The 56397-nt window shown below is 71.6% G+C and carries 57 protein-coding genes (2 of these 57 running past the window's edge); 39 read left to right on the top strand and 18 right to left on the bottom strand.

The window, feature by feature from the left end:
* Positions 1–715 carry the 5' end (the start) of a CARDB domain-containing protein gene (locus tag ACIRR8_RS13190; protein ID WP_404062998.1) on the bottom strand. The gene continues 2237 nt to the left of window position 1, outside the view, so the window shows 715 of its 2952 coding nt (coding positions 1–715); it begins with the start codon at positions 713–715; its stop codon lies off the left edge, out of view.
* A 168-nt stretch (positions 716–883) separates the two neighbouring features.
* Positions 884–1753, bottom strand: coding sequence for a UbiA family prenyltransferase (locus ACIRR8_RS13185; protein WP_404062997.1), 870 nt, complete (start codon positions 1751–1753; stop codon positions 884–886).
* Positions 1754–1871: 118 nt separating this feature from the next.
* On the opposite strand from ACIRR8_RS13185, the gene ACIRR8_RS13180 reads away from it, so the two are divergent.
* The 8 genes from ACIRR8_RS13180 (at position 1872) to ACIRR8_RS13145 (ending at position 8119) form a co-directional block, all read left to right on the top strand.
* Positions 1872–2924 (top strand): type III polyketide synthase, encoded by a 1053-nt coding sequence (locus tag ACIRR8_RS13180; RefSeq protein ID WP_404062995.1) that lies wholly within the window; start codon positions 1872–1874, stop codon positions 2922–2924.
* A 13-nt stretch (positions 2925–2937) separates the two neighbouring features.
* Entirely contained in the window at positions 2938–3465 is a 528-nt protein-coding gene (locus ACIRR8_RS13175) for an isoprenylcysteine carboxyl methyltransferase family protein (RefSeq protein ID WP_404062992.1), read from the top strand.
* Positions 3462–4472 carry an NAD(P)/FAD-dependent oxidoreductase gene (locus ACIRR8_RS13170; RefSeq protein WP_404062988.1) on the top strand — a complete coding sequence of 337 codons (1011 nt, stop codon included), beginning with the start codon at positions 3462–3464 and terminating at the stop codon, positions 4470–4472. Before ACIRR8_RS13175 ends, ACIRR8_RS13170 begins: the two co-directional genes overlap by 4 nt.
* 128 nt (positions 4473–4600) lie before the next feature.
* A complete protein-coding gene (locus ACIRR8_RS13165; RefSeq protein ID WP_404062986.1) occupies positions 4601–6223 on the top strand; it encodes an MFS transporter in 1623 nt (540 codons plus the stop codon).
* Complete coding sequence (locus ACIRR8_RS13160) at positions 6207–6662, top strand: VOC family protein (protein ID WP_404062983.1); 456 nt, start codon at positions 6207–6209, stop codon at positions 6660–6662. The genes ACIRR8_RS13165 and ACIRR8_RS13160 overlap by 17 nt, the downstream gene beginning before the upstream one ends.
* A gap of 139 nt (positions 6663–6801) precedes the next feature.
* Positions 6802–7200, top strand: coding sequence for a DUF6221 family protein (locus tag ACIRR8_RS13155; RefSeq protein WP_073876661.1), 399 nt, complete (start codon positions 6802–6804; stop codon positions 7198–7200).
* 104 nt (positions 7201–7304) lie between these two features.
* Positions 7305–7682, top strand: a complete 378-nt coding sequence (locus tag ACIRR8_RS13150) for a hypothetical protein (protein ID WP_404062980.1) — start codon at positions 7305–7307, stop codon at positions 7680–7682.
* A 233-nt stretch (positions 7683–7915) separates the two neighbouring features.
* A complete protein-coding gene (locus ACIRR8_RS13145) occupies positions 7916–8119 on the top strand; it encodes a cold-shock protein (RefSeq protein WP_003964323.1) in 204 nt (67 codons plus the stop codon).
* A gap of 104 nt (positions 8120–8223) precedes the next feature.
* Here ACIRR8_RS13145 and ACIRR8_RS13140 read toward each other — a convergent pair whose 3' ends face one another.
* On the bottom strand, positions 8224–8475 hold the full coding sequence (locus tag ACIRR8_RS13140) for a hypothetical protein (RefSeq protein WP_404062977.1): 252 nt from the start codon (positions 8473–8475) through the stop codon (positions 8224–8226).
* Between the two features lie 222 nt (positions 8476–8697).
* On the opposite strand from ACIRR8_RS13140, the gene ACIRR8_RS13135 reads away from it, so the two are divergent.
* The 12 genes from ACIRR8_RS13135 to ACIRR8_RS13080 all read left to right on the top strand — a co-directional run bounded on the left by ACIRR8_RS13135 (position 8698) and on the right by ACIRR8_RS13080 (position 18724).
* Complete coding sequence (locus tag ACIRR8_RS13135; protein ID WP_404062974.1) at positions 8698–8925, top strand: DUF5133 domain-containing protein; 228 nt, start codon at positions 8698–8700, stop codon at positions 8923–8925.
* 8 nt (positions 8926–8933) lie between these two features.
* Positions 8934–10049 carry a glutamate--cysteine ligase gene (locus ACIRR8_RS13130; protein WP_404062971.1) on the top strand — a complete coding sequence of 372 codons (1116 nt, stop codon included), beginning with the start codon at positions 8934–8936 and terminating at the stop codon, positions 10047–10049.
* A gap of 59 nt (positions 10050–10108) precedes the next feature.
* The gene (locus ACIRR8_RS13125; protein ID WP_404062968.1) at positions 10109–10672 is read left to right on the top strand and encodes a type 1 glutamine amidotransferase domain-containing protein; all 564 of its coding nucleotides are present in this window, start codon (positions 10109–10111) and stop codon (positions 10670–10672) included.
* 241 nt (positions 10673–10913) lie between these two features.
* On the top strand, positions 10914–11795 hold the full coding sequence (locus ACIRR8_RS13120; protein WP_404062965.1) for a siderophore-interacting protein: 882 nt from the start codon (positions 10914–10916) through the stop codon (positions 11793–11795).
* A 109-nt stretch (positions 11796–11904) separates the two neighbouring features.
* The gene (locus ACIRR8_RS13115; protein WP_404062963.1) at positions 11905–12123 is read left to right on the top strand and encodes an MbtH family protein; all 219 of its coding nucleotides are present in this window, start codon (positions 11905–11907) and stop codon (positions 12121–12123) included.
* A gap of 111 nt (positions 12124–12234) precedes the next feature.
* On the top strand, positions 12235–13119 hold the full coding sequence (locus tag ACIRR8_RS13110; protein ID WP_404062960.1) for an alpha/beta fold hydrolase: 885 nt from the start codon (positions 12235–12237) through the stop codon (positions 13117–13119).
* A 46-nt stretch (positions 13120–13165) separates the two neighbouring features.
* Positions 13166–13720, top strand: coding sequence for an FABP family protein (locus ACIRR8_RS13105; protein ID WP_404062957.1), 555 nt, complete (start codon positions 13166–13168; stop codon positions 13718–13720).
* Positions 13721–13806: 86 nt separating this feature from the next.
* A complete protein-coding gene (locus ACIRR8_RS13100; protein ID WP_404062954.1) occupies positions 13807–14232 on the top strand; it encodes a DUF4190 domain-containing protein in 426 nt (141 codons plus the stop codon).
* 141 nt (positions 14233–14373) lie between these two features.
* On the top strand, positions 14374–14451 hold the full coding sequence (locus ACIRR8_RS13095; RefSeq protein ID WP_370454205.1) for a 50S ribosomal protein bL37: 78 nt from the start codon (positions 14374–14376) through the stop codon (positions 14449–14451).
* A gap of 138 nt (positions 14452–14589) precedes the next feature.
* Positions 14590–15744, top strand: coding sequence for an AI-2E family transporter (locus ACIRR8_RS13090; RefSeq protein ID WP_404062951.1), 1155 nt, complete (start codon positions 14590–14592; stop codon positions 15742–15744).
* Between the two features lie 356 nt (positions 15745–16100).
* On the top strand, positions 16101–17015 hold the full coding sequence (locus tag ACIRR8_RS13085; protein ID WP_404062949.1) for a diiron oxygenase: 915 nt from the start codon (positions 16101–16103) through the stop codon (positions 17013–17015).
* 56 nt (positions 17016–17071) lie between these two features.
* On the top strand, positions 17072–18724 hold the full coding sequence (locus tag ACIRR8_RS13080) for an FAD-dependent oxidoreductase (RefSeq protein WP_404062946.1): 1653 nt from the start codon (positions 17072–17074) through the stop codon (positions 18722–18724).
* A gap of 200 nt (positions 18725–18924) precedes the next feature.
* Here the strand turns inward: ACIRR8_RS13080 and ACIRR8_RS13075 are convergent, their stop codons facing one another.
* Positions 18925–19368: an SRPBCC family protein gene (locus ACIRR8_RS13075; protein WP_404062944.1), complete on the bottom strand. Its 444-nt coding sequence runs from the start codon at positions 19366–19368 to the stop codon at positions 18925–18927.
* Between the two features lie 138 nt (positions 19369–19506).
* Here ACIRR8_RS13075 and ACIRR8_RS13070 point away from each other — a divergent pair, with 138 nt between their 5' ends.
* The 13 genes from ACIRR8_RS13070 to ACIRR8_RS13010 all read left to right on the top strand — a co-directional run bounded on the left by ACIRR8_RS13070 (position 19507) and on the right by ACIRR8_RS13010 (position 35066).
* Positions 19507–19662, top strand: coding sequence for a DUF6131 family protein (locus tag ACIRR8_RS13070; RefSeq protein ID WP_404062941.1), 156 nt, complete (start codon positions 19507–19509; stop codon positions 19660–19662).
* Positions 19663–19811: 149 nt separating this feature from the next.
* Entirely contained in the window at positions 19812–21269 is a 1458-nt protein-coding gene (locus tag ACIRR8_RS13065) for a WGR domain-containing protein (RefSeq protein ID WP_404062939.1), read from the top strand.
* 277 nt (positions 21270–21546) lie between these two features.
* Entirely contained in the window at positions 21547–23667 is a 2121-nt protein-coding gene (locus ACIRR8_RS13060; protein WP_404062937.1) for a glycoside hydrolase family 6 protein, read from the top strand.
* Positions 23668–23742: 75 nt separating this feature from the next.
* Entirely contained in the window at positions 23743–23910 is a 168-nt protein-coding gene (locus ACIRR8_RS13055) for a hypothetical protein (RefSeq protein WP_404062934.1), read from the top strand.
* Between the two features lie 7 nt (positions 23911–23917).
* Positions 23918–24808, top strand: coding sequence for an LLM class F420-dependent oxidoreductase (locus ACIRR8_RS13050; RefSeq protein ID WP_404062931.1), 891 nt, complete (start codon positions 23918–23920; stop codon positions 24806–24808).
* A gap of 148 nt (positions 24809–24956) precedes the next feature.
* Positions 24957–26030 (top strand): LacI family DNA-binding transcriptional regulator, encoded by a 1074-nt coding sequence (locus ACIRR8_RS13045; RefSeq protein WP_404062928.1) that lies wholly within the window; start codon positions 24957–24959, stop codon positions 26028–26030.
* 94 nt (positions 26031–26124) lie between these two features.
* Complete coding sequence (locus tag ACIRR8_RS13040) at positions 26125–27753, top strand: FAD-dependent oxidoreductase (protein ID WP_404062926.1); 1629 nt, start codon at positions 26125–26127, stop codon at positions 27751–27753.
* 51 nt (positions 27754–27804) lie between these two features.
* Entirely contained in the window at positions 27805–29955 is a 2151-nt protein-coding gene (locus ACIRR8_RS13035) for a hydantoinase/oxoprolinase family protein (protein ID WP_404062923.1), read from the top strand.
* 71 nt (positions 29956–30026) lie between these two features.
* Entirely contained in the window at positions 30027–30659 is a 633-nt protein-coding gene (locus ACIRR8_RS13030; RefSeq protein ID WP_404062920.1) for a hypothetical protein, read from the top strand.
* 8 nt (positions 30660–30667) lie between these two features.
* Positions 30668–31981 (top strand): TRAP transporter large permease subunit, encoded by a 1314-nt coding sequence (locus tag ACIRR8_RS13025; RefSeq protein WP_404062918.1) that lies wholly within the window; start codon positions 30668–30670, stop codon positions 31979–31981.
* Between the two features lie 112 nt (positions 31982–32093).
* Positions 32094–33083 carry a hypothetical protein gene (locus tag ACIRR8_RS13020; protein ID WP_404062915.1) on the top strand — a complete coding sequence of 330 codons (990 nt, stop codon included), beginning with the start codon at positions 32094–32096 and terminating at the stop codon, positions 33081–33083.
* Positions 33084–33252: 169 nt separating this feature from the next.
* Positions 33253–33927, top strand: coding sequence for a DUF5701 family protein (locus tag ACIRR8_RS13015; RefSeq protein ID WP_404062913.1), 675 nt, complete (start codon positions 33253–33255; stop codon positions 33925–33927).
* A 308-nt stretch (positions 33928–34235) separates the two neighbouring features.
* Positions 34236–35066, top strand: coding sequence for an MHYT domain-containing protein (locus ACIRR8_RS13010; protein ID WP_404062910.1), 831 nt, complete (start codon positions 34236–34238; stop codon positions 35064–35066).
* 93 nt (positions 35067–35159) lie between these two features.
* Here ACIRR8_RS13010 and ACIRR8_RS13005 read toward each other — a convergent pair whose 3' ends face one another.
* Positions 35160–36977 (bottom strand): flavin-containing monooxygenase, encoded by a 1818-nt coding sequence (locus ACIRR8_RS13005; RefSeq protein WP_404062907.1) that lies wholly within the window; start codon positions 36975–36977, stop codon positions 35160–35162.
* Between the two features lie 183 nt (positions 36978–37160).
* On the opposite strand from ACIRR8_RS13005, the gene ACIRR8_RS13000 reads away from it, so the two are divergent.
* The gene (locus tag ACIRR8_RS13000; protein ID WP_404062905.1) at positions 37161–38210 is read left to right on the top strand and encodes an SMP-30/gluconolactonase/LRE family protein; all 1050 of its coding nucleotides are present in this window, start codon (positions 37161–37163) and stop codon (positions 38208–38210) included.
* 18 nt (positions 38211–38228) lie between these two features.
* Here ACIRR8_RS13000 and ACIRR8_RS12995 read toward each other — a convergent pair whose 3' ends face one another.
* From ACIRR8_RS12995 to ACIRR8_RS12965, 7 genes are all read right to left on the bottom strand, one after another.
* Positions 38229–38828 (bottom strand): TetR family transcriptional regulator, encoded by a 600-nt coding sequence (locus tag ACIRR8_RS12995; protein WP_404062902.1) that lies wholly within the window; start codon positions 38826–38828, stop codon positions 38229–38231.
* A gap of 63 nt (positions 38829–38891) precedes the next feature.
* Positions 38892–39626: a VOC family protein gene (locus tag ACIRR8_RS12990; RefSeq protein ID WP_404062900.1), complete on the bottom strand. Its 735-nt coding sequence runs from the start codon at positions 39624–39626 to the stop codon at positions 38892–38894.
* Between the two features lie 607 nt (positions 39627–40233).
* Entirely contained in the window at positions 40234–41619 is a 1386-nt protein-coding gene (locus ACIRR8_RS12985) for a helix-turn-helix domain-containing protein (RefSeq protein WP_404062897.1), read from the bottom strand.
* Positions 41616–42167 carry an RNA polymerase sigma factor gene (locus tag ACIRR8_RS12980; RefSeq protein ID WP_404062894.1) on the bottom strand — a complete coding sequence of 184 codons (552 nt, stop codon included), beginning with the start codon at positions 42165–42167 and terminating at the stop codon, positions 41616–41618. The genes ACIRR8_RS12985 and ACIRR8_RS12980 overlap by 4 nt, the downstream gene beginning before the upstream one ends.
* Positions 42168–42202: 35 nt before the next feature.
* Entirely contained in the window at positions 42203–42487 is a 285-nt protein-coding gene (locus tag ACIRR8_RS12975; RefSeq protein ID WP_404062891.1) for a hypothetical protein, read from the bottom strand.
* A gap of 254 nt (positions 42488–42741) precedes the next feature.
* Positions 42742–43251 (bottom strand): SRPBCC family protein, encoded by a 510-nt coding sequence (locus ACIRR8_RS12970; RefSeq protein WP_404062888.1) that lies wholly within the window; start codon positions 43249–43251, stop codon positions 42742–42744.
* Positions 43248–43625 (bottom strand): ArsR/SmtB family transcription factor, encoded by a 378-nt coding sequence (locus ACIRR8_RS12965; RefSeq protein WP_404062886.1) that lies wholly within the window; start codon positions 43623–43625, stop codon positions 43248–43250. Before ACIRR8_RS12965 ends, ACIRR8_RS12970 begins: the two co-directional genes overlap by 4 nt.
* Before the next feature lie 375 nt (positions 43626–44000).
* Between ACIRR8_RS12965 and ACIRR8_RS12960 the strand changes: the two genes are divergently transcribed.
* Positions 44001–44984, top strand: coding sequence for a trypsin-like serine protease (locus tag ACIRR8_RS12960; protein ID WP_404062883.1), 984 nt, complete (start codon positions 44001–44003; stop codon positions 44982–44984).
* A 564-nt stretch (positions 44985–45548) separates the two neighbouring features.
* On the top strand, positions 45549–46571 hold the full coding sequence (locus ACIRR8_RS12955) for a chitinase (protein ID WP_404062881.1): 1023 nt from the start codon (positions 45549–45551) through the stop codon (positions 46569–46571).
* A gap of 113 nt (positions 46572–46684) precedes the next feature.
* Here ACIRR8_RS12955 and ACIRR8_RS12950 read toward each other — a convergent pair whose 3' ends face one another.
* The 3 genes from ACIRR8_RS12950 to ACIRR8_RS12940 form a co-directional block, all read right to left on the bottom strand.
* On the bottom strand, positions 46685–47266 hold the full coding sequence (locus ACIRR8_RS12950) for an N-acetylmuramoyl-L-alanine amidase (RefSeq protein WP_404062879.1): 582 nt from the start codon (positions 47264–47266) through the stop codon (positions 46685–46687).
* A gap of 122 nt (positions 47267–47388) precedes the next feature.
* Positions 47389–48702 (bottom strand): SWF or SNF family helicase, encoded by a 1314-nt coding sequence (locus ACIRR8_RS12945; RefSeq protein ID WP_404062876.1) that lies wholly within the window; start codon positions 48700–48702, stop codon positions 47389–47391.
* Positions 48699–51638: a DEAD/DEAH box helicase gene (locus ACIRR8_RS12940; protein WP_404062874.1), complete on the bottom strand. Its 2940-nt coding sequence runs from the start codon at positions 51636–51638 to the stop codon at positions 48699–48701. The genes ACIRR8_RS12945 and ACIRR8_RS12940 overlap by 4 nt, the downstream gene beginning before the upstream one ends.
* Positions 51639–51894: 256 nt before the next feature.
* Between ACIRR8_RS12940 and ACIRR8_RS12935 the strand changes: the two genes are divergently transcribed.
* Positions 51895–52956 (top strand): acyl-CoA desaturase, encoded by a 1062-nt coding sequence (locus tag ACIRR8_RS12935; protein ID WP_404062872.1) that lies wholly within the window; start codon positions 51895–51897, stop codon positions 52954–52956.
* Between the two features lie 113 nt (positions 52957–53069).
* The gene (locus tag ACIRR8_RS12930) at positions 53070–53252 is read left to right on the top strand and encodes a hypothetical protein (RefSeq protein ID WP_093688018.1); all 183 of its coding nucleotides are present in this window, start codon (positions 53070–53072) and stop codon (positions 53250–53252) included.
* Positions 53253–53390: 138 nt separating this feature from the next.
* Here the strand turns inward: ACIRR8_RS12930 and ACIRR8_RS12925 are convergent, their stop codons facing one another.
* Positions 53391–54308: a hypothetical protein gene (locus ACIRR8_RS12925; protein WP_404062870.1), complete on the bottom strand. Its 918-nt coding sequence runs from the start codon at positions 54306–54308 to the stop codon at positions 53391–53393.
* Between the two features lie 247 nt (positions 54309–54555).
* Here ACIRR8_RS12925 and ACIRR8_RS12920 point away from each other — a divergent pair, with 247 nt between their 5' ends.
* On the top strand, positions 54556–55464 hold the full coding sequence (locus ACIRR8_RS12920) for an oxygenase MpaB family protein (protein ID WP_404062867.1): 909 nt from the start codon (positions 54556–54558) through the stop codon (positions 55462–55464).
* Positions 55465–55568: 104 nt separating this feature from the next.
* Here ACIRR8_RS12920 and ACIRR8_RS12915 read toward each other — a convergent pair whose 3' ends face one another.
* Both ACIRR8_RS12915 and ACIRR8_RS12910 read right to left on the bottom strand, forming a co-directional pair.
* Entirely contained in the window at positions 55569–56168 is a 600-nt protein-coding gene (locus tag ACIRR8_RS12915; protein ID WP_404062865.1) for a class I SAM-dependent methyltransferase, read from the bottom strand.
* A 141-nt stretch (positions 56169–56309) separates the two neighbouring features.
* Positions 56310–56397, bottom strand: the final stretch of a protein-coding gene (locus tag ACIRR8_RS12910) for a TerD family protein (protein ID WP_161281521.1). It continues 488 nt past the right edge of the window; 88 of the gene's 576 nt are visible here — the last part of the coding sequence; its start codon lies off the right edge, out of view; its stop codon occupies positions 56310–56312.

Genomic DNA, 56397 nt, shown 5'->3' with positions numbered 1-56397 from the left:
GGGCCGAGGCACCCGCGGCGAGCGGACCCACCGGGGCGCTGCCCACGACCACGCCGCCCAGGCTCACATTGACGGTGGTCGCCGCCGACGGAGCCGTACCGATGTTGCGTACGGTGCCCTGGATGGTGATGTTGTCCGTCTCCGAAGGCGCCGAAGGGCTCCAGGACAGGGCGCTCACGGTCAGGTCCGGGTTGGGCGCCGGCGTCCCGAACACCTGGATCTCGGCGATCTGGGCCCCGGGCGCCCCGGTGTTCGAGAAGAACTGGAGCTGGAGGTCGGCGGCCCGGCCGCTGACCGGGACCGTCACCGTGTTCCGGTTGGTGGCCGGGTTGAACACGTAGCCGGCGCGGGCCTTGAGCGAGGTGAAGCCGGTCCCGCTCTGCGTCCGGCCGAGCACCTGGAACTCCTGGGTCCTGGTGGACCAGATCGGGTCCGGGTTCAGCTTGATCACCACGGACTGCAGATCCGCGTCGGCGCCCAGCTTCACGGTGAGGTTCGAGGGGTGGCCGCCTGCCTCCCAGTAGGTGTTCACCTGGCCGTCGTTGGCGTTCACGGCGGGGTAGCCGCCGTGCGATCCGCTGGCGGTGACGCTCTTGCCCCGGGCCAGATCGGTCGCCTCAGCCGCTGCCGCCTGGACGGGAAGCAGGCCGACGGTGACGAGCCCCGCTATGAGCAGGCCGGTGATCGATCTCTCGCTGAGCCGTTTCCATCTCATGCTGTCCTCTGCTTCCACAGGTATTTGAGTCACGCAGTCAATGTTTTGCAAACAGCAGTGGATAGATTTCTGGTCTGTTTCTGATTTGTCAACGGTTCTCGCATGCTCACGTCATGAGGCTGCGCCGGATGACGGGTCGTCAGGCCCCCTGATCCGGTGTGCGGTTCTTCAGGACAGCGCCGTGCCGCGCGCCAGCAGCAGCGCCACATCCGCCGCCGCCACGGCCACCGCACCCGCCAGCGCCGCCTTGTGCCACCAGCGGCCGAGCACCGGCCCCACCAGCGCCGCCGCACCGGCGAGGACCAGGACGGCCACCGACCCGGCGCCCACCGGACCCGGCGGGCCGAGCACCAGGACGGCCGTCGCCGCGAGCAGCGGAACCGGCAGCAGCAGCCGGGTCCCCGCGGCGCCCAGCCGGTGCGGCAGCCCCTGGATGCCGGCGGCCCGGTCCGCCGCGATGTCCGGAAGCGTGTCGCCCAGATGGGCCGCACACCCGAGCAGCGCCCCCGCGGCGACCGTCCACCACCGGGGCCACGGCGCGCCGGGCAGGGAGAGCGTCACCAGCGAGGGGAGCGCGGCGAATCCGACGGCGTACGGGAGCCAGGAGAGCGCCGTCGCCTTGAGCCGCAGGTTGTAGAGCCAGGCGGCGGCGACCGCGGCCAGGTGCACCGTACCGGCGAGAGAGCCGCAGGCCAGCGAGAGCGGGACGCACAGGGTGCCCGCCACCGCCGCCGCGCCCCACACCGCGCGGACGGAGACCGCCCCGCCGGCGACCGGCTTCCCCCGCCGCCCGGCCCGCGCGTCGCGCCCCGCGTCGTACGCGTCGTTGCACCAGCCCACCGAGAGCTGGCCGGTCAGCACCGCCGCGCCGACCAGAACGAGCCGCGCGGGGGAGAGGCCCGCCCCGACGGCCAGGGCGCAGGCCAGCGCCGTCACCGCGACCACCGGGCCCGGATGGCAGGCCAGCGCCAGCCCCGCCGCGCGGCCCGGCCACCGGACCGCCGCCGTGGCCGTGCCTGCCCCGTCCGTGGCGTCCATCCGGTGATCGTAGAGAGCTGCGGCCCCGTCAACACGGCAGCCGCGCGCCTCTTTTGCCGGGTTTTCCTCGTATGCGTAGGCAGGATGGGGTGATGACGCCCCCGACGCAGGAGCCGCAATGACCCGGATCGCCGCGGTCCACGGGGCCCTGCCGCCCCACCGCCACACCCAGCGCGAGGTCACCGACATGGTGGCCGCGACCTGTCTGCCGCCCGGCGCCGACCGTCGCGTCCTGGACCGCCTCCACGGCAACGCCCGCGTCCGCACCCGGCACACCGCCCTGCCGCTGGAGAGCTACCGCGACCTGGACGGCTTCGGCGCCGCCAACGACGTGTTCATCCGCTCGGCCACCGACCTCGGCGGCCAGGCCGTACGCGGCGCCCTGCGTGCGGCCGGGCTGCGGCCCACCGATGTGGACCTGCTGATGTTCACCTCCGTCACCGGCATCGCCGCCCCCTCCGTCGACGCCCGGCTGGTCGCCCGCCTCGGCCTGCGCTCCGACGTGAAACGGCTGCCCGTCTTCGGCCTCGGCTGTGTCGCGGGAGCCGCCGGAGTGGCCCGGATCCACGACTACCTGCTCGGCCGGCCCGACGACGTCGCCGTGCTCCTCTCGGTCGAGCTGTGCTCGCTCACCTTCCAGCGCCAGGACGTGACGCCCGCCAACCTGGTGGCCACCGCCCTGTTCGGCGACGGAGCGGCCGCGGTGGTCGCCCTCGGCGGACGCCGGGCCACCGCCGGACCCGAGATCGTGGCCACCCGCAGCCGGATGTACCCGGAGACCGAGCACGTGATGGGCTGGTCCGTCGGCTCCACCGGCTTCAGCGTAGTCCTCGATCCCGCCGTGCCCGACGTCGTACGCCGGTACCTCGCCGACGACGTACGGGAGTTCCTCGCCGAACACGGCCTCAAACCGAAGGACATCGCCCACTGGGTCTGCCACCCGGGCGGGCCCAAGGTCCTGGAGACCGTCACCGAGGTCCTCGCCCTGCCCGACGGGGCGCTCGACGTCACCTGGCGCTCGCTGGCCGACGTCGGCAACCTCTCCTCCGCCTCGGTCCTGCACGTCCTGCGGGACACCATCGAACACCGCCGCCCCGAACCGGGCACCCCCGGACTCCTGCTCGCCATGGGCCCGGGCTTCTGCTGCGAACTGGTGCTGCTGCGCTGGTAGGAAGGTACGGCCCATGATCTGGTACACCGCCCTGGTGCTCGCCGTCGCCGTCGAGCGCCTCGCCGAACTCGTCGTCGCCCGCCGCAACACCCGCTGGAGCCTGGCCCGCGGCTCCACCGAGGCGGGCAGCGGCCACTACCCGGCGATGGTGGTCCTGCACACCGCCCTGCTCGCCGGGTGCCTGGCCGAGGTCCACCTCGCCGACCGCCCCTTCCTGCCGCTCCTCGGCTGGACCATGGTGGCGGCCGTCGTCGCGGCGCAGGCACTGCGCTGGTGGTGCATCACCGCGCTCGGCCCCCGGTGGAACACCCGTGTCATCGTCGTCCCCGGCCTGCCCCTGGTGACCGGCGGCCCCTACCGGTGGCTGCGCCACCCCAACTACGTCGCCGTCGCCGCCGAAGGCATCGCGCTGCCCCTGGTCCACGGGGCCTGGATGACCGCGCTGCTCTTCACCGCGCTCAACGCCGTCCTCATGGCGGTCCGGATCCGGTGCGAGGACGAAGCGCTGGCCCGCCTCCCGGTGGCGGAAGCGCGGGCGTGATCGACATCCTGATCGCGGGAGGCGGCCCGGCGGGGCTGGCCGCCGCCATCCGGGCCGCCGGGGAGGGCCTGGAGGCGGTGGTGGTCGAACCCCGTTCCGCCCCGGTCGACAAGGCCTGTGGCGAGGGCATCATGCCCGGCGGCCTCACCGCTCTGCACGGACTCGGCGTACGACCGGCCGGGCACCCGCTGCGGGGCATCCGGTACACCGACGGGCGGCACAGCGCGGAGGCGGAGTTCCGGGGCGCGTACGGGCTCGGCGTCCGGCGCACCGCCCTGCACGCGGCCCTCCACGAGCGGGCCGAGGCCCTCGGCGTACGCATCGTGGCAGGCAAGGTCCGCCAGGTCCGGCAGGACGCGGACACCGTCACCGCCGCCGGACTGACCGCGCGCTGGCTCATCGCCGCCGACGGGCTCCACTCACCCGTGCGGCGCGCCCTCGGCCTCGACCACCCCGTCCCCGGACCCGGCCGCTACGGCCTGCGCCGCCACTACCGCACCGCACCCTGGACGGACCTGGTCGAGGTCCACTGGTCGCCGTACGGGGAGGCGTACGTGACGCCGGTCGGCGAGCACCTGGTGGGCGTGGCCGTCCTCAGCCGCGACCGCCGCCCGTACGACGAGCACCTGGCGGCCTTCCCGGCCCTCGCCGCCCGGCTCGGCCCCCACGCCACTGCCGTACGCGGGGCAGGTCCGCTCCGGCAGCGGGCGTCCGGGCCACGGGCCGGGCGCGTGCTGCTCGTCGGTGACGCGGCGGGCTACACCGACGCGCTGACCGGCGAGGGCATCGCGCTCGCCGTGGCCACCGCGACGGCGGCGGTCGGCTGCCTGGCCGCCGGGCGGCCCGAGGACTATCCGGCCCGGTGGGCGCGGGCGACACGCCGCTACCGGCTGCTGACCCAGGCCCTGCTGGGCGCGGCGGCCCACCCCGCACCGCGCCGGATGATCGTCCCGGCGGCCCACCGCGCACCCGCTCTCTTCCGTACGGCGGTCCGCGCGCTCCAGTGATCGAATGGCGAGGCCCGGGGTTCCGTCATACCGTCGGTTCGGTGAACGCCCGCGTTCATCCGGCCGACGGAGAGACCGACCGCTCCTGACGGGGCGCAGCGCCCCCGGAACGAGAGACGAACCCACTCATGACGGGCTCCCACGCTTCACCCGGCAAGACCGCCCGGTCCGAACAGCGGGGCCAAGGCGGCAGACTGGCACTCCTCGTCATCGCCTCGTGCCAGCTGATGGTGGTGCTCGACATCACCATCGTCAACATCGCCCTCCCGCACATGCAGACGTCCCTGGGCTTCTCCACCGAGAACCTGTCCTGGGTGGTCAACGCCTACACGCTGACCTTCGGCGGACTGCTGCTGCTCGGCGGACGGCTCGGTGACATCCTCGGCCGCCGCCGCGTCTTCATCTTCGGCGTCCTGCTCTTCGTGCTCGCCTCGCTGCTCGGCGGACTCTCCCAGGAGTCCTGGCAGTTGCTGGCCGCCCGCTCGCTCCAGGGTGTCGGTGGCGCCATCGCCTCGCCGACCGCGCTCTCGCTGATCACCACGACCTTCCGCGAGGGCCCCGAACGCAACCGTGCGTTCGGCGTGTTCGCCGCGGTCTCGGCGGGCGGCAGCGCTATCGGGCTGCTGGCGGGCGGGATGCTCGTCGAATGGCTCGACTGGCGGTGGGTGCTCTTCGTGAACGTGCCCATCGGCCTGCTCATCGCCTTCGCCACACCCCGCTACATCCGCGAGTCCGAACGCCACCCGGGCCACTTCGACGTGGTCGGCGCCCTCACCTCCACGGTCGGCATGGTGCTGCTGGTCTACGGCTTCATCCGCGCCTCCGAGGACGGCTGGAGCGACCCGCTCACCCTCGGCTCCTTCGCCGCCGCGGTCGTGCTCCTGGCGCTCTTCATCTCCATCGAGAGCCGCTCCCGGCAGCCGATCACCCCGCTGTGGATGTTCCGCGACCGCAACCGCGCCGGGACCTACGCGATGATGCTGAGCCTCGCCGCGGCGATGTTCGGGATGTTCTTCTTCCTCACGCTCTTCGTGCAGAACGTGCTCGGCTTCAGCCCGCTGCGGGCCGGACTCGCCTTCCTGCCGATCAGCGTCATCATCGCGGTCGGCGCCGGCCTGGCCTCCCAACTGCTGCCCAGGTACGGGCCGAAGCCCTTCATGGTGACGGGCGCGCTGCTGGCCGCCATCGGGCTCGGCTGGCTCACGCTGACCGACGTCCACAGCTCGTACCTCGGCTCCATCCTCGGCCCGATGCTCGTCTTCGGCTTCGGCATGGGCATGCAGTTCGTATCCCTGACCCTGATGGCGGTCTCCGGGGTCGCGCCGAAGGAGGCGGGCGCCGCGTCCGGCATCCTCAACGCGACCCAGCAGGTCGGCGGTTCCCTCGGGCTGTCGATCCTGGTGACCATGTTCGGCACGGCCAGCCGCCACGAGTTCACCGACCAGCTCCCGCGCTTCATGGAACAGGCCACCCCGGCCCAGCAGCAGCAGTTCCAGAGGACGCAGGAGCTGCCACCGCCCTGGGGCTACGAGGTCCTCGCCGCGGGCGTCTCCAGCGCCTTCGTCATCGCGGCCTGCTTCGCCGTCCTCGCCGCGCTGGTCGCCCTCTTCGTCATCCAGGTCCGCCCCTCCGACCTGGCCCGCCTCCGGGGCGGCGGGACGGACCCCGAGAAGGCCGACGACGCCTCCGAGACCTCCGGATCAGCCACCGACCCAGCGAAAGGGCCGCACCGCCATGGACTGGACCCTTGAAGTGATCGTGCTCCCCGTGACCGACCTGGACCGGGCCCGTGACTTCTACCGGGACAAGCTCGGCTTCCACGTCGACATCGACGGCGAGGTCATGCCGGGCGCGCGCGTCGTCCAGCTCACCCCGCCCGGCTCGGGCTGCTCGATCGCCCTGACCGACGGCGTGCCGAACCCGACGGGCGACCCGCAGCCGGGCACGTACCACGGCCTCCAGCTCTGCGTCACCGACATCGAGGCCGCGCACGCGGAGCTCGTCGCGCGAGGGGTCGAGGTATCCGAACCGCGGCGGTACGCCCCCGAGGACGGCGCCACGTTCATGTACTTCACCGACCCGGACGGCAACGGCTGGGCCGTCCAGGAGTACCGCCGCCGGCTGACCGAACCCCTCCACCAGGTCCTCGCCGACCTCGCCGCGGGAGGGTCCGGCGGGACGGCGGCCTGACCCGCTGGTCCCCGCTGCCGATCGCACACCCGCCCACCACCGCCCGCACCGCCTGCCGCGGTGGATCGCGCCGCTCCGGTCCACCACAATGCTCCCCGTATCACCGCAGTGATCCATGAACACGAGGGAGCAGCAGCCAATGGCCGGCAACGCAGACATGGTGGCCTTCGTCCGGGCGCGTCTCGCCGATGAGGAGCAGGTCGCCCTGGCTGCCGGCGGGGACCGGTGGCGGTGTCCGGCGGATGTGCCCGGCGAGGTCCACGACCGCCGGGGCGGCGTCGCGTTCACGGTGCGCGACAGCGGCTTCGACCACCACATCGCCCTCCAGGACCCGGCCCGCACGCTGGAGCGCATCGAGACGCACCGGGTGCTGCTGGGGGAGTACGTCGAGGTCGCCGAGCTGGACACCGACCGCCCCGCGCAGGACTTCCGCTCCGGCCGGGCGGTGGGTCTGGGGTTCGCCGTACGGCAGCTGGCCGCCGAGTACGCCGGGCACCCGGACTACCAGGCGCGGTGGCTGCCGCGGTTCATCCAGTAGTCACGGTTCATCCAGCAGCCACGGGGACGGCAGGCGCCGGGAACCGGTAACTTACTCGCAAGTAAGTCCCGTTCCCGGACCACTCGCCGACGTAAGGAGCCCTCATGGCCTCCCGGACCCGTTCGCCCCTGCTGCTCGCCGGACTCATGGCGGGGGCCGGGGTGCTCCACTTCGCCGTCCCGAAGGCCTTCGACGCCACCGTCCCCCGGATCCTGCCCGGAACACCGCGGACCTGGACGTACGCGAGCGGAGTGGTCGAACTCGCCCTCGCCGCGGGGATCGCGCATCCCCGGACGCGGGGCGCCGCCGCCCGGGCGACCGCGGGCTTCTTCGTCGGAGTGTTTCCGGCCAATGTGCAGATGGCCGTGGACTGGCGCGACCGGCCCCGGCCGCAGCGGGCCGCCGCCCTGGCCAGGCTGCCCGTCCAGCTGCCGCTGGTCCTGTGGGCGCGGAGCGTGGCCCGGGGTGCCGACACGCCCTGAACGGGGAGCGGTCGGTGCGGTTCGAGCCACCTGCCCGGAGGAAGATCCACACCAAAATGGCGTTGCTCTCTGGTGAGGAGTGATCCCGCCGTGTAGCGTCGCCGGAAGATGTCGTGGTTCGCAGTACCTGCCCGCGCCTGGCGCGGGCGTTTTGCTGTGCAGTGCCTGAGAACCAGGGCGATCACCTCCGGGTCCGCGCGGTGCGGATCCGTTTACTGCTGAGAGGTACAGGCATGGCCAGCGGAACCGTCAAGTGGTTCAACTCGGAAAAGGGCTTCGGCTTCATCGCGCAGGACGGCGGTGGCCCCGACGTCTTCGCGCACTACTCCAACATCAACTCCACCGGCTTCCGTGAGCTCCAGGAAGGCCAGGCGGTGACCTTCGACATCACCCAGGGCCAGAAGGGCCCGCAGGCGGAGAACATCACCACCGCCTGATCCGGGTTGAACGACTCCGAGGCCCCCGGGACGCACAGCGTCCCGGGGGCCTCGGACGTCCGGGACCGCCTCTCGGGCAGGTCGTGGACGGATGCGGCGGCCCGCTAACCGGTGGACTCGTCCGGTGTCGGATGCTCCTCGGGATGCGCACCGGCGTTGCGCGGCTTCTCCCGGCCCGAACCCGCCTCGTCCGGGTCCGGCTCGTCCCCGCTCTCGCGGGCGACCCGCTCGGGCACCGGTATGTCGAGGGGGTCCTCCCCCTTCTGTTTCTGCTGGTCCGGCATGTCCGCCGGTACCGGCGGCGGGCTGCCGGAAGCCCCGGTGTAGGCGGTGCCTTCGGGCCTGCGGTCGGTCATGGGAGCTTCCTTCCGTACGGTGCTCCCGGAGTGTCCGGGAGCCAAGCATCCGCCCTGGTGGGTACCCGCCCCGGCGCGAACGATTCACCGGAGAGCGGGACGCGCGGGACTCGCCGTCCGGGGGTGTGGCCCGTGGACCCGGGGGTACTCGGGGCTGTGCCCGAGCGCACGAACCCGGGCACATGACATTCACACGAGGAATCCCGTGGAAGGACCCCCCGCATGCTGATGGCCCACCCCACCGTGCTGCGCAATCTCGTCGAGCAGTACGAGGCCCTGTGTCTGCTGCACGCGGAGAACGGTTCCACCGAGGCGCGGCAGCGCATGGACGACATCGCCTACACCCTGTGCGTCTCCACGGGCACGGCCGATGTCGACAGCGCGCTGGTCGCCGCCCGGCACCGGCTGCCCGGAGCCCGCCCCGAGGACGACTCCGTCCTCTCGGCCTGATTCGCCGGATGAACATCGAAGGGGTGGGTGCTGTGGTTCGGACCGTGGGTGTCGAAGAGGAATTGCTGCTGGTCGACCCGGAGAGCGGGGAGGCGCGTGCGCTGTCGACGGCCGTGCTGGCCCTCGCCGAGAGGGACGCGGAAGGGGAGTCGGCCTTCGAGCCGGAGCTGCACCGCCAGCAGCTGGAGTTCGCCACGCATCCCTGCCGTGAGATGGACGAGATCGCCGAGGCGGTGCAGCGGTGGCGGGCCGAGGCGATCCGCCACGCCGCCGACGTGGGCGCCTCGGTCGCGGCCCTGGCGACCTCGCCGCTTCCGGTCAGCCCGATGATCGGGACGGGTGAGCGGTACAACTGGATGGCGGAGCGCTACGGGCTGACCGCGCAGGAGCAGCTGACCTGCGGATGCCACGTACACGTCGCGGTCGAGTCGGACGAGGAGGGCGTCGCGGTACTCGACCGGATGCGGATCTGGCTGCCGGCCCTGCTCGCGCTGAGCGGGAACTCGCCGTTCTGGCAGGGGCAGGACAGCCGGTACGCCAGCTACCGCAGCCGGGTGTGGGGCAGGTGGCCCTCGGCCGGGCCCGTGGGGCTCCACGGATCGGCCGAGCGCTACCACAAGCAGGTGAGGGACCTGGTCGGCACCGGCGTGCTCAAGGACGAGGGGATGGTCTACTTCGACGCGCGCCTCTCGGCCAACTACCCCACAGTGGAGGTCAGGATCGCGGACGTCTGCCTGGACCCGGCGGACACCGTACTGCTGGCCACGCTGGTGCGGGCGCTGGTGGAGACGGCCGCACGGGAGTGGCGGGCCGGAGAGCCTCCGCTGGACACCGATGTGGCGCTGCTGCGGGTGGCGTCCTGGCAGGCGGCCCGGTCCGGCATGGAGGACCGGCTGATCCACCCCCGTACCCTGCGGCCCGAGCCCGCGACCGACGTGCTGCAGGCGCTCGTGACCCATGTGCGCGAGGCCCTGGAGGACAGCGGCGACCTCAAGGCCGCCCAGAAGGCGCTGACCACCCTGGAGCGGCGCGGCAACGGCGCCAGGGTCCAGCGCGAGATCCTGGAGCGGACCGGAAGCCTCCGCGACACCGTCGCGGAGTGCGTCCGCATCACCGGCGGGTGAGCGGGCGGCGGTACCGACGGACGACATGACCGCATGACGTGTGAGGAAAGGAGCAGCACATGGCCACCACCGATCTCGGCAACCGCCGGATCCTGGCGATCGTCACCAACTACGGGGTCGAGCAGGACGAACTCGTCGTCCCCGTGAACCACCTGCGTGACCAAGGGGCCGAGGTCAGCGTCGCGGCGGTCGACGACGACGAGATCCGTACCCTCGTCGGCGACCGCGACCCCGGCGACACCGTGCGCCCCGACCTCACGCTGGCCGACGTCGACCCCGCCGCGTACGACCTGCTGCTCGTCCCGGGCGGCACGCTCAACGCCGACACCCTGCGCCTCCAGGACGCCACCACCCGGATCGTCAGCTCCTTCGCGGCGTCCGGCAGGCCCGTCGCGGCCATCTGCCACGGCCCGTGGGCGCTCATCGAGGGCGGCTACGTCCAGGGCAAGACCCTGACCTCGTACGCCTCCCTCAAGACCGACATCACCAACGCCGGCGGGTCCTGGGTGGACAGGTCGGTGGTCCGTGACGACGAGGGCGGCTGGCCGCTGATCACCTCGCGTGACCCCGGTGACCTGGAGGACTTCCTCCGCGAGATCGACGCGGTGCTCACCGGGTCCTGATCCTGACGCACGCCCGACGGCCCCCGCTCGCGCACCGCGGCGGGGGCCGTCGGCGTGTTCGCGTACGGCCGCGGAGGGACCCGGGCGGTGGACATGCCGCTCGGCGGGCAACTGCCGCGCATCTGCTGAAATCGGCGCCTTCGGGCCTGACTGTGCACCCGAGGTGGTGTCGAACAACCCTCCGCAGAAGGTTAGGCTGGCCTAAGTCGATCCGGAAACGTCGCACGAAGGGGCCATGTCCATGACGATCCACCGAGCCGTCGTCGCCCGAGTCCAGCCGCTCACCGCGACGATGACCCGCGTCACGCTCCATGGCGAAGGCCTCGCCGCCTTCGAGTCGACCGGCGTCGGCGACGAGTACATACGCCTCTTCTTCCCGCACGGCCCCGACCGCTCGGACGTCTCCCTGCCCATCACGACGGAGAAGGGCTGGGAGACCCCCGAGGGCCGGCCCGTCGCCCCGATGCGGACGTACACCGTGCGGGCCGTGCGCCCGGAGAGCCGGGAGATCGACGTCGACTTCGTGCTGCACGACCACGGCGTCGCCTCGACCTGGGTGGCCGGCGCGCAGCCCGGGGACGTGCTCGGGGTGAACGACCCGACCGGCCTCTACAGCCCGCCGGGCGACCTCGCCTGGCAGGTGCTGATCGCCGACCAGACCGGCCTGCCCGCCGTGGCGCGCCTTCTGGAGAACACCCCGGCCGAGGTCGCCACCCGGGTGATCGTCGAACTGCCCGGCCCGGAGGCCGTCCAGCCGCTGCCCGGCACCAAGGTCACCTGGACCTACGGCGGCAACGGCCACGAGGCCAGCCGGCTGGCCGAGCTGGTGAGCGCCGCGATCCCGCCCGGCACGGACATGGCCGGCGGCTACGTCTGGGTCGCGGGCGAGACCAACGCGCTGCGTACCGTACGCCGTTACCTCCGCAAGGAGCTGGGGCTGCCCGCCACCCGGTTCAAGGTCGTCGGCTACTGGATCCCGAACGCCGACACCTGGAACGAGCGGTACGAGGCCCTGCCCGAGGCCGTCCGCGCCGAGCTGGTGGCCCTCTGGGACGACCCGGTCGTCGAGGAGGAGGATCTCACTATCCGGTACGAGGCGCGCCTCAGCGACCTGGGCCTGTGACGCCAGGAGTCAACGCGGCGCAAGGTGGGTAGGGTCGCCACCGTCGTGGTAAAGACAGCCTTGCCTAAGGTCAAGTCCTGGGGGCAGGGCCTGAGTTCACGGAGGATCGGTGACCAACCCGTTCGAGGATGAGAACGGCACCTACCTGGTGCTCGTCAACGACGAGGGGCAGCACTCCCTGTGGCCCTCCTTCGTCGAGGTGCCCGCCGGCTGGACCGTGGTCCACCCGGAGGACACCCGCCAGGCCTGCCTCGACTACGTGGAGCGGGCCTGGACCGACCTGCGGCCCCAAAGCCTCGTGGAGAGCACGGCGGCCGACGCGTCCTGATGATCTCCTGGGCGGACTGTCCCGCTACAGCCTCGTGAGCCCTGATCTGTCGTCTCCGGGTGAACTCCCGGGGCACCGAACACCCTGAGAGCAGCGAGGTCCGATCCGGCCATGCCTTCCGTACCCCTCAACGGCGTCAACCTGGTGTACGACGACACGGGCGGCGGCGGAGAGCCCGTCGTGCTCGTCAACGGCACCGCGGCCAGCCGCACCACCTGGCGCGCCCACCAGACCTCCGCCCTCGTCGGCGCGGGCTACCGGGTGATCGCGCCGGACAACCGGGGCCTCCCGCCGAACGTGTCACCGCCCGGCGGCATCACGCTGGAGGCCATGGCCGCCGATGTGGCCGCCCTGATCGACCACCTCTCGCTGGCTCCCTGCCGGATCGTCGGCTTCTCCATGGGCGCCGCCGTGGTCGGCGAACTCCTCCTGGCCCGGCCTGAACTCGCCTCCAGGGCCGTACTGATGGCCGGACGGGCGCGTCCCGACACCTTCGGCTCCGCGCTCAACGAGGCCCGTCGCGACCTGTACGACAGCGGGACCGGCGTTCCCGCCTCGCACCGCGCCGTCTTCTCGGCCCTGTGCTACCTCTCGCCGCACACGCTGCGTGATCCGCGGGCGGCGCGCGACTGGCTCGACATCTTCACGTACGCGCCGGCGGCGAGCGGACCGGGTGTCCGCGCCCAGTACGACGTCATGGGCGACACCGACCGGCTGCCCCGGTTCGCCGGGATCGACGTCCCGCTCCTGTGCATCGGCTTCGCCGACGACGTCATGATCCCGCCGGCGGCCTCCCGGGAGATCGCCGAGGCCGTTCCGGGTGCCCGCTACACCGAGATCGCACGCGCCGGCCACTTCGGCCATCTGGAGCGCCCGGCGGAGGTCAACGCCGCGCTGCTCGACTTCTTCGCGGAGCCGCCGGGCCGGTCCGCCGAGCGCGCTCACCGCACCGGACGCCGCGGCCCATCCGGCCCTGATCGGCAAGACACCGCCTAGGCTGCTGCCCGGCACCAGAACCGGAAGCGACGTCAGGAGCACGCCCATGTCCGACCCCGCCCCGCTCCACCCGTACCCCGACGCCTTCCGGCCGGACGAGACACCGGCGCCGCACGCCCTCCTCGCGCCGGTGCTCGGGCTCCTGGGTACCTGGGCGGGGCGCGGGCAGGGCGGATATCCGACGCTCGACGGCGAGTTCGCCTATGCGCAGGAGGTCACCTTCAGCCATGACGGGCGCCCCTTCCTCCACTACGTGTCGCGCGCCTGGCTGCTCGACGCGGACGGGCGTCCGCTGCGGCCCTCGGCCCGCGAGAGCGGCTGGTGGCGGCTCCAGCCGGAAGGACGGGTCGAGGCGCTGATCACCCAGCCCACCGGTGTCGCGGAGATCGCCGTCGGGCGGGCCGCCGACGGCACCGTCGACCTCGCCACCCATGAAGTGGCCCTCGCCCCGACCGCCAAGCAGGTCGATGCCACCCGCCGCCGCTACACCCTCACCGGCGCGGACACGCTCACCTTCGTCCACGACCTCGCGGCGGTCGGACAGCCGTTGCAGCACCACCTGGCGGCCGAGTTCCGAAGGCGTGGCCAAGGGGAGCGCTGAGCCTTCCGGACAAAGATCTGATTTGCATATCGAAGGTCTTCTAGGGCATATGGACAGGACAACTTTTGGTAAGGAGTTCGTATCCGATGTCCATGCCCAGTTACCCTCAGCAGCCGAACGCGGACGAAGGGCAGTACGGAGCCCAGTACGGTGCTCCCGAGCCTGCGCGGAGCAACGGTTTCGCGGTCACCGCTCTCGTCCTCGGTCTGCTCGCCTGCCTGTTCTTCTGGACGATCGCCGGCGGACTCCTTCTCGGCCTGCTCGCCCTGGTGTTCGGCATCCTCGGGGCGCTCCGGGCCCGGCAGGGCCGGGCCCCGCGCAAGGGCATGGCGATCGCCGGTATCGTCCTCGGCGCGCTCGGGCTGATCGGCTCCGTCATCGTCCTCATCTTCGCGGTGAACGTCGCCAACTCCGATTCCTTCAAGAACCTTGAGGACTGCCTGCAGAACGCCAGCAGCCAGGCCGAAGAGGACCGCTGCGCAGAGGACTTCGGCGAAGGCCTGTTCAAGTAGGCCCCGAACGGCGGGACGGCGGTTTGCGACCGCGCCCCGAGTTTGTGACGGTAGGGGCGGGGAGCGGTCTTCCCCACCACCGGACCCGTCGGTCCGGCGGATCATGTGTGCCCAACCGAGCAGAGGGAAGAGGAGGGTTCGATGTCCTCGAAGCGACGTCGTAAGAAGAAGGCCCGCCGCAAGAACGGCGCCAACCACGGCAAGCGCCCGCAGAGCTGAGCCGGTCCGGGGGGCCGAGGGGCAGCACCGCACGGTGCTGCCCCTCGGCCCTGTTCCGGGCGGCTGCTACGGGGACCTGCCCGGTCCGGCGTCCCCGCGCATGCGGGAGAGCGGCCGATCCACTCGTAAGGTGACCCCATGTCTGCCACGTTGAGCTCCGAAAAGACCGCGGCCGCGCTCCGCAGATCGGCACGCGTCTCGGTCGAACTGCTGCTGGTCCTGTTGATGGCCGCCGTCGCCCTGTGGCTTGTGGGCCGGACGTGGTCGGTGGTGTGGCCCCTCATAGTGGGTCTGCTCCTCACCACCCTGACCTGGCCGTTCGCCCGCTTCCTGCGCAACCGCGGCTGGCGGCCCGCACCGGCCGCGGCGCTGGTGACCGTGCTGTTCCTGCTCGTCGGCAGCGGCATCATCGCGCTCATCGCGGTGCCGGTGGCCTCGCAGTCCGGCGAGCTCGCCGACGGCGTCGTCGAAGGCATCGGCAAGCTCCGCGAGTGGGCCTCCGGGCCGCCGCTGAACATCAGCGACGCCCAGATCACGGGAGCCTTCGACGCGGCCGTCGACCGCATCGAGAACAGCGCGGGCAGTGTCGTCAACACCGCGGTCACCGGCGTCAGCACCGTCTTCAGCGGCCTGATCACCGCCGTTCTCGCGCTCTTCCTGATGTTCTTCTTCCTCAAGGACGGCCCGCGCTTCCTGCCGTGGCTCTCCCGCCAGCTGCCCGGCCGCCTCGCCACCGACGTCCCGGCCGTCGCCGGGCGCTGCTGGGACACGCTCGGCTCGTTCGTGCGGTCCCAGGCCTTCGTGGGTCTGCTCGACGCCGTCTTCATCGGCATCGGCCTGTGGATCCTGGACGTGCCGCTGGTGCTCCCGCTGGCCGTGCTGACGTTCGTCTCCGCGTTCGTGCCGATCGTCGGCGCGGTCTTCGCCGGCTTCGTCGCGGTGCTGATCGCGCTGGTCTCCAACGGTCTGACCGACGCGCTGATCGTGCTGGCGATCATCATCGCCGTGCAGCAGCTGGAGGGCAACGTCTTCCAGCCCATGATCCAGAGCCGTGGGCTCGGCCTGCACGCCGCGGTGGTCCTGCTGGCGGTGACGCTCGGCGGCAGCCTGGCCGGCGTCGTGGGCAGCCTGCTGGCGGTCCCGGCGGCCGCACTGATCGCCGTGGTCTGGAACTACGTGCGCGAGCAGCTCAGCGACCCGGGAGAGGGGCCGGAGCAACAGGACCGGGCACCGGATCCCGAGCCGGCCCCCGGCCCGGAGAAGCCCGACGCCGACGCCCCTGTCCCGGTGTGACGGCGTGACGGCGTGACGCCTGGAGTGACCGTGTAACGGCCCTCCCCGCCCCGGCCCTTGGCCTCTTCCTGCCGTCCGGACCCTGCCGGCCCGCCTCAGCTCCACCGAGGCGGGCCGGTTCCGTGTCGGTCGTTCACGTCCTGCCGTACGCCGCGTCGTGGAGAGCTCGTACAGATTCGCCGCACGGGTCTAGGCTCGCGCTCCCCTCTTGCTATACCTTGCGTCTAATAAGCTTGCTAGACGCCACGTCTAACAAGCGGGCGGCGCTCGGCGGCCATCGATCTCATCGGGCGGAAACGCGATGGGAGGCGGGGCGGGCGGCGCCGGGCCGAATCTTCGAGTCAAGGAGCCGCACCATGTCCAGCAGCACCGTCCGGCCGGAGGACCAGGGCCGGCTCGCCGAGCAGGACGTCGCCCGACGCCTGCTCGACTCGTCCGCCAAACTCAGTTACGACCCGGCCACCCAGGTCGACTGGGAGACCCCGCTCGACCCGGACCACCACGGCGCGAGCCCCGAGTGGTCCACGCTCTACGGCACCGCGTACTGGGCGGAGTTGACCGACGCCCAGCGCAAGGCGCTCACCCGCCAGGAAGCGGCCTCCGTCGCCAGTACCGGCATCTGGTTCGAGATGATCCTCCAGCAGATGGTGCTCCGCGACATGTACGCCAAGGATCCGACGGACCCCCGCTTCCAGTGGGCCCTCACCGAGGTCGCCGACGAGTGCCGCCACTCGATCATGTTCGCCCGGGGCGCGGCGAAGCTCGGTGCACCGGCCTACCGGCCGCGCCGGCCCGTGGTGGAGCTGGGACGCGCCTTCAAGACCCTGGCGTTCGGCGAGGCGGCCTACGCGGCGATACTCGTGGCCGAGGAAGTCCTCGACGTGATGCAGCGCGACTGGATGCGGGACGAGCGGGTCGCGCCCTTCGTCCGCACCATCAACAACATCCACGTCGTCGAGGAATCGCGGCACATGAAGTTCGCCCGCGACGAGACCCGCAAACGGCTGCGGAACGCGGGCGCGGTACGGCGTCAGCTCAACGCGATCGTGGTGGCGATCGCCTCGTACTACATCGTCACCAGCATGGTGAACCGGGACGTCTACGCCAACGCCGGGCTCGACTCGGCGCGGGCCCGCGCCGAGGCCAAGGTGAACGAGCACCACAAGTCGTTGATGCGGTCCAGCTGTTCGGGGCTGATGGAGTTCCTCGCCTCGGCCCGGCTGCTGACGAAGCCGGCGCTCTTCTTCTACAAGCGCGCCTCGCTGATCTGACCCGCAGCGCAGGGCCTCGGCCGATCCGCTCCCTCACCACGACCCGAGACGACGAGATGACCTACGCCATCACCCAGACCTGCTGCTCCGACGCCACCTGTGTCGCCGTCTGCCCCGTCAACTGCATCCATCCGACCCCCGAGGAGCGGGCGTTCGGGTCCACGGAGATGCTGTACGTCGACCCGGAGACGTGCATCGACTGCGGAGCCTGCGCGGACGCCTGCCCGGTCGACGCGATCTTCCCGGTGGACAGCCTGTTCGGGGCGCAGAAGGAGTACGCCGCCATCAACGCGGCCTACTTCACGGACAAGCAGCCCGAACCCGCCCCCGACGGGCCGAACTTCCACGCCTGGGGCGAGCCGACCTTCGAGCGCAGCCTGCCCGCCGACTTCGCCCCGATCCGGGTGGCGGTCGTCGGCACCGGGCCGGCCGGCATGTACGCCGCAGAGGACCTGCTCCTGCACACCAACGCCGAGGTGACCCTGGTCGACCGGCTGCCGGTGGCCGGCGGCCTCGTCCGCTACGGCGTGGCGCCCGACCACCCGGCGACGAAGAAGGTCGGCGAGACCTTCGCCCGGTTCCACTCGCACCCTCGCGTACGGATGCACCTCGGCGTCGAGGTCGGCAAGGACGTCACGGCCCAGGAGCTGGCCGCGCACCATGACGCGGTGATCTACGCGGTCGGCGCCTCCACCGACCGCCGGCTCTCCATCCCGGGGGAGGACCTGCCCGGCTCCGCCTCGGCCACCTCGTTCGTCTCCTGGTACAACGCCCACCCCGAGGTGGGACCGGAGTCCGTACGCCTGAGCGCGGACCGCGTGGTCGTCGTCGGCAACGGCAACGTGGCCCTCGACGTGGCGCGCATCCTCGTCGCTGACCCGGAGGCGCTGGCCGCCACCGACATCGCCGACCACGCGCTCGCGGCGCTGCGGGGGTCCGAGGTGCGGGAGGTGGTCCTGCTGGGGCGGCGCGGACCCGAGGACGCCGCGTGCACCGCATCCGAGCTGCTGGCCCTCAACCATCTGCCCGGCGTCGACCTGGTCGTCGACGACCACGACCCGAGGATCGGCGGAGCGATCGACGGAGCGGCGCCGGGCGGGAAGGCGGCGCTGCTGCGGGAGGTGGAGCGCCGGGCGGTGGACTGGTCACGGCCGCCCGCGCCGGGCCGGCGCATCGTCTTCCGCTTCCACTCCGCCCCGGTGGCGGCGCTCGGCGAGGAGGCCGTCACGGCGGTGCGCGTGACGGCGGGCCGGGGCGAGCAGGACATCCCGGCCGGCCTCCTGCTGCGGGCGGTCGGCTACCGCGGCGTGGCCGTACCGGGACTGCCCTTCGACGAGGCGTCCGGGACCGTACCGCACGAAGGCGGCCGGGTGAGCGGTATGGCCGGGACGTACGTCGTCGGCTGGATCAAGCGCGGCCCTTCGGGCGGTATCGGCGCCAACCGCACCTGTGCGGCCGAGACCGTCGGAACGCTGCTCGCGGACGCCGTGGCGGGCTCGCTGCCCGCCCCGGCGCACCCGCCCACAGCCTTCCGCCGCCTCGCCCGCAGCCGCGGCCGGGACGTCGTGGACGCCCGGGGGCTGGCCGCCATCGACCGGGCGGAGACGGCCCGGGGCCGCGAGCTGGGCCGCCCGCGCGTGAAGCTCGGCACGGTTCCCGCGCTGGTCGCGGCGGCGAAGTGGCGCCGCCGCTGGAAGACGGCCGGCTGACCGGCCCCTGTGACAGAGCCGAGGCCCCACCGGTCGGTGAACCGGTGGGGCCTCGGCGATTCGTGCAGACAGGAGGGGAGCGCCTGCATGAACTCGGGTCGGAGGGTCTCGTACCCGCTGAGCGCCGGATTGCACCTGGAAGTCTCTGCGGGGCGCGGCACAGTGGGCCGGCGCCCGGAGCCGGGGTGCGGGAAGGCGGTTCAGCGGCTTTCGGGATGCCCGCCGGACGCCGTCAGCTCGGCCAGCTTCTGGAATTCGCCGAGATCGTAGTTGGCGAGTACGGAATCGAGATTGGTGAGAGCGCCGATGTGTTCCACGAATCCCTGGGGGTCGTATTCGATCTGGAGCGCGACCCGGCTGGAGTGGTCGTCGAGCCGGTGGAACGTGACGACCCCGGCGTGGTGGACGCCTTCGGTGGTCTTCCAGGCGATGCGGTCCTCCGTCACGACCTCCGTCAGCTCCGCGACGAACCCCTTGTCGGCCCCCGGCAGCGAGAGCTGCCAGGCGAAACGCCGCTCGTCCAGCGGGTCGACCCGCTGGACATGGCTCAGGAACCTCGGCCACTGGCTGACATCGCTCCACAGCGCCCAGGTGACGGCGACCGGAGCCTTGATGTCGACGGTCTCGACGATGGAGGAGGACATGCGCGACCACCTTGCTTTCCCTCGGATACGGCTTGGGCTGTCTGCTACCCGCATCCTGCGGGTCCACGCGAAGCCGGCCGACGGAAAACCCTTATGAGGCGCATACTCGAAGGTAGTCGGCATTGTTTGGAGGGCTCCATGATTGTCCTCGGTGTCATTCTGCTGGTGATCGGTCTGATCGCCGGAATTTCCGTCCTCTGGACCATCGGCATCGTTCTCGTTGCCATCGGTCTGGTGCTCTGGGTCCTGGGCGCGACGGGCCGCGCTGTGGGCGGAAGGCGTCACTACTGGTAGCCCGCCGGGGGAGAGCCCGCACCCTCGCATGACCGCCGCCGCCGCTCCCCTGAGGAGGGGCGGCGGCGCGTTGTCAGTGCCACCTCCTACGGTGTGAGCAGTGAGACCCGCCGGAACGGCCGCGGGTCCGCCCTGGGGAGGGGTCTGCCATGCCTGCCGCGTCCACCGTGCCGACGACGACGTATCTGGAGCTGTCACAGGAAGGCGCCGGTGCGCACAAGTTCTACGAGGTGACCGTCGACGGCCTCGTGGTGACGGTGCGCTACGGGCGCATCGGCGCGGGCGGCCAGACCCAGACGTCGACGTTCGCCACGGTCGCCAAGGCCCAGGCCGCGGCCGCGAAGAAGGTCGGGGAGAAGGTCCGCAAGGGATACGCCCCGGCCGTCCAGGGACAGCGTGCGCCCCGGGCTGTGACCCGCCGCCAGGTGACCTCGGCCCCCTCCACCGCGCGCGCCGTGGCTCCCGTGCTCTGGCGCTTCCGTACGGGCTCCTCTGCGTTCGGCATCCACGTGGACGACGAGCAGTGCTGGGTCGGCAACCAGGCCGGCGACGTCTACACCCTGGACCACGACGGCGGCGTCCTCGCCCGCTTCAGCCTCCCGGACGGCGTGAAGTGCCTGGTCGCCGACGACTTCTGGATCTACGCGGGCTGCGACGACGGCCGGGTCTACGACCTCTCCTCCAAGCTGCCGTTCGCGGCGTACGACATCGCGGCGGACGTCGACATCTTCTGGCTCGACATCCACGAGGGCCTGCTGAACGTCTCCGACCGTGACGGCCGGCTGACCGTCATCGACCACGAGGACGAGCACCAGTGGGCCCGCCGCAGCCAGGGCGAGCACGCCTGGATGGTCAGGGCCGACGACCGTGCCGTGTACCACGGCCACCACCGCGGCGTCACCGCCTACGCCCCGGACGGCGGCGGCGAGTTGTGGCACACGCCGACCCGTGGCGGTGTGCTCTTCGGCTGGCAGGAGGACGACGCGGTCTACGCCGGGACGGCGCACCGGGCGGTCCAGCGGCTGGCGAAGGCGACCGGCTCGATCGAGGCCACGTACGCCTGTGACAGCGCGGTCTACTCGTGCGCCACCTCGCCCGGCGGGCGGTTCGTCTTCGCGGGCGACGCCTCGTCCTCCGTGTACTGCTTCGACCAGGACGGCACACGCCTGTGGAAGCTCGGAACGGGCGGCGGCTCGGCGCTCTCCATGCAGTACCGCGAGGGGCGGCTGTATCTGGTGACGACCGACGGTTCGCTGGTCTGCGTGGACGCGAGCGAGACCGCCATCTCCGCCGCCCAGCAGGGCTCGGTGCCGGCGCCCCGTGATGTGAAGCTGGCCGCCGCGCTGCCGACGTACGCGCCCGCCACCGCCGTCGCCGCGGTCACCACCGTGACCCACGCGCCCGCCGGATCGGTCGTCGTGGAGTGCGTCCAGGACACAGGCGGCCGCCTCCGCGTCCATGTGGTGTCCGGAGGCTACGACACCTCCTGGAACGTCCAGTTCCCACGCGCGATACGGCAGCCCGGCGCGCGGTACGTCGTAGACGCCCTGCACCCGGCGGCCGGCGGCTTCTACCGGGTCCGGGGTGACATCCGACGGCTGCAGTGAGAGCTGCCGGGCGGTGGGCCGGGCTGCTCGGCCCGCCGCCCGGTTTCACGGAGTTCGTACCGAGTCATGGGAGCGCTTCCATTCGGTCAACGTACTTCAGATGCGAGGTGACTGGGCCGGATGCCTTGACATGTACCGGCTGTCACGCCACCTTGGGAGCGCTCCCACAGTACGTTCCCGCGCCACCGCACATGCCTCACCTCCTGACCACCAGGTACCCCTGAGCCGTCCGCCACGTCAGGCCGTGGCGGACGTACGAGAGGAGCACGGAGCCGCTATGAGAACCCGAGGCACCACCCCGCACGCACCGCGCAGACGAGCGTTCGCAGCGCTGTCCGCGCTGATCATGAGCGCATCCCTGGCGATCGCCTTACCGGGCCAGGCGTCGGCCGCCGCCCGCGTCGACAACCCCTACACCGGCGCCACCGCCTATGTGAACCCCGACTGGTCCGCCAAGGCGGCCGCCGAACCGGGCGGCGGCGTCATCGCGGACGAGCCGTCGTTCGTCTGGATGGACCGCATCGCCGCCATCGGCGGAACACCCGGCGCGCGCGGCCTGCGCGCCCACCTCGACACAGCCGTCAGCCAGGGCGCCGACCTCTTCCAGGTCGTCATCTACAACCTCCCCGGCCGGGACTGCGCCGCACTCGCCTCCAACGGCGAACTCGGCCCCACCGAGCTCGGCCGCTACAAGAGCGACTACATCGACCCGATCGCCGCCATCCTCGGCGACCCCGCCTACGCGAGCCTGCGCATCGTCACCCTCATCGAACCCGACTCGCTGCCCAACCTGGTCACCAACGCGGGCGGTTCGGCGGGCTCGACGCCGGAGTGCGCCACGATGAAGGCGAACGGCAATTACGAGAAGGGCATCGGGTACGCCCTCCACACCCTCGGCGCCCTCCCCAACGTCTACAACTACGTCGACGCGGCCCACCACGGCTGGCTCGGCTGGGACTCCAACTTCGTTCCCGCGGCCGAGCAGTTCAAGAAGGCCGCCACGGTCGAAGGCGCCTCCGTCTCGGACGTGCACGGCTTCATCGTGAACACGGCCAACTACTCGGCCCTCAAGGAACCGCACTTCAAGGTGACGGACTCGGTGAACGGCACCACCGTGCGCCAGTCCTCCTGGGTCGACTGGAACTACTACGTGGACGAGCTGTCGTTCGCGCAGGCGCTCCGCACCGAGCTGGTCCGCCAAGGCTTCGCCTCCGACATCGGCATGCTCATCGACACCGCCCGCAATGGCTGGGGCGGCCCCTCCCGGCCCACCGGTCCCGGGCCGCTGACCAGCGTCAACGCCTACGTCGACGGCAGCCGCACCGACCGCCGCATCCACGCGGGCAACTGGTGCAACCAGAGCGGCGCCGGCGTCGGCGAGCGGCCCACGACCGCCCCTGAGCCCGGGATCGACGCCTACGTCTGGGCCAAGCCGCCGGGCGAGTCCGACGGCAGCAGCAAGCCCGTCGACAACGACGAGGGCAAGGGCTTCGACCGGATGTGCGACCCCACGTACACCGGCAACGGCCGCAACGGCTTCAACCTCACCGGCGCCCTGCCCGACTCGCCGGTCGCCGGGCACTGGTTCTCCAGCCAGTTCCAGGAGCTCCTGCGCAACGCCAATCCTCCGCTCGGCGGCGGCAACGGCGGTGAGCCGGACACCCAGGCGCCGACCGCGCCCACGGCCCTGCGGGCCACGGCCAAGTCCAGCAGCAGCGTCACCCTGGCCTGGACGGCGTCCACCGACAACCGGGCGGTCACCGGGTACGACATCCTGCGCGGCGGCGCGGTCGTGGGCTCCACCGCTTCGACGACCTTCACCGACACCGGCCTGAGCGCGTCGACCGGCTACAGCTACACGGTCCGGGCCAAGGACGCGGCGGGCAACGTATCGCCCGCGTCGGCGGCCCTGCCGGTCACCACCGAGGCCGGCGGAGGTACCGGCACCGGCGCCCTCAAGGTCCAGTACCGCAACACCGACTCCTCCCCGACCGACAACCAGATACGGATGTCCCTCCAGCTGGTCAACACCGGCCCGACCGCGGTGGACCTGTCCACGGTGACCACCCGCTACTGGTTCACTCCTGACGCCGGAGCGAGCACCTTCGCCACCTCCTGCGACTGGGCGGTCCTGGGCTGCGGCAACGTGAAGCACGGCGTACGTACGGCAAGCGCGCCGGCCCCCGGCGCCAGCCACTACCTGGAAGCCGGCTTCGGCAGCGGCACCCTGGCTGCGGGCGCCTCGACCGGAGAGATCCAGCTACGGGTCAACAAGAGCGACTGGTCGTCCTTCCAGGAGGCCGACGACTACAGCCGCGCCACCAACACCGCCTTCGCCGACGCCCCGAAGATCGGCGTCTACGTCGGCTCCACCCTCACCTGGGGCACCGCTCCCTGACCGGCAAAGGCGAACAACTGCCCCTCGCCCGCCGCACGGTGGGGGAGGGGCAGCCAGGCGCCCTGGCACTACGCCGTGGACGACCACGACCACGGCGCCCGCGTCCACCGCAAGGTGATCGGCGTGGAGCCCTCGCGGCCGCCACGGCCGACCGACCTCGTCCGCGACCCGCTCACCGCGGCGCTGCGCCGTACGGGTGGGCGGGTCGCACCGCCGGGAATATTGGGTCCGGGTGACGGTTGATCACACCATGACTTCCTCGACGCATCAGGCATTCGGACGGGTCGGTATCTGGAGCAGCGCCCTGCACGGGTCGCGGACGGACGACGCGGGCAGGAAGGCGATCGCGGAGGCGGTCGCCGAGCTCGAAGAGCTGGGCTACGGCACCCTCTGGATCGGCGGCAGCCCTTCGCCGGACGACGCGGCCGCCGTCGTCGCCGCCACGCGTACGGTCACGGTGGCCACCGGCATCCTCAACATCTGGAGCCACACCGCCGAGGAGGTGGCCGCCCGGATCGCCGCCGTCGACGAGGCCGCGCGCGGGCGCTTCGTCCTCGGCCTCGGCGTCAGCCACGGCCCGCTGGTGCCGCGGTACGCGAAGCCGTACAGCGCGATGGTCGGCTACCTGGACGCGCTCGACGCGGCGGCCCCGCCCGTGGAGCCCGGCGAGCGGGTCCTGGCGGCGCTCGGCCCGAAGATGCTGAAGCTCGCGGCCGACCGGGCGCTCGGAGCCCACCCGTACCTCGTCACCGCCGAGCACACGGCCGAGGCCCGCGAGACGCTCGGCCCCGACGCCCTGCTCGCCCCGGAGCTGACCGTCGTGCTCGACACCGACCGGGACCGGGCCCGCACCACCACGCGGAGCATGCTCGGGATGTACCTCCAGCTGCCCAACTACACCGCCAACCTGCTGCGACTGGGCTTCGCGGAGAGTGATTTCGATGACGGCGGCAGCGTCCGTCTGCTCGACGCGCTCTTCGCCCTGGGCGACGCCGAGCACGTGAAGTCGCGGACCCGGGAGTACCTCGAAGCCGGCGCCGACCATGTGGCGCTCCAGGTGCTGACCACCGACGAAGTCGGATCCGGGCTGCCTCGGGCGCAGTGGCGGGAGCTGGCCGAGGCGTTCGGCGAGGAGCTGTAGAAGGCGCCGAATATTAGTCGATTATTAGTCGTTCGACCCCTCTTGACCCTCTCGGCCGCCCAGCGGCAAAGTGCTGGCTAATCCGCATCAGCGCCGCTGGGATCGTCCGCAGCCGGTGACTAATGCGCATTAGTCGAGGGAGCTGAGCATGGCGGAAAATGGACCCTCCCGGCCGCGGCGCGGCCGACCGCGCCAGGCCGAGGTGGCCCGGCTCGCCGGGGTGTCGCAGACGACGGTGTCGCTGGTGCTCGGCGGCAACAAGCAGGGCATCGCCCTGCACGAGGAGACCCGGGCCCGGGTGCTGGACGCCGCCCGCGAACTCGGCTACGTCCCCGACCCGGCGGCCCGGCGCCTCGCCGCCGCCCGGAACAACCTCCTCGGCGTCTTCAGCTTCACCGCCACCTTCCCGACCGCCGTCGAGCACTCGTACTACCCGATCCTCGTCGGCGTGGAGCAGGAGGCAGCCGCCCAGGGCTACGACCTCGTGCTCTTCACCGGATCCAGCCCCGGCGGCGCGCAGGCGAAGGACCCCGGAGCCCTGAACCGCGTGCGGCTCGCGGACGGCTGCCTCTTCCTCGGCCGCCATGTCCCGGACGACCAGCTGCGGCAGCTCGTCGCGGACGGCTACCCGGCCGTGCACATCGGCCGCCGCGACGAGCTGGAAGGCCTCGCCTGGGTCGGCGCCGACTACGTCGCCGCCAGCGCCGAGGTCGTCCACCACCTCTGCGGCCTTGGCCACCGGCGGATCGTCCTCGTCCGCGAGGACGACGACGCCCCTGCCTCCACCGACCGCGAGCACGGCTTCCGTACCGCGCTCGCCGCGTACGCCGCCGACGATCCGGCGTCCGTCGTGCGCACCGCGCGCCCGGCGGACGACATCACGCCGGAGTGGGTGCGCGACCGGCTGGCCGAGGGCGTCACCGCCTTCGTCGCAGAGGAGACCGACACCGGCGCCGCCTGGCGGGCCCTGCACACGGCCGTCGCCGTCGCCGGGCTCGACGCGCCCGGCGACCTGTCGCTGGCGCTCCTCGGCTCACCACCCGCCGACCTGGCCACCGCCCGCCCGCCGACCGGCTTCGACATCCCGCGCGCCGAACTGGGCGCCGCCGCGGTCCGCATGCTCACCGCGCAGCTCGCCGGCCAGGAGCACACCGAACCCCTGGTGGCGTGCGGCTTCCGCGCAGGCAGCACGGCGGGCTCGCCGCCGGTCCGGTCGGGCTGAGCACGCCCGGCTCGCCTGAGCACGGAGGCCCCGTGCCTCACCCCCGTACGACAGCACCCCGTACGACCACCCCACCGCAAGGAGTCACCACCGTATGCCCACCCCCATCGGCGCCCCCACCGAGACCGACGTCCTCATCGCGGGCGGTGGTACGGGCGGAGTGGCCGCCGCGCTCGCCGCCTGCCGGGCCGGGCGGACCGTCGTCCTCACCGAGGAGACCGACTGGATCGGCGGCCAGCTCACCTCGCAGGCGGTCCCGCCGGACGAACACCCGTGGGTCGAGCAGTTCGGCGTCACGGACACCTACCGCTCGCTGCGCGAGTCGATCCGCGCCCACTACCGGAGCTGGTACCCGCTGCGCGCCGAAGCACTGGACCTGCCGCTCCTCAACCCCGGTGCCGGCCGCGTCAGCAAGCTCTGCCACGAGCCGCGCGTCGCCCTCGCCGTCATGGAGTCGATGCTCGCCCCGCACATCGCCGCCGGCCGCCTCACCGTGCTGACCCACATCCGGCCCGTCGCCGCCGACACCGACGGCGACCTGGTCCGCGCGATCACCTTCGCGGACGTACGCGACGGCACCCGGCACACCGTCACCGCGCCGTACGTCATCGACGCCACCGAGACCGGCGAGCTGCTGGAACTGGCCGACGTGGAACACGCACTGGGCGCCGAGGCCCGCTCCGAGTACGACGAGCCGCACGCACCGGACACCGCAGACCCGCTCAACCAGCAGGGCATCACCGTCTGCTTCGCCCTCTCCCACCACCAGGGAGAGAACCACACCATCGACCGCCCCGACGACTACGCCTTCTGGCGCTCCTACCGCCCGGACTTCTGGCCCGGCCCGCTCCTCAGCTTCACCGCGCCCGACCCCCGCTCCCTGGCCGCCGTCACCCGTACCTTCGAGCCCAACCCCGACATCGACCCGCTCGCCGTCAACGCCGACCAGAGCGCCGACGCGGGAGACAAGGAGCTGTGGGGCTTCCGCCGCATCCTCGCCCGCAAGCTGCACCGCCCCGGCGCGTTCGACTCCGACATCACCCTCGTCAACTGGCCGCTCAACGACTACTGGCTCAAGCCCCTCATCGGCGCCGGCGAGGAGACGAGCCGAGCCGCCGTCGCCGAGGCCCGTCAGCTCTCGCTCTCCGTCCTGTACTGGCTCCAGACCGAGGCCCCCCGCACCGACGGCGGCACCGGCTTCCCCGGCCTGCGGCTCCGCCCCGACGTCACCGGCACCGCCGACGGCCTCGCCAAGGCCCCGTACGTCCGCGAGTCCCGCCGCATCAAGGCCGTCACCACCGTCACCGAGCACGACGTGGCCATCGACCTCGTCGGACCGTACGGAGGCACCCGGCACCGCGACTCCGTCGGTGTCGGCGGCTACCGCATCGACCTGCACCCCTCCACCGGCGGCGACAACTACATCGACATCGGCTCCGTCCCCTTCGAGATCCCGCTCGGCGCCCTGCTGCCGCGCCGCGTCCGCAACCTGCTGCCCGCCGGCAAGAACATCGGCACCACCCACATCACCAACGGCTGCTACCGGCTCCACCCCGTCGAGTGGAACATCGGCGAGGTCGCCGGCGCGCTCGCCGCGCACTGCCTGGACGAGGGCGTCCGCCCCCACCAGGTGCAGGAGGAGGACAAGCGGCTGGAGGAGTTCACCCGCGTGCTCGACCGGTCGGGAGTCCAGCGCCACTGGCCGGACGTACGCGGCTACTGACGGCGCTCGTACCGCAGTTCGGCCCGCACGACACAAGGAGGTGTCACCAGCATGACCTCGCAACCGCAGTCACAGGAACGGCCCCGCATACGCGTCGGCATCGACGTCGGCGGAACCTTCACCGACGCCGTGGCCGTCGACTCCGCCACGCTCGAACTCGTCGCCCAGGTCAAGGTCCCCACCAGCCACCACCACGAGGACGGCGTCGCGCACGGCATCGTCGAAGCACTCGACCGGCTGCTCAAGGACGTCGGCCGCGCACCCGAGGACGTCGCGTTCCTCGCCCACGGCACCACACAGGCCACCAACGCCCTGCTGGAAGGCGATGTCGCCCCGGTCGGCCTGATCGGCATCGGCACCGGCCCCGGCGCCCTGCCCACCAAGCGCCTCGCCGCACTCGCGAACCTCGAACTCACCCCCGGCAAACGGCTGCCGCTCCACTACGCCCACGTCACCGACCCCGACGACACCGCCGCCGTCCACGCGGCCGTCGCGGAGGTCACCGCCGCGGGAGCCCACGTCCTCGTCGCCAGCGAGCCGTTCAGCGTCGACCTGCCCGACGGCGAGCGGGCCGTGCTGGACGCCGCACGCGAGCACGGGCTGCCGATGACCGCCGCGCACGAGATCACCTCGCTGTACGGGCTCCGCAAGCGCACCCGTACCGCCGTGGTCAACGCGGCGATCCTGCCGAAGATGCTCGCCACCGCCGACCTCGTCGACCGCTCCATCGCGGCCGCCGGAGTGACCGCGCCGCTGATGGTGATGCGCTGCGACGGCGGTGTCATGTCGCTGGACGAGATGCGCAGACGCCCGCTGCTCACCGTGCTGTCGGGGCCCGCGGCCGGCGTCGCCGGTGCGCTGATGCAGGAGCGGGTCAGCGAAGGCGTGTTCCTGGAGACCGGCGGTACCTCGACGGACATCAGCGTCGTCCGCCGCGGCAAGGTCGCCGTCCGCCACGCCACCATCCTCGGCCGGTCCTCGTACCTCTCCGCGCTCGACGTCCGGACCGTGGGTGTCGGCGGCGGCTCCATGGCCCGGATCGCGGGCGGCAAGGTGCACGCGGTCGGCCCGCGCAGCGCCCATATCGCGGGCCTGCCGTACGCCTGCTTCGCCGATCCGGCCGACCTGGCCGACGCCCGCCTGGTCACCGTACGGCCGCTCGACGGCGACCCGGACGACTACGCCGTACTGGAAGCGGCCGGCGGCCGGTTCGCGATCACCATGACCTGCGCGGCCAACGCCCTGGGCCGGGTCCCGGAAGGCGACTTCGCGGCCTGCGACCCCCAGGTGGCGCGCGTGGCGCTCCAGCCGCTGGCCGATGCTCTGGGCACCGACGTGGCCGGCGCCGCCACGCAGCTCCTGGACGCCGGGGTGAAGCAGGTCAAGGACGTCACCGAGGCGATGATGCGCGACTACCGCCTCGACCGCGACACCGCCGTCCTCGTCGGCGGCGGAGGCGGCGCCGCCTCCGTCACGCCGCACCTGGCCGCCGACACCGGTCTGCCCGGCCGGATCGCGCAACACAGCGAGGTCATCAGCCCGATCGGCGTCGCCCTCGCCCTCGTCCGCGAGCAGATCGAGCGCATCATCCCCGGTGCCACGCAGGAGCAGATCCTCGGCGTACGGAACGAGGCCGAGGCGGCCGTCGTCGCCCAAGGAGCCGCGCCCGCCGCCGTGGAGGTCGAGGTCACCGTCGACCCGCAGACCAACACCGTACGGGCGGTCGCCACCGGCGCCACCGAACTGCGCACCCAGGACCGCACCCACCGCACCGGCGACACCGAACGGCTGGACGCGGCGGCCGCCAGCCTCAAGACCGACCCATCCACCGTCAAGGTCCTCGCCGCGACGCCTACGCACACGGTCTACGGCTCCGAACGGCACCGCCGCTTCCGCCGCACCCGGACCCCCGTGCGGGTCCTCGACGCCGACGGTGTGGTGCGGCTGCACGCCGCCGACGCCACGGTCGCCACCACCACCGTCGGCCAGGCGCCGGAGCTCCTCGCCGAACTGGTCCGCAACGCCACCTCGTACGGCGACGGCGGCGTCCGCGCCCCCGCGCTCCGGCTCCTCCTCGGCACCCGGATCGCCGACCTCTCGGGCGTCCTGGAGGCGGGCCCGCTGCTCGCCCTGGCCCGCAGCGAACTGCGCTCGCGCGCGGCGGACGAGCCGGTGGTGGCGGTCGTGGAGGTGCGCTCATGAGCGTACGGACGCCCCGGTCGCCGGCCACGACCAAGCCTTCCCCGCGTCAACGCGCCCGTAGGACGGCCCCGTTGACCGCCCTCGCCCCGGCCCGCCGTGAGGCGCTGCGCGCCGCGTGCGTCACGCTGGAGGCACTGGAGGACGCCGAGTTCGGCGTACGGCTGCTCGCCGGCACACCGACCCACGAGACACGCGACGAAGCGCTGCTGCGCCAATGGGCAGAGACCGCGACGGAGTTCGGCCGAGAACTGGCGGCGGCCCCACCACCGGCGGACGCCGCCGCGCACGCCACCCGGGTCGTCGAGACCACCGGCGGCCTCGACCGGCTGCTCCTCGCCCGGTACACCTCCCGGCCCGTGCCCACCGTCGAACTCTTCACCGACACCCTCGACCTCGGCGAGCAGCTCGTGGACGTACTCGGCTGGCGGGACCGCTACCCGACCGGTTCGCTCCGGGCTGCCGCCGTGGCCCACGAGCACGCCCACTGCCTGCTCCACCGCGACCCGCGGACCCGCCGCGCACTTCGCGACCGGCTCGGCCACACCGCCCTGCGGATCGGGCGCCTCCGCGTCCCCGGACACGTCGTCGGAGCCGACGAACTTGCCGCGCACGCCTACGCGGGCGCGCTCTGCGGCCTGGGCCGCTCGCCGCTCCTTCTCACCGCCGCGCTCGTGAGCGCGGTCCAGGCCCTCGGAGAGGACTGAGACCCGCCATGGGAATCGTCATCCTGCTGCTCATGCTCGCCGGTGTCGGGCTGATGCTCACCCGCAAACTCCCCACCGCCTTCGCGCTGGTGCTCCTCGCCGTCGCCATCGCGTTCGTCGCCGGAGCACCGCTCACCGGCGAGAACAGTGTTCTCGACACGGTGATCCAGCAGGGCGCGCCGGCGCTCGCCGCGACCATGCTCGCCGTGCTCATCGGCTCCTGGCTCGGCAAGCTGATGGAGGAGACCGGCATCGCCGGGACGCTCGTCCGCAAGATCGTCGAGTTCGGCGGCGACCGGCCGACCGTCGTCGCCCTCGGCGTCCTCGCCGTCTCCGCACTCATCGGCACGGTCACCGGCTCCGCGCCCGCGGCGATGATGGCGGGCATCATCGGCATCCCCGCCATGATCGCCGTCGGCGTGCCGAAGACCACCGCCGCCGGCACCATCCTCATGGGCATCGCCGCCGGGCTGCCGTTCGAGCTGCCTGTCTGGCAGTTCTTCTCCACCGCGCTGGAGCTGCCCATCGACACGGTGAAGGGCTTCATGATGAAGCTGTTCCCGTTCGCCGCCTTCTTCGCCGTGCTCTTCGTCCTCGTCGAGACCCGCCGCAAGGGTGTGGAGCACGCCTGGTCGCTGGCGTCCGCCGCCGAACGTTCCGGGGACGGCTCGAAGGGTGCGGGCGAGCGGCGCCGGAACCGGGCCCGGCGCATGGGAGACGCACCCTGGTACGCGCTCCTGGCTCCCGCCGTGCCGCTGGTCCTCGCGCTCGGCTTCGAACTGCCCATCATCCCGTCCATGCTCGCGGGCGTGCTGTGGGCGCTGGCGACCACGACCCGTCCGGGCCAGCTCAACAAGCGGCTCCTGCGCACGCTGTACGGCGGGTTCGAGGTGGCCGCACCGCCCATCGCGCTCTTCATCGCGATCGGCATCCTGCTCGCGGCGGTGAAGCTGCCCGGCGCCGTCGAGGCGCTGGACCCGCTGGTGAAGGCCGTCGCACCGGCCAACCCGGTCGTCTTCGTGGTGGTGTTCACCCTGCTCGTACCGCTCTGCCTCTACCGGGGCCCGCTCAACGTCTACGGCCTCGGCGCCGGAATCGCCGGCGTCCTGATCGCCGCGGGCATCTACCCGGCCGTCGCCGTGCTCGGCCTCACCGCCTCGTACAACCAGGTCTTCGGCGTCAGCGACCCCACCAGCACCCAGACGGTGTGGTCGGCGCAGTACTCCGGCGTCAGCCCGCACCAGGTCATGGTGCGCACCCTGCCGTACGTGTGGTGCGTCGCGCTCGGCGGCCTGATCCTCACCGCCACCACCCAGCTCTGACCGACGAGAAGACCACCATCACCCAGCTCTGACCGACGAGAACACCGCCATCACCCAGCTCTGACCGTACGAGAACACGTCCCGTCCACCCGCACAGAGGAGCCGTAACGCCATGACGCTCGACCGCCGCCTCTTCCTGCGCACCGCCACCGCCGGCGGCGCCCTGCTCGCCATCGGAGCCCAGGGCACCGCACCGGCCTCCGCCGCTCCCGGCGGATTCCCGAACTACCGCTACGTCCGCACGCTGCTGAAGCCGGGCCAGCTCGCGTACAACCCCACTGGCGAGATCATCTTCCCGTGCATCCGCGGCGTCTACGACAAGCTGAGCAACCCGCTCGGCCGCTACTACCTCTACTACGCGCCGCACGACGCGCCCGGCGGCATCTGCCTCGCCTACGGCAACTCGCTGGAGGGCCCGTTCACCGAGTACCGGGCCAACCCGATCGTCCGCAAGGACTGGTCGCCGCACTACAACGTCAGCCACGTCTCCTCGCCGCACGTCCTGTGGAACGCCGACGCACGCGAGCTGTGGCTCTACTTCCACGGCGAGAACAACACCACCCGCCTCGCCCGTTCCCAGGACGGCATCACCTTCAGGTACGACAAGACGGTCCTCACCACGGCCATGCTGCCGGCGGGCTCCCGCGAGGCCTCCTACGCCCGGGTCTTCCGCCACGACCTGCCGTCGCGGGGCGCGAAGTACGTGATGCTCTTCATGTGGAACCAGGCGGACAACCACCGTAACGTCGGCTGGGGCTGGTCGGCGGACGGCCGGAACTGGACCTTCTCCCAGCAGCCGCTCATCGACCACGCGGCGGTCGGCGCGGTGAACGTCAGCGGGCCGCACCTGCTGACCCGGGGCGGCAGCGCGTACGTCGTCTACCACACGGACAAGGGAAGCGGCGGGGACATCAAGATCACCGAGGTGGGCATGGACTTCTCGCGCCGCAACCACCTCGGTGTCTTCTACAACTCCGGCACCGCGGCCCCGGAGAACGGCCGTGCGGCCGCGCCGTCGTTCGGCACCGACGGCGGTGTGCCGTACATGATCTATGAGGCGGGGGAGCGGCTGTCGGGCGCGATCGCGGTCGCCCGCGGCTGAGGCCTCGCGCCTCACAGTCCCGAGGAGGGCGGGCGCGAAGGGGACGGGGGCATCATTCGCTGGCCGATCTTGTCCGAGCCGGTTCGTCGACGCAGACTCGTTCCACCTGCGCCGTTCGAGCCGATTCGTCCAGCGCAGTCCCCTTCACGCCACCGCTCCAGGGAGCATCGTGCCCGAGACCGCGCCCGTCACCTCCACCGTCCGTCCGGATCTCCCGGCCCCGCCCGCACAGGCGGAGCGGCTGATCGAGCTGGGGGTCCATGAGCTCGCCGGAGTGACGGCGGCTGAGGTGCGCGCGTTCGCGGCGGCCGCCGAGGTCTTCGAAGGCGCCGCCGGCAGCACTCTGCTCGCCGTCCACCCCGACCGCGTCCCCGCCTCGACCTTGGCACCGCTGCTCCGCCGCGAGGGCAGACCGGGCTTCGTCGTCGCCGACATGCCGGATGTCGATCTCTTCACGCCGCTGGAGGACCTCGCGCTGCCGGATGCGCCCCTTTACCTCCTCACCGGAATCGACCGCGGCGATCAGATGGCCAACTGGAGTCCGAACGAGGCGCTGCCCGTACTCGGCGAACAGGGACGCACTCCGCTGGTGCTGACCGAGGGCATCCACTGGGTGCTCCAGCAGCCGCCCGCTCTGGAGCGCAACCACTGCTTCATGACCATCGGCTCCCGGCTCCGCAAGGCCAACGGCGCTCTGGACGCCCGTACCCCGGCGATCTGGATCAGCAACGGCACCGGACGGGACGGCGGCGAGCGGCGGAACGCCCCGAAGGTCGGCTGGTGCTGGGCGGGTAACCGGCACACCTGGCTGGGCTTCGCCTCCGCGACGGGGCGTCGGCTCTAAGAAGGTGTGCGCGGACCTGGGACGGTCCTCGGGGGTATGTGGTTGAATCCTCAATGTCGATTGGCCGAAAATGATCGGTTCATCGGCATGGCCGGCCCTCGGTCGGTAGCGGCGGGCCGAGCGCACGGAGCGGGGGCATGACGCCCAAAGCTTGGGTGTCTGGCATGTCGGCATGTCCGACCGCCAGGTCACCATGCCTGCCAGAGGTCGCGCCACCGCTGCCACCTGTCCGAAAGTCCCACCCCCGCGCCACCGTTCGCGGTGGCAGTTCCGCGGCAACGTCCGACCGCTCGAAAGGGATTCCCGTCTTGGAAGCCACCGTCTCCAATTTCCACTACGGGGCCGTGACCCCCGTCGCCGCCTTCCTGATGGCGTGCCTCGGCGCGGCTCTGGGACTGCGATGCACCACCCGCGCGATCCGGCGCGCAACGAAGCGGGTCGGCTGGCTCGCTCTCGGCGCGGTGTCGATCGGCTGCGGCATCTGGACCATGCACTTCATCGCCATGGCCGGGTTCACCATCGACGGCATGTCCATGAAGTACGACTCCGGTACCACCGTGCTCAGCCTCCTGGTCGCGATAGCCGTGGTCGCCGTCGGCGTGTTCCTGGTCGGATTCCGTGGGCCGGGAACCGTGGTGCTCACCACGGCCGGTGTGTTCACGGGGCTCGGCGTCGCGGCGATGCACTACCTCGGTATGGCCGCCATGCACACCCCTGGTGACCTGCGGTACTCCGCTCCGACGGTGGCTCTGTCGATCCTCATCGCGGTGGTCGCCGCGACCGCCGCCCTCTGGGCCGCGGTGTCCGTGCACGGACTCGGAGCGAGCGTCGGGGCCAGCCTGATCATGGGTGTGGCCGTCACGGGCATGCACTACACCGGTATGGCCGCGGTCGACGTTCCGGCCGGCCACCATGGAGCCGGAACCCAGTCGTCCGCCAGCATGCTGTCGTTCCTGCTGGTCATGGTGGCCGGCCCGCTGGCCGCTCTCCTCATGTCCGCCGTGATCGTCATGTTCGACGGCGATGTCATCCTCGGCACCGACGAGCGGAACCCGCGCCTTGCCGCTCCGGCCCCCGCCGCCGGCCGCGCCGTCCCGGGCCAGGGCGGACCGACCTTCCACCACACCCCGGGAGCCTGATTCCCGCAGGGTGCCCCCGTCCGTATGCCACGGGGTCCCGCGACCTCGTGGTCGGTGGCATGGCCCGTCTCGGCGGGGGCTGTGTACGAGTCGTCAGCAGGGGGGCCGGCGCCTGCGGGTCGCCCTGGGCCGAAGGACCGCCTCCATGGATTCCCCGCGCCACCGTGCCAGCAGCTCATGGAAGGCGACCGCGCCGTGCGGGTAGGTGAAGGGGCCGTTCGGCCGGCCCCGGCCCTCGCGGTTGTAGTACCCAGGGGTGCATTCGGCGTGGAACCACTCATGGTCCGGCGCGTCCTCGGCGAGCGTGGCGATCCACGCGTCCTCGTCCTCGCGGGTCGGTTCGATGACGGAGCCGTCGGCTTCGGCTGCGGCGATCAGGGCGGCGGCGTGGACGGCCTGCTCGTCGAGGATGTGGGTGAAGTTGACGCTGCTGGCGTTGTGGAGGGTGCCCATCTGGATCAGGTTCGGAAACCCGTTGCTCGTGAAGCCGTGCAGCGTACGCGGGCCCTCCTGCGCCCACCGGTGCAGCAGCTGTTGCCCGCTCCGGCCGTGGACCGGGAGCTTGCCGGAGAGGATGCCGGAGGTGCCGACGGAGAAGCCCGTGGCGAAGATCAGGCAGTCGAGTTCGTACGTCGCGGCGCCGACGACGACACCGTGGGCGGTGACGCGTTCGATGCCGTGGGTGTCGGCCGTGTCGACCAGCGTGACGTCGGGACGGTTGAACGCCTGGTAGTACGCGTCCGAGAAGGCGGGGCGCTTGCAGGCGTACCGATACCAGGGTTTGAGCCTCTCCGCCGTGTCGCGGTCGGTCACGGACTCCTCGACGCGGGCGCGCAGCTCGTTCATCTTGGCGGCGTCGGCCACCTCGTACGCGGTCTCGAAGGCCTTGCGGTCGCCCTGCCGCCGGAAGCTCGGCAGGAGCTTCTCCAGGAGGACCGCCGACCGGGTCCAGCTGTCCGCCACCAGATCGTGTCCGGCCGGCTCGCCTGAGACGATCCGCAGGTAGTTGTCGCGCCGTTCGCGCGCCCATCCATCGTGGTCGGCGCCGACGTCCTCGGCCGTGGTGCGGCGGTTGGCCCGTACGTCCACGGTGGAGGGGGTTCGCTGGAAGACGGTGACGTGCCCGGCGTCCTCTGCCAGCAGCGGAATGACCTGGATGCCGGTGGCTCCCGTGCCGACGACGCCCACGCGCTTGCCCGCGAGGCCGCTCATGCCGCCGTCCGGGGTGCCGCCGGTGTAGGCGTAGTCCCACCGCGAGGTGTGGAACGTATGGCCGGCGAAGTCCTCGATGCCGGGTATCCCGGGGAGCTTCGGCTCGGAGAGCGTGCCGGTGGCGGTGATGACGTACGTGGCCCGGAACGCGTCCCCGCGGTCGGTGGTCACGAGCCAGGCCTCCGCCGTCTCGTCCCAGGCCAGGGAGGTGACCGTGGTGGAGAAGAGAGCGTCCGGCCCGAGGGTGAACTTCTGCGCGATCCGGACCGCGTGGCGGCGTATCTCGTCACCCGGGGAGTACTTCCACTCCGGTACATAGCCGGTCTCGTCGAGCATCGGCAGGTAGACGTGCGACTCGATGTCGCAGTGGACACCCGGGTACCGGTTCCAGTACCAGGTGCCGCCGAAGTCACCGCCCTGCTCAACGATCCGGATGCGCTCCACGCCCCGCTGCCGTAACCGGGCTCCCGCCAGGATGCCGCCGAACCCGCCGCCGACCACGGCGACGTCGACCGCGTCGCGTACCGGCTCACGCTCGGCCGGCTCCGTGTACGGATCGGCGGCGTAGAACCCGAACTCGGCTTCGGTGGGACGGTATTGGCGCACGCCGTCGGGACGTACGCGCCGCTCGCGTTCGAGGTGGTAGCGCCGCCAGAGCGCCTCCAGCTCCTCGGGAAGCGGTAGGTGACGATCCGTCATCGGGTGCCTCGATCCTGCCGGTCGGACCGCCCGGAGTGAACGGCCATCGGCTACGGTAGCAACAACCGGACGGTGGTGTCCGGTTGGAATGCGGGGACAGTACGGCATCCGGCCGCAGCGTGTGAAGGTGAGCTGCCCGGGCGGCGGCACCCGCACACAGCGGACAGGAAGAGTGGTTCCTCCATGCGTCGACTCCCGCCCCGTAACCTCGTCGCTCTCGCCACGGCCGGCCTGCTGGCACTCGCCGGATGCGGTACGGAGACAGGCGGTCCCAGTGGCCCGTCGGCGGCCGGTGACACCGTCAGGACCATCCGGGCCCAGAAGGTCATGCAGCTGACCCGGACCCACGAGGAGACCGGAATGACCCTGCTGGAGGGCCCGGCCTTCCATCCGGACGGTGACCTCTTCCTCGTCGACGTCACCGCGCCCGAGGGCCGGCCCAAGGTCATGCGCGTCGACGTGAGGAGGAAGACGGCCCGGTCCGTCCACACCGATGGCCGAGGCGCCTACACCTCGGCCCAGTTCAGCCCCTACGACGGGCGGCTCTACCTGACCGACTACGCACACGGCGAGATCGTGAGCCTCGCACCGGAGGGCGGCGATCCGCGGACCTTCTTCTCCGGCGAGGTCGACGGCGCACGGATGAACCCCGACGACATCGCCTTCGACAAGGCGGGTCACCTGTACGTCAGTGACTCACGCGGCCTGTCGGAGGGGACGGAGCACGGGCGGGCGGTACGTATCGACCGCGACGGAGGAAAGGCGACCGTACTGGCCGACGGCCTGGCCGCGACGAACGGCATCTCGTTCGACGAGGCCTACCGGGGTCTCTGGATCAGCGAGCTGACGCAGAACCGGATCTCCTACCTCCGTCTCGGCGCAGGCGGCGACACCGCCCCCCACCTGGGCGCAAACGGCGACACCGCCTCCCGGCACACCGCGATCCGCGTCGACGGCGGCGTCGCCCAGACCGACTCGATCGCCGTGGACGCGGACGGCAACCTCTACCAGGGCCTCCACGGCAGGCCGGCGCTTCTCGTGTACGACAGGTATGGCGAGCGGCTGGCGACGGTCGAGGTTCCCGCCCGCGCCGAAGGGCTCGACTCGGCGACGAACGTGGCGATCACGCCCGGCGGCACCAAGGCGTACATGACCGTCAGCGGCCCGGCCGGCGGATACCTCTACACCTTCGACGCCTTGGGAAAGGGCACCTGGCAGTCGAACGGCGGCTGAGAGCACACGCGCCCGCGATCACCCGCCGAAAGGCCGTACCGGCCCCACCTCGACACCGAGCAGCCGCCACGCCGCCAGAGCCCGGCGCTCCCGCTCCGCACGGGTCGGTCCGGTCACGGCGCCCGAGACCATGGCGACCGCGAGCATGAGGTCGTCCTCCGCCCCCGCCAGCCGATGGCCATCCCTCACATGACCTCGCAGACTGCGCGCGACCCGCTCGGACAGGGCGGAGGCGTGCGCGTGGACGCCGTCGGCCGCCCGGCCGCCTGTCCGGTCGGCGTGCAGCAGGCCGATGAAGGCCGCCGACTCCGTCAGATGCCACGTCAGCACACCGAGTACACCGGCCGCACTCGCGCCCGCGACAGCACCCGCCTGCTCGACCTCTCGTACGTTCTCCTCCAGCACGGCGTTCGCCAGGGCGGCCCGGTCCGGGAAATGCCGGTACAGCACGCCCTGCCCGACGCCGGCCCGGCGGGCGATCCCGGAGAGCGGGGCGTCCAGGCCGTACTCCGCGTAGACCTCGCGCGCGGCGGCGATCAGGGCCGCCCGATTACGCGCGGCGGCCTTCGGCCCGTCGTTCGCGGGCCGTCGCTCCTGCGCGGTGGGGTGCTGCGTCACGTCGGAAGGGTACCGGCCGGGTCGGCCGGGCCTGTTGGCCGCCGACCCGGGCTCGGCGGTTCGCTATCGCCGAGGGCTCTGCACGAAGAACTCGTTGCCGTCGGGGTCGAGCATCAGCACGCGGCTGTCGTCACTCTCGTCTCCCTCGTCGCCCACGGGGAGTGTCGCCCCGAGCGAGACCAGACGATCGATCTCCGCCTCCCGGTCGGCGCCGGAAGGGTGCGCCAGCTCGAAGGAGAGCCGGTTCGGGCCCGTCTTCGGCGCCACCGGCGGACCGCCCCAGGTGATCTTCGTACCGCCGTCCGGCGACTGGATCGCGGTCTCCTCGTCCTGGTCCCAGACCAGAGGCCACCGCAGCGCCGCGCTCCAGAAGTACCCGACCTCCCGCGTACCGTCGCAGGCCAGCGCTCCGATGAAACCGGTGTCGGCGAGGAACCTGTTGCCCGGCTCGATCACGCAGAACTCGTTGCCGTCCGGATCGGCCAGCACCACATGCCCCTCTTCCGGCTGCTGGCCCACGTCGATGTGCCGCCCGCCGTACTCCAGCGCCCTGGCGACCGTCTGCTGCTGATCCTCCGGTGAAGCGCTGGTGAGGTCGAAGTGCGCGCGGTTCTGGCCGGTCTTCGGCTCCTGGCCGGGCAGAAAGCGGATGCGGAACCCGGTGCCGCCCGGGGACAGGAGTGCCGCGCCCTCGTCCGCGCCTCCGGCCACCTCCCAGCCGAGGACCCCGGACCAGAACCGGGCCAGCTCCGACGGCCGGGTGGCCCGGAAACAGATCGCGAACAGCTGACTGGTCATACCCCGTGCGTCTCCGATCCACCGCCGACCGGTCCGGCCCGGCCACGCGACGCGGAGCCTAGGGGGTGCGGTGGTCTCCCCGCATCTGGGTTTTCAAAATGAGATGCGTCGGCTGATCGTGGAGGCGGTTGACCGCCTTCGGGACCTCAGCCCTCGTCTCCACACCCTGGACACGCGGCGCGAGGGCGCTTCGTGGTCGAACACTTGGCACACTTCACGGTTTCCGCCATGGCTACCACCCACCATTCCACCGGGGTCTCGGAGCCTGCCGAGCATAGCGCCCATGAGGGCACATACAGGTGGAAAACCTGAAACCCATCCTCACCTCGGGCCTCGGTACCGCAGGCCCCGCCGTGCGCCGAGCACCAGTGCGGGGTGCTCGGCGACGACAGGCCGCAGGGCCGGGTCCCTGCGACGAACAGGGCTTTCGCCGACAACATCCAGCCGCCTCCGCCACCCGCGCACCCGCCTCCGCGACGAGCCACCCGGGTGGCGGGCCTGCGCTCATCGAGGCAGCCGGCCCACCGCACTCGGCGTAGGGAGTCCTCCGCCGCCCCGCACCCTTGACACCAGGACCGGATGACCTCCTGGAGCTGTGGCGCCGCCGTCAGCCGCAGGCGGCGATATAGCCGCCGAGGATCCGCGCCGTGTGGTCCGGCGGTGTGGCGGCGTCCGCGACCTGTTCCATGAAACTCGTGTACGGCGTCGTGTCCGCGTTCGGCGCCGAGCTTTCGGGGCCCGTATCCGCATGCTCCAGAATGCGATGCAAGATGCCCTCGGTACGGTCCGGCTCCTCGGCGGCAGCCGCCAGATGATTCAGCAGATGCCGATACCTCTCGTTGTCGTCCTCCCTGCGGAGGTACTGGCCCCCGGAGAGCTGCTCCAGATAGACGACATCGGGCAACGATCGTTCCGCGAACCGCATGACCGTCACCGGTGCGCCGACGTCCCCGTAGGCATGCGCGTCCATCGGCAGGACTTGGATCGTCAGGTTCGGCCGGCTCGCCATGTCCACGAGGTGACGCAATTGCTCTCCCATCACAGCGCTTCCGCCCACCTGCCGGCGGAGAACGGACTCGTCCAGAATGGCCCACAGTTTCGGTCCGTCGGCGGCATGGAGCAGTTGTTGGCGCTTCATGCGCAACTGCACACGGCGGTCGATTTCCTGATCACTGCCTCCGTCCATTCCGGTGCGCATGATGGCCTTCGCGTACTCCGGTGTCTGAAGCAGCCCGGGGACGATTCTTGCCTCGAAGGTCTTGATCAGATCAGCGCTTCGTTCCAGGTCGAAGAGGCTTTGCAGCCAGGGCGGCATGATGTCCCGGTACTCGTGCCACCAGCTCGGGCGGTCGGCCGCCTGCCACGTCTTGAGGATGCGTCGGCGTTCGTCCAGGGAGTCGACCCCGTACAGGGTGAGCATCCCGTCCAGCTGCTCACGCTGCGGCAGCCTGTCCCCCCGCTCGAAGCGGCTGAGGCCGGCCACAGAGCAGAGGGTGCTGAGCGCGACCTGACGCAGGGTGAGGTTTCGGCGGATCCGCAGGTCCCGTAGCAGTGCGCCCAGAATGAGCTGCTGGACGTGCGGCTCGGGGGCCGAGCCCGCCGAAGGGGCACTCGCGGCCGGTGACACCGCGCTGTCGGACGGCCGTACTGTTCCGCCGGCCTCCGCCTCGCGCCCTTGGGTGTGAGCACGCTCGCGTGGCGCGTCCTGCTCCGTCATGGCCGGTGCGTTCCGGGGACGCAGGGTGAGCTGAGCTCCGGTCACCTGGTAGCGGGCGGCTGTGCGCAGCCAGTGCAGCGCCTGCTCGCGTCGGTCCAGCGCGAGGAGTTCCAGGCCCAGTGCGTACGCTTCGTGGCCCAGCTGGGCCTGGTCCGCCTGGAGCGCCAGAGCGGCCCGTTCGTCGTCCGTGAGGCTGTCGATGGAGTCCATGACAGCGTCGAAACCGTCGCTGGACGCGCCCGGTGCGGGCTGCAGAAGCCGGTTCTCGGTACTCACTCGCGTTCTCCCTCGCCCGTGTCCGCCGGCCGGTAGTCGCTCAGGACCGTGGTGTGGCGGAGTGCCTCCAAGGCTCTCTTGAGCAGGTTCTTGACGCCGTTCTCGCTGATCCCCATGAGTACGGCCGTCTCGGCGACCTTCAGCAGGTCGATGTGGTGGAGTCGCAGCGCCTCACGCTGTCTCTCGGTCAGGTGGGCGAGCGCATGCTCCACGTCGACGCGGCGCGCGATGCCCGTGGCCAGGTCCGGAGCCAGCTCATGGATCAGCGTCGTCACATCCTCGCCCGTGAAGGGGACCTCCCGTACACGTCCGCGCTCCTTCCAGAAGTCCGCGATGCGGCACGACGCGATCGGGTAGAGCGCCTTCACGGGTTCGTCGTAGGAGTCCAGGTAGTGGTCGTACCGGATGAAGAAGCGGCGCCAGGTCTCCTGGCACAGGTCCTCCGCCTCCTGCTTCCCTTCCACCCGCCGCGCCACGAACGCGGCGAGCTTCGGGTGATGAGCCACATAGAAGGCCCGCGTGGCGTCCCGCCGCTCACGGTCTGCCACCCTCGGCGCCGGCGTGGAGTCGTTCCGTACCGAGGTCACTGAGCCTCTTCACCGGCTGCCGCCCACCCCGTCCTCGCTGCGTTCCGAGCGGCGACCGTCCGATCCGTGCCGATGTCGAGGGACCACCACGTCCCGGCGGTCCCGTGACGCGCCGCCACCGCACGGGAGCCGTGCCGGGCCTCCGCGACCACGACCGCCAGCGCTCGCCGCTGCTCCCGGGCCAGCACCACGCGCCCCCAGATCCGCATCCCCAGCGCGGCCAAGGCGCATAAGCCGGAGATCGCTGCCGTCAGCTCGCCGGGACTCATCGATCGCAGCACTGAGGTACCACCTGTCTCGTTCGAAGAAAGCGTGTCACCTCTATATCCACGTGGGCGGAGGTTTCGGGTACCCCTTGGACGCCAGCACTTCGGCCAGGCCGCCTCTGCCGCCCGGAGGATGCCGCAAGCTCAGCGGTAGGCGCCTGACCGGTGAGAATCCGGACCGGGTTGCAGCGAAAAGGGCTGGCGCCATGGGGTGGAGGAGAAGTCATCCGGTTTCCGGGTGTCCCTGAGTACCCACTCCCGTGCGGGGATCAGCTGAACATGTCGAGGTAGTGCTGTGCGTGGACCGGGTGGTACGTACCGAAGTCGACGGATGCCGGGTCGCCGCCGGTCTCGGCGGCGACGAGCCGGTCGAGGTAGTAGTCCCACCCGGGGCCCACTCCGCCCGCCATCGCCGGGTCGTCGCCGACGGACTGGGTGAAGGTGAGCGTGGTGACGCCTTCGTGCTCGATGAGCGTGAGGGTCATGTGCCAGAGAAATTCCTGGTCGGGCACCTGCGACGTCAGGACCAGACGGTGGGGGGCCTGGCAGTCCTGGATGGTGAAGACCTCGGCTTGGTGCTCGTCGCCCTCGTAGAGCATCCGGAAGTCGACCGATCCGGTCGACGGGTCGCCGGTCCATTCACCGATCCATCGGGCCAGGCGGTCCGACTCGGTGACCGCCGCCCAGACGTCCTCGATGCCGGCCCGGAAGGTGCGGTCGAAGGCGATGCTGTCCCGGCCGTCGACGGTCACGCGACGGCCGGTGGGGGTGCTGGTCATGCGGATTCCTCCTGAGGTCTTCCGGTGCCGGGATCGGCGTCGGTGCGGGTCCGGTGGTCCTGGACGGTCCTGCGGACCTCCAGGTCGAGGGCGTCGAAGGCGCTCTCGGGGATCGGCGGGCGGTGCCCGGCGAGCTCGTCGAGCAGGGCGCGGACCGGGGCGAGGCCCGGGCGGGCGAGCGCGTAGTGGCGCTCGCGACCGCGGTCCTCGACGGTGACCAGCCCTGCCTCGGTGAGCAGCCGCAGATGCTTGCTCACCGCAGGCCGGCTGATCGGATGCCGTGCCGCAAGATCGACCACCCGGGCCGGGCCCGGGGCAAGGGCGCGCAGCAGATCACGGCGTACGGGGTCGGCCAGGGCGACGAACGGGTCCACTCCTAATTGGTAACCCATGGGTTACCAATATGCAAGTCGCCGCCGGGGGAGGGTGGCGACGCCGTGCCCGGCCAGGGTCTCGCGGGAGTCGGCCGAGCGCTGCGACGCGTGAATCGCCCGATCAGGACAGTGTTCGCGGCCTACGTGTGCGGATACGGCAAGCCCGCGGTCGACACCGGGGGCGGCCCGGCCTTCGCGTGCGAGTCCTGATGGGCTGTTCCGCCTGGAGAAGGGCACCGCTCGGGAGATCCCCGCCCGTCGAAGCCGGTTGGCCGGCCCGCGAACGTAACGGCACTTGGTCTAGACCTTGACAGGTCCAGACCAATGCTTTTGTGTGTGCGCAACACCGCTCGTTCATGCTGAAGGAGTGATCCCTTGCCCAGACGAAGAGTCCAGGCCTTCCTGGCGACTCTCGCCGTCTCCGTCGTCGCTTTCCTGATGCCGGCGACCGCCGGCGCCGCGTCCCCGCAGCCGCCGCCCAGCGCCGGTGCCGACGTCAGCCCGCAGGTCATCGGCGGAACCCCCGCCTCCCAGGCGTACCCCGTCGGTGTGTGGAACGCCTGCACCGTCGTGCTGATCAAGCCGGACTGGCTGCTCACCGCCGCCCACTGCACCTGGCGGAACGGGTACGTCGGCATCGGCACCGACTCGGCCTCGTCCGTGGCCGTCTCCTCCACCGACCGTCGCGTCTTCTTCACCGGCGGAGATGCCGACGTCGCTCTGCTGCACCTGGCCACGCCCGTCACCAATGTGAAGCCCGTGCTGATCGACCGGTTCTCACCCGCCGCCGGAACCCCGGCCCGCGTCGTCGGATTCGGGCAGACGTGCCCCACACCGGGTTGCGGCGGTGCGACGACCAAGGCCCTCGAACTCGACACCACGGTCCTGGACGATGCCGCGTGCCCGGCGATCCACAACGGCAACACCGAGATCTGCGGCGACAACCCCGCCCAGGCCGGAACCTGTTACGGCGACTCCGGGGGGCCTCTGCTGAGGAAGACCCCGCAGGGCGAATGGGTACTCGTCGGGCTCGTCAGCGGCTGGGGTACGGCGAACACCGACTGCGGCGCCGCACCCTCGATCTTCGCCGACGTCACCGAGAAGGGCGGCGTCCGGCAGTGGATCGCCCAGACCGTCGGCGGACTCACCGACCCGGGCACCACACCGCCGACCGACCCGCCCACCGACCCCCCGGGCGACACGTGCACGCTCGCCCAGTGGAAGGCCACCGCGGTCTACACGGGAGGCAGCGTGGTCGCGCACGACGGCCGCAAGTGGAAGGCCAAATGGTGGACCACCAACGAGAAGCCCGGCACCACCGGCCAATGGGGCGTGTGGCAGGACGAAGGCGTCTGCTGATCGTCCGGCCCTGAGGCAAACTCAGCCGCCGTCAGGAGATCCCGCGTCCGAAGTCGACGTCCACCGCGGCGCGGTGGAGCCTGCGCCCGGCCCGGGGGCGGTCCGGGGTCGGAGAGGAGATCGCACACCGATCGCCCCTCCGGCGCCGGAGACCCTGGTCGTCCCCGACGCCGAACACGGAGCCCTCCTCTTCTGAACCGGGGAGAGGGGGCTCCATGGCGGCTACGCGCCAGAGAGGGTTTGCGGAAACCCGGTGGAGGGTGACCGGGGGAGCCACGGGCATCGGTGGCGAGGTCCTGCCCTCTCACGTCTTCGATGACGGCGTCTCGGAACTCAAGGGTCCAGCAGGACCGCGGCACCGGCTCTGGCGAGCCAGAAGCTCCCTGAGGGCACCCCCGCGAGTGCCCCCTGCGTGAAGGTGTGACGGAGAAAGCGCACAGAAGCGAGGCCTCCTGACCCACGGGTTGACATGGGCATTGGTATGAACCAATCTCCTGCACCAGGTCGGTGGCCACCGATGTCCCCCTCGTTCGCGAACCCCCCACGAGCACCTGGAGATTCCCCGTGGACCGGACGCATCGCATGAAGCGCAGCCATAAGCTCCTGGGCGGCAGCGCCGCCCTCGTCCTCGCCGCCGGCGGGCTCATGGCCACCACCCTCGTCGGCAGCGCGGGCGCGGCCGAGAGCGAGCAGACCCGTGCGGCGGTTCCCGCACACGCCGTGACCGGCTACTGGCAGAACTTCGACAACGGCGCAACCATCCAGAAGCTGGGCGACGTTCAGGACGGCTACGACATCATCGCGGTCGCCTTCGCCGACTCGACCGGCACCGAAGGCCAGATCGAGTTCAACCTCGCTCCCGAGGTCGGCTACGCCTCCGAGGACGAGTTCAAGGCCGACATCGCCGCGAAGCAGGCGGCGGGCAAGTCCGTCATCATCTCCGTCGGCGGTGAGCTCGGCAACGTGACGGTCGATGACTCCGAGTCCGCGGCGCGGTTCGCGGACAGCACGTACGCCCTCATGGAGGAGTACGGCTTCGACGGCGTCGACATCGACCTGGAGCACGGCATCAACGCCCAGTACATGGGCGAGGCGCTGAAGTCGCTTTCCGCGAAGGCGGGTGACGGCCTCGTCCTCACCATGGCTCCGCAGACGCTGGACATGCAGAACACCGCCACCGAGTACTTCAAGCTGGCGCTCGACGTGAAGGACATCCTCACCGTCGTCAACATGCAGTACTACAACAGCGGTTCGATGGCCGGCTGCGACGGCAAGGTCTACGCCCAGGGCACCGTCGACTTCCTGACCGCGCTGGCATGCGTCCAACTGGAGAACGGCCTCGATGCCGACCAGGTGGGCATCGGCACCCCCGCCTCCTCCAAGGGCGCCGGCTCCGGCTACGTCGACCCGGCGATCGTGAACGATGCCCTGGACTGCCTGGCCAAGGGCGAGAACTGTGGTGAGTTCAAGCCGGAGAAGACCTACCCGGGGCTGCGCGGGGCCATGACCTGGTCCACGAACTGGGATGCCTCCAACGGCGACAACTGGGTCGACACCGTGGCACCGCACGTCCGCGAACTGCCCTAGGGGGCGTCGCGGAGCCAGAGGATGAGCGCAGCGAGGCCGGCACGACGAGGTCTCGCTGCCTCGTCGCCGCCGCTCTCGGCGGCACCGGCTGCGGTGGCCGATCGGGCGCAGGCTCAGGGCAGGTTGACGAGGTGCAGGTAGCGGTCCCAGTCCCAGAGGGCACCGGGGTCGGTGTGGTCGCTGCCTGGCACCTCGTGGTGGCCGATGATGTGTGCCCGGTCGCTGGGTATGCCGTGCCGTGCGCAGATCGCCGCGGTGAGGAGGGCCGAGCGCCGGTACATCACATCGGTGAAGAACTCCGGACGGTCCACCCATCCCTCGTGCTCGATGCCGATGCTGCGCGTGTTGACCTCCCAGTTCCCCGCGTGCCAGGCGATGTCCTTCTCCCTTACGCACTGCGCGACATGGCCGTCACCGGAGCGCACCACGTAGTGGGCGGAGACCTGTTTCACCGGGTCGCGGAAGATGCCGATCGTCGGGGTGAACAACTGCTGGGCGACGTGGACGATGACGCGGTCGACCCGGCGCTCCGAAGGGGCCGCCGGGACGGTGTAGTTCGCCGCGTGGGCCGGTGCCCAGAGAGCCGTCGGATGGTCCGCCACGGCTGCTGAAGGTGTGACGGCCCGTGCCGACGCCGGTACCAGCGCCGCCACCGCGGTGACAGCGGCCCCTTGCAGGAGCCTTCTGCGGTGCATCGCACTCCTATAGGGGCCGTGCTCGCCCACAAGGGCGACGCGTGAGAAAAAGGGGGCCGAAGCCGTCTTCCGCTGATGACGTACGGAAGAGGGCTCCGGTTCCCCACCCCTCTCGGCGGATATCAACCCCCGCTCACGGCCCCCGCCAGCGCACTCGCCGGGTCGTCGTCCGCCGGTCCCGCCGGCACCCAGCGGCCGCGCTCCTTGCGGTACGGCCACCATCGGCCGTCGCGGTCGTACCGGAGCTGGACCTCGGCGCCCGCCACCGTCCAGCGGGCCCCCGCCGCCCGCAACCGTGGCCGCTCGCCCTCCTCCCAGGCCGCGGCCAGCCGCGCGCGAGCCCGGGCCAAGGCCTCGGCGTCGGGGTCCCACTCCTCGTCCAGCACCGCCAGCGCGGCCACTCCTCCGTACCGCCACGCGCTCACCGCCGCCTCCAGCTCGGCGCGCGGCCGGCCGGACCCCTCGGCCAGCCGCCCCGCGATCCACGGCTCGGGGCGCGTATCGGCGGCCAGCCGCACCGCGTCCTGCTCCGGTGTCAGCTCCGCCGGAACCGGCTGCCGTTCATGCCCCGGAGCCAGCGCCTCCAGCAGCATCCGCCGGGCCCGTACGGCGCTGTCGGCGGCCAGGAGCTCCAGCGCCGCCGGGTCGAGGCCGGGCGGCGGATCAGCCTCCGTGTCCAACGACGGCGGCAGCCCCGGTTCCTCGGGCACCGGCGGGGGTGGGGGGAGCGGCGGCAGTATGGAGCCCGCGGCGAACGCCTCGTCGGCCGGGACCCCGTACGCCTCCCGGTCCACCTTCTCCGGCGTACCCTCCTCCCTACCGCTTACCGCACGGGCGGCGCTGCGGACCTGGAGCTCGTCCAGCAGCCGCCGCTCACCACGTCCGCGCATCAGGAGCAGGACGAACGGATCCTCGTCCAGCAGCCGCGCCACCTGGTAGCACAGGGCCCCGGAATGGGCGCAGTGGTCCCAGGCGCCGCAGGTGCACTCCGGTTCCAGGTCACCGATGCCGGGCAGCAGCTCCACCCCGGCACCCGCCGCGTCCTCCACCAGATGGGGCTCCATCTCCCGGTCCAGCAGCGCCGCGATGTGCCCCGCCCGGTCCACCGCCATGTCCAGGAACCGGTCCCACTCCTCCGTGCTCAGCTCCTGGAGCAGCACATCGCTCCGGTGACCCGTGCCGTCCCGGTCCCGTACGACGGCGGTGATCCTGCCGGGACGTACGGAGACCGCCCCCACACCGCCCTGCCGGGCCAGCCCGCGCCCCTTCTTGAGCTGCTGGCCGTCCAGCGCGGTGTCCTCCAGCGCCTTCAGCCATGCCCGGCCCCACCAGGAGGTGGCGAAACCCCTGCCCGGCGGCGGAGGCAGCGGCGCGAACGTACGCTCCGCTGCACCACCGACGTCCGCCGCGGCCGTCCCGTACTCGTCGTCACTCATCGCGCGCCCCCTCGCAGCTCTACCAGATCGGCCAGTTCCGCATCGGTCAGTTCGGTCAGTGCCGCCTCCCCGGAGCCGAGCACAGCATCCGCGAGACCCTGTTTGCGCGCGAGCATCTCCGCGATCCGGTCCTCGATCGTGCCCTCGGCGATCAGCCGGTGCACCTGGACCGGCTGCGTCTGCCCGATCCGGTACGCCCGGTCCGTCGCCTGCGCCTCCACCGCCGGATTCCACCACCGGTCGAAGTGCACGACATGACCGGCCCGGGTGAGGTTGAGCCCCGTCCCCGCCGCCTTCAGGGAGAGCAGGAACACCGGAGCCTCGCCCGCCTGGAAACGGCTCACCATCTCCTCGCGCCGCGCCACCGGCGTACCGCCGTGCAGGAACTGCGTGGGCACCCCGCGCTCGGACAGATGATCCTCCAGCAACCGCGCCATCTGTACGTACTGCGTGAACACCAACACGGAGCCCTGTTCGGCCAGGATCGTGTCCAGGAGTTCGTCCAGCAGCTCGACCTTCCCCGACCGGTCCGCGATCCGCGGCCGGTCCTCCTTCAGGTACTGCGCCGGGTGGTTGCAGATCTGCTTCAGCGCGGTCAGCAGCTTCATCACGAGCCCTCGCCGCTCGAACCCGTCCGCACCGGAGATCTCGGCGAGCGTCTCGCGGACCACCGCCTCGTACAGCCCGGTCTGTTCGGTCGTCAGCGACACCGCCCGGTCGGTCTCCGTCTTCGGCGGCAGCTCCGGCGCGATCCCCGGATCGCTCTTGCGGCGGCGCAGCAGGAACGGGCGCACCAGGGCCGCGAGCCGCTCGGCGGCCGCCGGGTCCGCGCCGCCCTCCACGGCGGCGGCGTACCGGTTGCGGAAGGTGGAGAGCCGGCCCAGCAGCCCGGGCGTCGTCCAGTCCAGGATCGCCCACAGCTCGGAGAGGTTGTTCTCCACCGGTGTTCCGGTGAGGGCGACGCGGGCCCGGGCGCCGATGGTGCGCAGCTGCTTGGCCGTCGCCGAGTGCGGGTTCTTCACGTGCTGGGCCTCGTCCGCGACGACCATGCCCCAGGAGGCGGCCGCCAGCCGGGGCGCGTCCAGACGCATCGTGCCGTACGTCGTCAGGACGAACTCGCCGTCCGCCAGCCCCTTCAGGGACCGCGATGTCCCATGGAAGCGGCGTACCGGGGTGCCCGGGGCGAACTTCTCGATCTCGCGCTGCCAGTTGCCCATCAGCGACGTCGGACAGACCACCAGTGTCGGCCCGGCCGCGTCCCGGTCGCTCTGGCGGTGCAGATGCAGAGCGATGAGCGTGATCGTCTTGCCCAGGCCCATGTCGTCGGCGAGGCAGGCGCCGAGGCCGAGCGAGGTCATGGTGTCCAGCCAGTTCAGACCGCGCAGCTGATAGTCGCGCAGCGTCGCGGTGAGCGCCTCGGGCTGTCCGACCGACTGCTCGGCGGCGGACTCCGGATCGGCCAGCCGCTCGCGCAACCGCTCCAGCCAGCCCGTCGCGGCCACCTCCACCCGGCGGCCGTCCACCTCGGTGGAGCCGGTCAGCGCCGCGCTCAACGCGTCGATGGGGGTGACCTTGCGGTCCTGTGTCTGCCGGGCCCGGTGTGCCTCCTCCGGGTCGATGAGGACCCACTGGTCGCGAAGCCGCACGATCGGTCGGCTGGACTCGGCGAGGCGGTCCAGCTCCTCGCGGCTCAGCTGCCGGTCGCCCAGCGCGAACCGCCAGTCGAACGCGAGCAGGGCGTCGGCGGACAGGAACGAGGGAGTGTCCGCGAGGGCCTGTCCCCGCCGCCCCTGCGACGCTCCGCCGTCCTCCTCCCGTCCCTCGGCGTCGCCGCCCCCGTCGGCCGGGCCGATGACGGCTCGTGCGGTCAGCTTCCGCGCCAGCTCCTTGGGCCAGTGCACCTGCACACCGGTGGCGGCCAGTGCGCGTGAGGCGGGGCCCAGCAGCTCGGCGATCTCCTCGTCGGCGGGCTCCACCGCGTCCGGCACGGCGGCGGAGAGCAGCGGGGCCAGCGGCGGCCAGGCGCGGGCGGCCCGGCGCAGGGCTAGCAGGGCGTCCATCCGGGCCCGCGGCCCGAACTCCGCCGCACTCCGCGTGCCGCCCGCCCAGACCTCGGCCGCGTCGGCGACCAGGGAGGGGTCGCTCACGCTGTGGATCTGCAGCACGGCGCGGAACGAGGGCACCGCGTCGTCGTAGGAAAGGTTGTCGGTGTCCGTGGCGGGGACGGCGGCTGTGGTCCCGGTGACCTCGATTCGCAACGAGAGCCTCACTCCCGCATCGTGACCGGCCGCCACATCGCCGGCCCAGGCTCGCCCTTGGGGCAGGTGCTGCGGTTCCGGGGCGGCGAACGCGGGACCCGCGGCCGCGAGCCCGGCGGCGGGCGTCCGGGGCAGTCCGTCCGCCACCGCGTCCAGGAACGCCCGCAACAGCCGTTCCGGCTCGGGAAGCAGCAGCGGCCCGTCCACCGCCGCGCTTGTCTCCAGCGGGGTCGCGTGGGCGGAGGGCGGCATCGACGCGGCCAGATCCCGGATCCGCCCCAGGTCTCCGGCGGCCAGCGGCCCGACCCGCCAGGCATCCTGGTCGGTGGAGCTCAGCCCGGGCAGCAGGAGGCCGCGGGCGACGAGCTGCAGCCCGAGCAGCGCGGCGGCACCCCAGAAGGCGGTCGCCGGGGAGGCCTGCCCGTGCGCCCGCGCCCGGGTCAGCACCGGCAGGGCCTCCCGCACGGGAAGATGCAGGGCAGGAACGGTACGGCGCCGGGCGCCGGCCTCGGCCACGGTGAGCTCCGACAGGACCCCGGGCGCGCCGGGAGGGGTGCTCCCGTCCGGGTTCCAGAAGGCGATCCGTCCGGTACGGGACGGATCCGCGGGGATGAAGACCGCGGAGCAGCGGGACAGCTCGGAAATCTCGTAAGGCGTTGCCGCGGGATGCGGGTGCACAGGAATATCAGATTCCTCAAATTTGACTAGCGGGTCGGGCTCGGAGGGTACTCCGCTCGAAGCCGCGATGCGCCGCTCTCTACTGTGAGCTGGGTCACTCATGTCTGTCCGTGCGGAGGGGTGGTGTGGCTGGCACCACCACGGAGTACGGGGGGCTGCCCCAGGGAGATCGGGGTGGTGACGCCATGGCTGCCGCAGGTCTCCGATCCGTACGTTTAACGAGGTCAGCGCCTATGTCGGAGAGACCGGAGACCTCATGTCCCAGGCAACAGCCACCGCCGCGGCCTCAGCCGGTGACGGCAGTTCGGAACGGACCGGCCCACCGGTCGCCGGCAGCGATTTCGCCCCACTGCTACGCGCTGTGAAGGGGCAGGGTCTTCTCGAACGACGCGCCGGGCGGTACGCATGCGGTATCGCGGCCAACCTGGTGGCTCTGAGCGGCGTGATCACGGCTCTCGTTCTGCTGGGCGATACCTGGTGGAGCCTGTTGCTCGCCTTTCCCCTGGCAGTCCTGTGGACCCGGACGGCCTTCGTCGCTCACGACGCGGGCCACTTCCAGATAACCGGCGGCCGCAAGGCGAGCAGACTGATCGGCCTGATCCATGCCAACCTGCTGCTCGGCATGAACGAGGCCTGGTGGAACGACAAGCACGCCCGTCACCACGCCAACCCCAACCACGTCGACAAGGACCCCGACGTCGGCGTCGGCGCCCTGGTCTGGACCCAGAAGCAGGCGGCGCAGCGCGCAGGATTCGCCCGCTGGCTGACCCGGAACCAGGCCCGGCTGTTCTTCCCGATGCTGCTGCTCGAAGGCATAGCCCTGAAGGTCTACGGGTTTCAGTTCCTGGGCCGCCAGCCGGCGCGGGAGCGTGTGCTGTCGGCCCTGCTGATGGCCGCGCACCTCGCGCTGTACGCGACCTTGCTGCTGACCGTCCTGTCCCCGGGCAAGGCGCTCGTCCTCACCCTGCTGCTGCACGCGCTGTTCGGTCTCCACCTGGGGCTGGCCTTCGCCCCGAACCACAAGGGCATGGAGATGCCCGACCCGGACGGGGACCGGTGGGGCCACCTTCAGCGCCAGGTCCTGACCTCGCGCAATGTCCGCGGCGCGATCCTCACCGACTGGTTCCTCGGCGGCCTGAACTATCAGATCGAGCACCACCTGTTCCCGAGCATGCCCCGGCCCCACCTGCGACTGGCCCAGCCACTGGTCAAGGAGTACTGCAGGAGCATCGGCATACCGTACGCGGAAACCGGACTGATCGAGTCCTACCGGCAGGCGCTGACGCACATGCACGAGGTCGGTGAGCCGCTGCGATGACGGGGGACTCGATGCGGCAGCGGGCGGGCGGTTGCCGGGGGAGTGGGAACGCAAGAACGGACGGACGCGTTGACAGAACAGGAGCGGCGCCGGCCGCGAAGGAGGCGTGGACCATGTCGAACGGTGCGAAGGTCGCTGTCGCGGGGGTGGTGGCTGCGGCCATCCTGTGGCCCCTGATCGGATTCTGGTGGGCGCTGCTGGTGGTGATCGGCGTTCCCGTCGCGGGCTATCTGCTGCTGGACCCGTCCCAGCGACGCAGACTCCGCAGGATCAACCGCAAGGAAATCGGTCGCTGAGCCCGGAAGACGGACGGCGACCGGGCGGGCGAGCCGGTGGCTTCACGAGGAGAGGTTTCACGAGGAGCTGATCCCGGAAGCATCAGGAGCGCTGACCCTCAGGGCCGCCAGGAGCCGAAGCCCGGCACCCGGTCGCGCTCACGCGGGATGCGGAGCCAGTGCATCCAGGGCCGCCAGGAGGCCGGGCAGTGCGGGCCCGCGGCCGACGGGCAGCACCTCTCCCGGCTCCTCGTCCAACAGGACCAGCGCTATGTCGTCGGTCCTGGCGACCATCGACCACCCGGGTCCGTCGACGCGCATGATGCGTGCGTCGGCCGAGGCGAAGACGGAGCGGATCCGGCCCGGTGGCGGCGGGGTCTTCGTATAGGCGAGGGCCTCCGACAGAGCCCGTCGTACGCCGGGATGCTGACCGGACGCAGGGGCACCGCGTTCGGCGTCCACCGCGGCGGCTGAGTCACCGTCCCCGGCCGCACCGGCCGTGGCGGGTGCACCCGGTTTGCCGGCCGCACCGGGTTCGGCTGCCGGACCGGGCTCGATGCTCTCGCCCGACTCACCGTCCACCCGGACGAACTCCGCATCGTCGATCTGCTCCCGCCACATCGACCACTGCGCCGCGATCTCGTCCGCACCCAGCCGCCGTTGCGCGGGACCCCAGGACCCCGTGTCCGCAGGAGCCAGAGGTACCGGGCCCACACCGTCCGTATCCGGGTCGTGCGGGGCGGGCACCCCGGGTGCGGCGACCGTCAGGGCCAGCGGCCAGCCGGGCAGGGCGCACACCACGGAGCGCTCGTCGGGGGAGAGGTCGTACTCCATGCCGCAGTCCCACGCGGCGATGGCCACAGCGACCAGCGAGACGTCCTCGACGACCACGGTCCAGCGGGCCCCGTCGCCGTCCTGCCCGAGGACGAGACCGTAGCCCTCCTCGTACGGTTCGAGGGCGAGCGCGCCGCACGCGGCCACGTAGTCGTCGCCCAGCACGCTCGGGAACCGGGCAGGCGTCAGCAGCACCGCGGTCAGCACCAGCAGCGCGTCGTCGTCGCCGTCCGCACCAGCCACAGTGTCCTCCTGGTCCCTAGCCCCTGGTCCTTGATCAGCCGACGCTCGGCCACCCGCCGTCCGGGCCCGCCCCGCGTCGTCCGTCGGCGCACCTTAACTACTCGGTAACCGTGCCGTCGAGGCCCCGGCAGGCGACGCGGAGCCGGATCCACAAGTCTCTCAGCCGGGTCGACGCGGCTGCGAAGGACCGGGGCCGAGAGGGCGGGGCGCCGTAGAATCGGGGCTCCGGACGAACGAGGGGAAGACCATGGTTCAGCGGTACGACCGGCTGAAGGAAATTCAGCGACTGGACCCGGAACGCGACTTCCTGAAGATCTACCGCCTCACCGTCACCTACGAGTTCCCCTGGGACATCGCGCGCGCCCTCGAACTCGCCCTCTACCGGACCTATGCCGTGCCCAGTATCGGCCGACTCCTGGACGAGACAGCAGAGCTGACGGAGCGTTCGCAGAAGCGGTACGACGACACCGCGCTGCTCCTGGACACCGTGGTGGAGCACGGATTCGACACCGAGGAGGGCCGCACGGCCGTCCGCCGGATCAACCAGATGCACCGCAGCTACGACATCAGCAACGACGACATGCGGTACGTCCTGTGCACCTTCGTCGTCACCCCGAAGCGCTGGCTGGACGAGTACGGCTGGCGCCGGCTCTCCGGCCACGAGCTGAAGGCCTTCGCCGCCTACTACCGCACCCTGGGCGCCCACCTGGGGATCAAAGACCTCCCGCAGAACTACGAGGACTTCGAGCGCACCCTCGACAGCTACGAGCAGGAGCACTTCGGCTGGGACGAAGGAGCCCGCCGGGTCTCCGACGCGACCCTGGCGCTCATGGGCTCCTGGTACCCGGCGCCGCTGGCCCCGCTGGTCCGGGGCGCCGCCCTCGCGCTCCTGGACGATCCCCTGCTGCGCGCCTTCCGCTACGAGCGACCGGGGCCCGTGGCCCGTGGTCTGACCCGGTGCGCCCTGCGTCTGCGCGCCCGAGCCGTCCGTCTCCTGCCGCCCCGGCGCACGCCGCACTACGCGCGCCAGAACGCCGAGATCAAGGGCTACCCGAAGGGGTACGAGGTCGCCGCCCTCGGTACGTTCCCCACCCCGGGCGTCCGTGGCTGCCCGATCCCCGGTCACCGGCGTCCCACTGAGGCGCCCGTCGATTGACTCCTGGGGCGCCGGGGGACCGGGACCCGGCCGTCCGGCGGATGCTGAAGAAATCACCGTGCCACGAGAGCCGTGTACCGGACCGGCACCACGTTCGTAGTGCGTCAGGGCCGGCGTACGGCAAGGGCGAGGAAGCGATCGTCCTCGTCGGTGTACGAGTCCAGCCGCCAGCCGGAATCGGCCAACAGGGCCCGTAGCCGGGGCTCCGCCCGCAGGTCGTCGCCGGTGAGCGTGCGCCCGTGGCGCGCGGCCAGGGCGGCCCGGCCGATCGGGTGGAACAGGGCCAGCACCCCGCCCGGCCGCACCACTCGGGCGAGCTCCGCCGTATCGGCCCCGGGGCGAGCCAGATGCGAGATCAGCCCGGCTCCGAACACCGCGTCCAAGGATCCGCCTCGCAGCGGCAGCCGAGCGACGTCGGCCCGGATCAGCGTCCCGATCTCCGCGCGCCCCGCCCGCCCCGCTGCCTCCAGCATCGCGGGCGTCAGGTCGACGCCGAGGACGGTGCCGCGCGGGCCGACCACCGCACGGAGAGCCGGAAGCGCGCGTCCCGTGCCGCAGCCCGCGTCGAGCACGGTGTCTCCCGGCCGCAGTCCGAGCCGACCGACCGCGGCGGCGTACGCGGGGCCGTCGTCGGGAAACCGGCTGTCCCAGCCGGCCGCGCGCGGAGTGAAGAAGTCCAGGACATGCGTGTGGTCATCGGCCATGCGGACATGATCGCGCAGTCGGCGCCGGGGTGGAACGCCTTGTAGCGGCGGGGCCGACCGCAATCGTCACCCGGCTTCGGGCATGACCACCGGGTGCCCGGATACGTCTCCGTCCGGGCACCCGGGATACGTACGTACGGCTCAGACGTTGACGCCGTAGTCGGAGGCGATGCCGGCGAGCCCCGAGGCGTAACCCTGGCCGACGGCCCGGAACTTCCACTCCGCGCCG

Source organism: Streptomyces sp. NPDC101178 (assembly GCF_044767965.1).
Classification (GTDB): domain Bacteria; phylum Actinomycetota; class Actinomycetes; order Streptomycetales; family Streptomycetaceae; genus Streptomyces.
Note: the sequence above shows the minus strand (reverse complement) of the source record. Positions and strands in the feature narration are given on the sequence as shown.

Coding starts and splice junctions, on each gene's coding strand:
- ACIRR8_RS13130 (WP_404062971.1), top strand. CDS start 8,934: ATGAACATCGAAGGGGTGGGTGCTGTGGTTCGGACCGTGGGTGTCGAA.
- ACIRR8_RS13185 (WP_404062997.1), bottom strand. CDS start 1,753: ATGGACGCCACGGACGGGGCAGGCACGGCCACGGCGGCGGTCCGGTGG.
- ACIRR8_RS12935 (WP_404062872.1), top strand. CDS start 51,895: ATGTCCCAGGCAACAGCCACCGCCGCGGCCTCAGCCGGTGACGGCAGT.
- ACIRR8_RS13180 (WP_404062995.1), top strand. CDS start 1,872: ATGACCCGGATCGCCGCGGTCCACGGGGCCCTGCCGCCCCACCGCCAC.
- ACIRR8_RS13155 (WP_073876661.1), top strand. CDS start 6,802: ATGGCCGGCAACGCAGACATGGTGGCCTTCGTCCGGGCGCGTCTCGCC.
- ACIRR8_RS13050 (WP_404062931.1), top strand. CDS start 23,918: ATGACTTCCTCGACGCATCAGGCATTCGGACGGGTCGGTATCTGGAGC.
- ACIRR8_RS12970 (WP_404062888.1), bottom strand. CDS start 43,251: ATGACCAGCACCCCCACCGGCCGTCGCGTGACCGTCGACGGCCGGGAC.
- ACIRR8_RS13040 (WP_404062926.1), top strand. CDS start 26,125: ATGCCCACCCCCATCGGCGCCCCCACCGAGACCGACGTCCTCATCGCG.
- ACIRR8_RS13100 (WP_404062954.1), top strand. CDS start 13,807: ATGTCCATGCCCAGTTACCCTCAGCAGCCGAACGCGGACGAAGGGCAG.
- ACIRR8_RS12950 (WP_404062879.1), bottom strand. CDS start 47,266: ATGCACCGCAGAAGGCTCCTGCAAGGGGCCGCTGTCACCGCGGTGGCG.
- ACIRR8_RS13035 (WP_404062923.1), top strand. CDS start 27,805: ATGACCTCGCAACCGCAGTCACAGGAACGGCCCCGCATACGCGTCGGC.
- ACIRR8_RS13120 (WP_404062965.1), top strand. CDS start 10,914: ATGACGATCCACCGAGCCGTCGTCGCCCGAGTCCAGCCGCTCACCGCG.
- ACIRR8_RS12930 (WP_093688018.1), top strand. CDS start 53,070: ATGTCGAACGGTGCGAAGGTCGCTGTCGCGGGGGTGGTGGCTGCGGCC.
- ACIRR8_RS13060 (WP_404062937.1), top strand. CDS start 21,547: ATGAGAACCCGAGGCACCACCCCGCACGCACCGCGCAGACGAGCGTTC.
- ACIRR8_RS13095 (WP_370454205.1), top strand. CDS start 14,374: ATGTCCTCGAAGCGACGTCGTAAGAAGAAGGCCCGCCGCAAGAACGGC.
- ACIRR8_RS13000 (WP_404062905.1), top strand. CDS start 37,161: ATGCGTCGACTCCCGCCCCGTAACCTCGTCGCTCTCGCCACGGCCGGC.
- ACIRR8_RS13045 (WP_404062928.1), top strand. CDS start 24,957: ATGGCGGAAAATGGACCCTCCCGGCCGCGGCGCGGCCGACCGCGCCAG.
- ACIRR8_RS13090 (WP_404062951.1), top strand. CDS start 14,590: ATGTCTGCCACGTTGAGCTCCGAAAAGACCGCGGCCGCGCTCCGCAGA.
- ACIRR8_RS13005 (WP_404062907.1), bottom strand. CDS start 36,977: ATGACGGATCGTCACCTACCGCTTCCCGAGGAGCTGGAGGCGCTCTGG.
- ACIRR8_RS12920 (WP_404062867.1), top strand. CDS start 54,556: ATGGTTCAGCGGTACGACCGGCTGAAGGAAATTCAGCGACTGGACCCG.
- ACIRR8_RS12945 (WP_404062876.1), bottom strand. CDS start 48,702: ATGAGTGACGACGAGTACGGGACGGCCGCGGCGGACGTCGGTGGTGCA.
- ACIRR8_RS13165 (WP_404062986.1), top strand. CDS start 4,601: ATGACGGGCTCCCACGCTTCACCCGGCAAGACCGCCCGGTCCGAACAG.
- ACIRR8_RS13145 (WP_003964323.1), top strand. CDS start 7,916: ATGGCCAGCGGAACCGTCAAGTGGTTCAACTCGGAAAAGGGCTTCGGC.
- ACIRR8_RS13135 (WP_404062974.1), top strand. CDS start 8,698: ATGCTGATGGCCCACCCCACCGTGCTGCGCAATCTCGTCGAGCAGTAC.
- ACIRR8_RS13105 (WP_404062957.1), top strand. CDS start 13,166: ATGTCCGACCCCGCCCCGCTCCACCCGTACCCCGACGCCTTCCGGCCG.
- ACIRR8_RS13020 (WP_404062915.1), top strand. CDS start 32,094: ATGACGCTCGACCGCCGCCTCTTCCTGCGCACCGCCACCGCCGGCGGC.
- ACIRR8_RS13160 (WP_404062983.1), top strand. CDS start 6,207: ATGGACTGGACCCTTGAAGTGATCGTGCTCCCCGTGACCGACCTGGAC.
- ACIRR8_RS13070 (WP_404062941.1), top strand. CDS start 19,507: ATGATTGTCCTCGGTGTCATTCTGCTGGTGATCGGTCTGATCGCCGGA.
- ACIRR8_RS13075 (WP_404062944.1), bottom strand. CDS start 19,368: ATGTCCTCCTCCATCGTCGAGACCGTCGACATCAAGGCTCCGGTCGCC.
- ACIRR8_RS13080 (WP_404062946.1), top strand. CDS start 17,072: ATGACCTACGCCATCACCCAGACCTGCTGCTCCGACGCCACCTGTGTC.
- ACIRR8_RS13065 (WP_404062939.1), top strand. CDS start 19,812: ATGCCTGCCGCGTCCACCGTGCCGACGACGACGTATCTGGAGCTGTCA.
- ACIRR8_RS13110 (WP_404062960.1), top strand. CDS start 12,235: ATGCCTTCCGTACCCCTCAACGGCGTCAACCTGGTGTACGACGACACG.
- ACIRR8_RS13150 (WP_404062980.1), top strand. CDS start 7,305: ATGGCCTCCCGGACCCGTTCGCCCCTGCTGCTCGCCGGACTCATGGCG.
- ACIRR8_RS13175 (WP_404062992.1), top strand. CDS start 2,938: ATGATCTGGTACACCGCCCTGGTGCTCGCCGTCGCCGTCGAGCGCCTC.
- ACIRR8_RS13140 (WP_404062977.1), bottom strand. CDS start 8,475: ATGACCGACCGCAGGCCCGAAGGCACCGCCTACACCGGGGCTTCCGGC.
- ACIRR8_RS13085 (WP_404062949.1), top strand. CDS start 16,101: ATGTCCAGCAGCACCGTCCGGCCGGAGGACCAGGGCCGGCTCGCCGAG.
- ACIRR8_RS12990 (WP_404062900.1), bottom strand. CDS start 39,626: ATGACCAGTCAGCTGTTCGCGATCTGTTTCCGGGCCACCCGGCCGTCG.
- ACIRR8_RS13125 (WP_404062968.1), top strand. CDS start 10,109: ATGGCCACCACCGATCTCGGCAACCGCCGGATCCTGGCGATCGTCACC.
- ACIRR8_RS13025 (WP_404062918.1), top strand. CDS start 30,668: ATGGGAATCGTCATCCTGCTGCTCATGCTCGCCGGTGTCGGGCTGATG.
- ACIRR8_RS12915 (WP_404062865.1), bottom strand. CDS start 56,168: ATGGCCGATGACCACACGCATGTCCTGGACTTCTTCACTCCGCGCGCG.